Annotated in this window: 51 protein-coding genes and 1 tRNA gene (2 of these 52 running past the window's edge); 18 read left to right on the forward strand and 34 right to left on the reverse strand. The window is 68.1% G+C overall.

Annotation, left to right across the window (positions count from 1 at the left end):
- The 3 genes from DV707_RS13335 to DV707_RS18480 all read right to left on the reverse strand — a co-directional run.
- Positions 1 to 964 carry the beginning of a type II secretion system F family protein gene (locus DV707_RS13335; RefSeq protein WP_103992793.1) on the reverse strand. It extends 1,085 nt beyond the left edge of the window, so 964 of the gene's 2,049 nt are visible here — the first part of the coding sequence; the start codon lies at positions 962 to 964; its stop codon lies beyond the left edge, outside the window.
- On the reverse strand, positions 961 to 4,839 hold the full coding sequence (locus tag DV707_RS13340; RefSeq protein WP_235010840.1) for a type II/IV secretion system ATPase subunit: 3,879 nt from the start codon (positions 4,837 to 4,839) through the stop codon (positions 961 to 963). Before DV707_RS13340 ends, DV707_RS13335 begins: the two co-directional genes overlap by 4 nt.
- A 305-nt stretch (positions 4,840 to 5,144) precedes the next feature.
- Positions 5,145 to 5,303, reverse strand: coding sequence for a hypothetical protein (locus DV707_RS18480; RefSeq protein ID WP_160113965.1), 159 nt, complete (start codon positions 5,301 to 5,303; stop codon positions 5,145 to 5,147).
- Between the two features lie 131 nt (positions 5,304 to 5,434).
- On the opposite strand from DV707_RS18480, the gene DV707_RS13345 reads away from it, so the two are divergent.
- Positions 5,435 to 7,348 carry a hypothetical protein gene (locus DV707_RS13345; protein WP_103992794.1) on the forward strand — a complete coding sequence of 638 codons (1,914 nt, stop codon included), beginning with the start codon at positions 5,435 to 5,437 and terminating at the stop codon, positions 7,346 to 7,348.
- A gap of 129 nt (positions 7,349 to 7,477) precedes the next feature.
- Positions 7,478 to 8,440 carry a hypothetical protein gene (locus tag DV707_RS13350; protein WP_103992795.1) on the forward strand — a complete coding sequence of 321 codons (963 nt, stop codon included), beginning with the start codon at positions 7,478 to 7,480 and terminating at the stop codon, positions 8,438 to 8,440.
- Between the two features lie 27 nt (positions 8,441 to 8,467).
- On the opposite strand, the gene DV707_RS13355 is transcribed toward DV707_RS13350, so the two are convergent.
- The 5 genes from DV707_RS13355 to gatB all read right to left on the reverse strand — a co-directional run bounded on the left by DV707_RS13355 (position 8,468) and on the right by gatB (position 14,963).
- Entirely contained in the window at positions 8,468 to 11,008 is a 2,541-nt protein-coding gene (locus DV707_RS13355; protein ID WP_103992796.1) for a DNA topoisomerase I, read from the reverse strand.
- A 224-nt stretch (positions 11,009 to 11,232) separates the two neighbouring features.
- Positions 11,233 to 11,904 (reverse strand): DUF1641 domain-containing protein, encoded by a 672-nt coding sequence (locus DV707_RS13360; protein ID WP_103992797.1) that lies wholly within the window; start codon positions 11,902 to 11,904, stop codon positions 11,233 to 11,235.
- A gap of 2 nt (positions 11,905 to 11,906) precedes the next feature.
- Positions 11,907 to 13,052: an NAD(P)/FAD-dependent oxidoreductase gene (locus DV707_RS13365; protein ID WP_103992798.1), complete on the reverse strand. Its 1,146-nt coding sequence runs from the start codon at positions 13,050 to 13,052 to the stop codon at positions 11,907 to 11,909.
- On the reverse strand, positions 13,049 to 13,291 hold the full coding sequence (locus DV707_RS13370) for a sulfurtransferase TusA family protein (RefSeq protein WP_103992799.1): 243 nt from the start codon (positions 13,289 to 13,291) through the stop codon (positions 13,049 to 13,051). The genes DV707_RS13365 and DV707_RS13370 overlap by 4 nt, the downstream gene beginning before the upstream one ends.
- Before the next feature lie 181 nt (positions 13,292 to 13,472).
- The gene (gene gatB / locus DV707_RS13375; RefSeq protein ID WP_103992800.1) at positions 13,473 to 14,963 is read right to left on the reverse strand and encodes an Asp-tRNA(Asn)/Glu-tRNA(Gln) amidotransferase subunit GatB; all 1,491 of its coding nucleotides are present in this window, start codon (positions 14,961 to 14,963) and stop codon (positions 13,473 to 13,475) included.
- Between the two features lie 124 nt (positions 14,964 to 15,087).
- On the opposite strand from gatB, the gene DV707_RS13380 reads away from it, so the two are divergent.
- From DV707_RS13380 to DV707_RS13395, 4 genes are all read left to right on the forward strand, one after another.
- Entirely contained in the window at positions 15,088 to 15,963 is an 876-nt protein-coding gene (locus tag DV707_RS13380) for an alpha/beta hydrolase (protein ID WP_103992801.1), read from the forward strand.
- 145 nt (positions 15,964 to 16,108) lie between these two features.
- Complete coding sequence (locus DV707_RS13385; protein ID WP_103992802.1) at positions 16,109 to 16,585, forward strand: DUF7518 family protein; 477 nt, start codon at positions 16,109 to 16,111, stop codon at positions 16,583 to 16,585.
- Between the two features lie 29 nt (positions 16,586 to 16,614).
- Positions 16,615 to 20,217, forward strand: coding sequence for a chromosome segregation protein SMC (gene smc, locus DV707_RS13390; RefSeq protein ID WP_103992803.1), 3,603 nt, complete (start codon positions 16,615 to 16,617; stop codon positions 20,215 to 20,217).
- Positions 20,210 to 21,205: a segregation and condensation protein A gene (locus DV707_RS13395; RefSeq protein WP_103992804.1), complete on the forward strand. Its 996-nt coding sequence runs from the start codon at positions 20,210 to 20,212 to the stop codon at positions 21,203 to 21,205. The genes smc and DV707_RS13395 overlap by 8 nt, the downstream gene beginning before the upstream one ends.
- A 99-nt stretch (positions 21,206 to 21,304) precedes the next feature.
- Here DV707_RS13395 and mtnP read toward each other — a convergent pair whose 3' ends face one another.
- From mtnP to DV707_RS13410, 3 genes are all read right to left on the reverse strand, one after another.
- Positions 21,305 to 22,165: an S-methyl-5'-thioadenosine phosphorylase gene (gene mtnP / locus DV707_RS13400; protein ID WP_103992805.1), complete on the reverse strand. Its 861-nt coding sequence runs from the start codon at positions 22,163 to 22,165 to the stop codon at positions 21,305 to 21,307.
- A 378-nt stretch (positions 22,166 to 22,543) separates the two neighbouring features.
- Positions 22,544 to 23,500 (reverse strand): AEC family transporter, encoded by a 957-nt coding sequence (locus DV707_RS13405; protein WP_103992806.1) that lies wholly within the window; start codon positions 23,498 to 23,500, stop codon positions 22,544 to 22,546.
- A gap of 120 nt (positions 23,501 to 23,620) precedes the next feature.
- On the reverse strand, positions 23,621 to 24,334 hold the full coding sequence (locus DV707_RS13410; protein ID WP_103992807.1) for a phosphoribosyltransferase: 714 nt from the start codon (positions 24,332 to 24,334) through the stop codon (positions 23,621 to 23,623).
- A gap of 134 nt (positions 24,335 to 24,468) precedes the next feature.
- Between DV707_RS13410 and DV707_RS13415 the strand changes: the two genes are divergently transcribed.
- Positions 24,469 to 25,368, forward strand: coding sequence for a PhzF family phenazine biosynthesis protein (locus DV707_RS13415; protein WP_103992808.1), 900 nt, complete (start codon positions 24,469 to 24,471; stop codon positions 25,366 to 25,368).
- Between the two features lie 26 nt (positions 25,369 to 25,394).
- Here DV707_RS13415 and DV707_RS13420 read toward each other — a convergent pair whose 3' ends face one another.
- From DV707_RS13420 to DV707_RS13440, 5 genes are read right to left on the reverse strand one after another with little or no spacing between them, the layout of a single operon-like run.
- The gene (locus tag DV707_RS13420; RefSeq protein ID WP_103992809.1) at positions 25,395 to 26,153 is read right to left on the reverse strand and encodes a proteasome assembly chaperone family protein; all 759 of its coding nucleotides are present in this window, start codon (positions 26,151 to 26,153) and stop codon (positions 25,395 to 25,397) included.
- Between the two features lie 4 nt (positions 26,154 to 26,157).
- Positions 26,158 to 26,340, reverse strand: a complete 183-nt coding sequence (locus tag DV707_RS13425) for an RNA-protein complex protein Nop10 (protein WP_103992810.1) — start codon at positions 26,338 to 26,340, stop codon at positions 26,158 to 26,160.
- Between the two features lie 35 nt (positions 26,341 to 26,375).
- Complete coding sequence (locus tag DV707_RS13430; RefSeq protein ID WP_103992811.1) at positions 26,376 to 27,179, reverse strand: translation initiation factor IF-2 subunit alpha; 804 nt, start codon at positions 27,177 to 27,179, stop codon at positions 26,376 to 26,378.
- A 24-nt stretch (positions 27,180 to 27,203) separates the two neighbouring features.
- On the reverse strand, positions 27,204 to 27,389 hold the full coding sequence (locus DV707_RS13435) for a 30S ribosomal protein S27e (protein WP_103992812.1): 186 nt from the start codon (positions 27,387 to 27,389) through the stop codon (positions 27,204 to 27,206).
- A gap of 2 nt (positions 27,390 to 27,391) precedes the next feature.
- Positions 27,392 to 27,673, reverse strand: a complete 282-nt coding sequence (locus tag DV707_RS13440) for a 50S ribosomal protein L44e (protein ID WP_103992813.1) — start codon at positions 27,671 to 27,673, stop codon at positions 27,392 to 27,394.
- A gap of 192 nt (positions 27,674 to 27,865) precedes the next feature.
- Here DV707_RS13440 and DV707_RS13445 point away from each other — a divergent pair, with 192 nt between their 5' ends.
- On the forward strand, positions 27,866 to 28,123 hold the full coding sequence (locus DV707_RS13445) for an HAH_0734 family protein (RefSeq protein ID WP_103992814.1): 258 nt from the start codon (positions 27,866 to 27,868) through the stop codon (positions 28,121 to 28,123).
- Between the two features lie 65 nt (positions 28,124 to 28,188).
- On the opposite strand, the gene DV707_RS13450 is transcribed toward DV707_RS13445, so the two are convergent.
- Positions 28,189 to 30,711: a DUF2298 domain-containing protein gene (locus DV707_RS13450; protein ID WP_103992815.1), complete on the reverse strand. Its 2,523-nt coding sequence runs from the start codon at positions 30,709 to 30,711 to the stop codon at positions 28,189 to 28,191.
- Positions 30,712 to 30,843: 132 nt separating this feature from the next.
- Between DV707_RS13450 and DV707_RS13455 the strand changes: the two genes are divergently transcribed.
- The 3 genes from DV707_RS13455 (at position 30,844) to DV707_RS13465 (ending at position 32,273) form a co-directional block, all read left to right on the forward strand.
- Positions 30,844 to 31,656, forward strand: coding sequence for a glycosyltransferase (locus tag DV707_RS13455; protein WP_103992816.1), 813 nt, complete (start codon positions 30,844 to 30,846; stop codon positions 31,654 to 31,656).
- On the forward strand, positions 31,657 to 32,106 hold the full coding sequence (locus DV707_RS13460; RefSeq protein ID WP_103992817.1) for a GtrA family protein: 450 nt from the start codon (positions 31,657 to 31,659) through the stop codon (positions 32,104 to 32,106).
- Positions 32,107 to 32,198: 92 nt separating this feature from the next.
- A tRNA-Met gene (locus DV707_RS13465) sits at positions 32,199 to 32,273 on the forward strand.
- Between the two features lie 182 nt (positions 32,274 to 32,455).
- On the opposite strand, the gene DV707_RS13470 is transcribed toward DV707_RS13465, so the two are convergent.
- The 5 genes from DV707_RS13470 to DV707_RS13495 all read right to left on the reverse strand — a co-directional run bounded on the left by DV707_RS13470 (position 32,456) and on the right by DV707_RS13495 (position 35,932).
- A complete protein-coding gene (locus tag DV707_RS13470) occupies positions 32,456 to 32,866 on the reverse strand; it encodes a Rieske (2Fe-2S) protein (RefSeq protein ID WP_103992818.1) in 411 nt (136 codons plus the stop codon).
- 50 nt (positions 32,867 to 32,916) lie between these two features.
- On the reverse strand, positions 32,917 to 33,804 hold the full coding sequence (locus DV707_RS13475; RefSeq protein ID WP_394337416.1) for an aminotransferase class IV: 888 nt from the start codon (positions 33,802 to 33,804) through the stop codon (positions 32,917 to 32,919).
- A gap of 33 nt (positions 33,805 to 33,837) precedes the next feature.
- On the reverse strand, positions 33,838 to 34,818 hold the full coding sequence (locus DV707_RS13480) for a helix-hairpin-helix domain-containing protein (RefSeq protein ID WP_103992819.1): 981 nt from the start codon (positions 34,816 to 34,818) through the stop codon (positions 33,838 to 33,840).
- Between the two features lie 205 nt (positions 34,819 to 35,023).
- Positions 35,024 to 35,503, reverse strand: a complete 480-nt coding sequence (locus DV707_RS13490; RefSeq protein WP_103992820.1) for a DUF5790 family protein — start codon at positions 35,501 to 35,503, stop codon at positions 35,024 to 35,026.
- A gap of 84 nt (positions 35,504 to 35,587) precedes the next feature.
- Positions 35,588 to 35,932: a dihydroneopterin aldolase family protein gene (locus tag DV707_RS13495; RefSeq protein ID WP_103992821.1), complete on the reverse strand. Its 345-nt coding sequence runs from the start codon at positions 35,930 to 35,932 to the stop codon at positions 35,588 to 35,590.
- Between the two features lie 170 nt (positions 35,933 to 36,102).
- Here DV707_RS13495 and azf point away from each other — a divergent pair, with 170 nt between their 5' ends.
- Positions 36,103 to 36,894, forward strand: a complete 792-nt coding sequence (azf, locus tag DV707_RS13500) for an NAD-dependent glucose-6-phosphate dehydrogenase (RefSeq protein ID WP_103992822.1) — start codon at positions 36,103 to 36,105, stop codon at positions 36,892 to 36,894.
- Positions 36,895 to 36,951: 57 nt separating this feature from the next.
- Here azf and DV707_RS13505 read toward each other — a convergent pair whose 3' ends face one another.
- From DV707_RS13505 to DV707_RS13540, 8 genes are all read right to left on the reverse strand, one after another.
- Complete coding sequence (locus DV707_RS13505) at positions 36,952 to 37,239, reverse strand: hypothetical protein (protein ID WP_103992823.1); 288 nt, start codon at positions 37,237 to 37,239, stop codon at positions 36,952 to 36,954.
- A 167-nt stretch (positions 37,240 to 37,406) separates the two neighbouring features.
- Positions 37,407 to 37,610: a hypothetical protein gene (locus DV707_RS13510; protein WP_103992824.1), complete on the reverse strand. Its 204-nt coding sequence runs from the start codon at positions 37,608 to 37,610 to the stop codon at positions 37,407 to 37,409.
- Complete coding sequence (locus DV707_RS13515) at positions 37,610 to 38,797, reverse strand: ABC transporter ATP-binding protein (RefSeq protein ID WP_103992825.1); 1,188 nt, start codon at positions 38,795 to 38,797, stop codon at positions 37,610 to 37,612. Before DV707_RS13515 ends, DV707_RS13510 begins: the two co-directional genes overlap by 1 nt.
- A 2-nt stretch (positions 38,798 to 38,799) precedes the next feature.
- Complete coding sequence (locus DV707_RS13520; RefSeq protein ID WP_103992826.1) at positions 38,800 to 39,753, reverse strand: carbohydrate ABC transporter permease; 954 nt, start codon at positions 39,751 to 39,753, stop codon at positions 38,800 to 38,802.
- Positions 39,750 to 40,757, reverse strand: a complete 1,008-nt coding sequence (locus tag DV707_RS13525) for a carbohydrate ABC transporter permease (protein ID WP_103992827.1) — start codon at positions 40,755 to 40,757, stop codon at positions 39,750 to 39,752. The genes DV707_RS13520 and DV707_RS13525 overlap by 4 nt, the downstream gene beginning before the upstream one ends.
- Positions 40,758 to 40,814: 57 nt before the next feature.
- Positions 40,815 to 42,323 carry an extracellular solute-binding protein gene (locus DV707_RS13530; RefSeq protein WP_103992828.1) on the reverse strand — a complete coding sequence of 503 codons (1,509 nt, stop codon included), beginning with the start codon at positions 42,321 to 42,323 and terminating at the stop codon, positions 40,815 to 40,817.
- A gap of 140 nt (positions 42,324 to 42,463) precedes the next feature.
- Complete coding sequence (locus DV707_RS13535) at positions 42,464 to 43,516, reverse strand: TrmB family transcriptional regulator (protein ID WP_103992829.1); 1,053 nt, start codon at positions 43,514 to 43,516, stop codon at positions 42,464 to 42,466.
- A gap of 153 nt (positions 43,517 to 43,669) precedes the next feature.
- The gene (locus DV707_RS13540; protein ID WP_200820951.1) at positions 43,670 to 44,644 is read right to left on the reverse strand and encodes an aldo/keto reductase; all 975 of its coding nucleotides are present in this window, start codon (positions 44,642 to 44,644) and stop codon (positions 43,670 to 43,672) included.
- 154 nt (positions 44,645 to 44,798) lie between these two features.
- Between DV707_RS13540 and DV707_RS13545 the strand changes: the two genes are divergently transcribed.
- A complete protein-coding gene (locus tag DV707_RS13545) occupies positions 44,799 to 45,743 on the forward strand; it encodes a hypothetical protein (protein ID WP_103992831.1) in 945 nt (314 codons plus the stop codon).
- Positions 45,744 to 45,773: 30 nt separating this feature from the next.
- On the opposite strand, the gene DV707_RS13550 is transcribed toward DV707_RS13545, so the two are convergent.
- On the reverse strand, positions 45,774 to 47,450 hold the full coding sequence (locus tag DV707_RS13550; RefSeq protein ID WP_103992832.1) for a glycoside hydrolase family 13 protein: 1,677 nt from the start codon (positions 47,448 to 47,450) through the stop codon (positions 45,774 to 45,776).
- A gap of 289 nt (positions 47,451 to 47,739) precedes the next feature.
- Here DV707_RS13550 and DV707_RS13555 point away from each other — a divergent pair, with 289 nt between their 5' ends.
- Positions 47,740 to 49,887, forward strand: coding sequence for a glycoside hydrolase family 32 protein (locus tag DV707_RS13555; protein WP_103992833.1), 2,148 nt, complete (start codon positions 47,740 to 47,742; stop codon positions 49,885 to 49,887).
- Positions 49,888 to 50,008: 121 nt separating this feature from the next.
- Here DV707_RS13555 and DV707_RS13560 read toward each other — a convergent pair whose 3' ends face one another.
- Positions 50,009 to 51,451, reverse strand: coding sequence for a glycoside hydrolase family 68 protein (locus DV707_RS13560; protein ID WP_103992834.1), 1,443 nt, complete (start codon positions 51,449 to 51,451; stop codon positions 50,009 to 50,011).
- A gap of 179 nt (positions 51,452 to 51,630) precedes the next feature.
- Here DV707_RS13560 and DV707_RS13565 point away from each other — a divergent pair, with 179 nt between their 5' ends.
- Positions 51,631 to 52,110, forward strand: coding sequence for a universal stress protein (locus DV707_RS13565; protein ID WP_103992835.1), 480 nt, complete (start codon positions 51,631 to 51,633; stop codon positions 52,108 to 52,110).
- A 52-nt stretch (positions 52,111 to 52,162) separates the two neighbouring features.
- On the opposite strand, the gene DV707_RS13570 is transcribed toward DV707_RS13565, so the two are convergent.
- A complete protein-coding gene (locus tag DV707_RS13570; RefSeq protein WP_103992836.1) occupies positions 52,163 to 52,801 on the reverse strand; it encodes a DUF309 domain-containing protein in 639 nt (212 codons plus the stop codon).
- 143 nt (positions 52,802 to 52,944) lie between these two features.
- Here DV707_RS13570 and DV707_RS13575 point away from each other — a divergent pair, with 143 nt between their 5' ends.
- Positions 52,945 to 53,175, forward strand: coding sequence for a DUF7564 family protein (locus DV707_RS13575; RefSeq protein WP_103992837.1), 231 nt, complete (start codon positions 52,945 to 52,947; stop codon positions 53,173 to 53,175).
- A 59-nt stretch (positions 53,176 to 53,234) separates the two neighbouring features.
- Here the strand turns inward: DV707_RS13575 and DV707_RS13580 are convergent, their stop codons facing one another.
- Positions 53,235 to 54,239 (reverse strand): YeiH family protein, encoded by a 1,005-nt coding sequence (locus DV707_RS13580; protein WP_103992838.1) that lies wholly within the window; start codon positions 54,237 to 54,239, stop codon positions 53,235 to 53,237.
- A gap of 356 nt (positions 54,240 to 54,595) precedes the next feature.
- On the opposite strand from DV707_RS13580, the gene DV707_RS19325 reads away from it, so the two are divergent.
- Complete coding sequence (locus DV707_RS19325; RefSeq protein ID WP_103992839.1) at positions 54,596 to 56,146, forward strand: right-handed parallel beta-helix repeat-containing protein; 1,551 nt, start codon at positions 54,596 to 54,598, stop codon at positions 56,144 to 56,146.
- A 260-nt stretch (positions 56,147 to 56,406) separates the two neighbouring features.
- A protein-coding gene (locus DV707_RS13590) for a right-handed parallel beta-helix repeat-containing protein (RefSeq protein ID WP_103992840.1) crosses the window boundary here: on the forward strand, positions 56,407 to 56,579 show its 5' end (the start). Its footprint extends 1,375 nt past the window's final position; the window shows 173 of its 1,548 coding nt (coding positions 1-173); the start codon lies at positions 56,407 to 56,409; its stop codon lies beyond the right edge, outside the window.

A 56,579-nucleotide genomic window follows, 5' to 3' on the forward strand; every position in this document is an offset into this window, starting at 1 on the left:
CGAGCACGAGGAAGGCCACGCCCGTCAGCGGCACCAGCCCGTAGACGGTCGCGTACAGGAGTTGCTGTTGGGCCTGCCCGAGCATACTCATGATGACGAGGATGATGATGAGAAGCAGCGGGAACAAAGACAGCGTCATGTACATCTCGCCGAACAGTTCGAGGGTTTCGAGGACCGTCTCCTGCTCCTGTTTCGCGGTCCGGAGGTGTTTCTCCTTCTTGTCGTCGAGGAACTGCTCCATATCGCCGCCGGAGTTGACGATCGAGAGCATGTCCGTCAGGAACTGCGAGAGTTCCTCGGAGGGCGTCGTCATCGCCTGATCGCGGATCGCGTTTCGGTAGTCCGTCCCGAAGTACTCCGTCTCTCGGACGATGCTCTGGAACTCCTTGGCCACCTCGCCGTAGGTGTCGTCGGCCCGTCCCATCGCCTCCAGGATCTCGAGCTGGTTCAGCCCGCCCACCGAGAGCGCGTACATGAACGAGATGGCGTCCGGAAGCAGCATGTTGATCTCGCGCTTCCGACCCGAGGCCTTCGAGTACGGGACGGCGACGAGGCTCCCGAACCCGACGCCGAACCCGATCGCGCCGAAGACGACGCCCGAGACGAGCGTGACCGCCGGGACGGTGAGCGACTTCAGCGCCCTGGCCGTCTCGGCGTCCGGGGCGGGCAGGCCGATGCTGACGGCCGCCGGCGAGACGAGGCCGAGTTCGAAGATCCCCCACGCGAGGAGCGACCCGACGAGCCAGAGGAGGCCCCCGGCGATGACGCCGATCGCGATCGCCCGCGAGAGGTACAGTTCCACCGTCGCCGGCATCCGCGCCTGTTCGAGTTTCGTCCCGACGTCGGCGACGAAGTCGCCGTCCTCGTCGAAGAGGAACTGAAAGACCGGATAGAACGCGTCGCCGAGCGCGTCCGTGCTCCGGTCGAGGCCCTCGCCGTCGGCCTCGCCGACGTCCAGGCTCATCGCTCCGTCCCCGTCGGTCGATCGGAACCGTCGCTCTCGTCCTCCTCGACGTCCTCATCGTCGTCGATCCCCTCGACGTCGCCGAAGTCCCAGGCCTCGTCGGCGTCTGTATCGTCTGCGGCCTCGGCGTCCGAGGGGTCAGACTCGTCGGTGAAGTCGACGCCCTCGGACGGTTCGACCCCCTCATCGGGTCCGTCCTCGTCGACGCCGTCCACCGGCGAACCGACGCCCTCGCTACCGAAGCCTCGGCCTTCCTCTCCGCTCTCGAACGGGGGATCGGCGTCGCTCGCGGCCGCGTCGTCGCTCTCGGAGTCGCCTACGTCGCTCTCGAACGCGTCCGCTCCGCCCCCCTCGTGTTCCGCGTCGGCGGCGGTCTCCGGGTCGCCCCCGTTCGCGACGGCGTCGCCGGCGGGATCACCGCTCTCTCCCGCCGTCGGGTCGCCGCCTCCCGACGGTTCAGCCTCGCCTGCTAGGCCGTCGTCGTCGGACGACTCGTCGTCCGCCGGTTCATCGTCCGCCGGTTCATCGTCCGCCGGTTCATCGTCCGCCGATTCGTCGTCCATCGATTCGTCATCCGCCGGTTCGTCGTCCATCGGCTCCGCGAGCAGGTCCTCGATTCCGAGTTCCTCCTCGGAGCCCTCGGCGACGTCGTCGAGGCCATCGTCGGTTCCGGTGTCAGTCCCGGACGACGCGTCTCGCCGTTCCGACTCGCCACCGAGCGCTGGCGTGTCGGTGTCCTCGTCGAGCGCCGGTGTCTCTGTGCCGTCACCGAGCGATGGCGTCTCCGACCCGTCTCCGAGTTCCGGGGCCTCCGTCCGTTCTTCGAGGGCGTCGAGTTCGGGGTGCTCGCCGCCGGCGGCGGTGACGTCCGGCGCGGATTCGACGTCGAGGAGGGCGTCCGCGACGTCGACGTCCTCGAGGTCGCGGTACTCCGGCCACAACTCCTCCTCGGCGCGGTCGAGGATCTCCGCGCAGAGGTCGCGGACCTCCTCGCCGGCGCTGGGACGCGGGACCATCTCCTCCTTCTCGGGGTCGACGTTGATCTGGACGGACTCCATCTCCCGGAGGTCCTCGAGGCTGCGTTCGAGGTCGTCGCGGGCCATCAGCGCGAGGATCGTCTCCTGGTCGTTGATGAACGCCTGCAGCGTCGCCGCGACCTGCGAGTAGGTGTTGAGCCCGCGGTCGATCAGGTACGCGAGCACGACGCGCCGTTTGAACAGTTCCTCGTCGAGTTGCTCTCTGGACCACCCGCGGTCGAACCGGACGTCCTCGAGGGTGTTCGACGAGCCCATCTTCAGGAACTCGTCGCCCTCGGCCTGCCACTGGTAGACGTCCTGAACGTTGATCTCGTCGTTCTCGGCGTCGTAGTGGTTGATCTCGGTCAGGGACTTGTTCCGCCGGACCTTGTTGCCCTGCACCCGCGTGGAGGTCTGCACCGAGACGAGATCCAAGGCGGTGAACATCGTCTTCGAGACGTTGATGGGGTCAGTCGTGAAGCGCTTGAGCACCTCGCCGACGCTGTCGGCGTGGAACGTCGTGTACGTGGTGTGCCCCGTCGACATCACCTGAAAGAGGGTGCGGCCCTCCTCGCCGCGGATCTCGCCCATCACGATGTAGTCGGGGCGCTGTCTGAGCGCCGCTTCGAGCAGGTCGAACTCGTCGACGTCGCCGCGGTCGTCGTCGCTGAACGACGGTCGGGTGACGGAGGCGACCCAGTTGCGCTGGGGCAGCTCCACCTCGCGGGTGTCCTCGATCGAGACGATCTTCGAATTCGAGGGGATGAAGAGCGACACCGCGTTCAGCGAGGTCGTCTTTCCCGACGCCGTGCCGCCGGCGAAGATGAGGCTCTTGTCGTTCTCGATGCAGAGCCACAGGAAGGCCATCTCCTCTAGGGAGAACGTCTTCCAGTTCACGAGGTCGATCGGGGTGAAGGGGACGTCCTTGAACTGCCGGATCGTGTAGTTCGTCCCGTGGTCTGAGACCTCCCGGCCGAGGGTCAACTGCGCCCGCGACCCGTCCGGGAGGGTCGCGTCGACCTGCGGGCGGCGCTTCGAGATGCCCTTGCCCGACCGCTGGGCGAGTTTGACGACGAAGTCGTCGAGTTCCTCCTCGCCGTGGTAGACGTTGGAGATGATCTGCTCGTAGTCGGAGTGGTAGACGAACACCGGCGAGTTGTAGCCGTCGCAGGAGATGTCCTCGACGTTCACGTCGTGTTTGATTCCGTCGATCCGCTCGTAGCCGATGAAGTCCCGGCGGAGGACGTACAGCAGTTTCTCGACCTGGTAGTCGTTCAGTTCCGTCGGGTCCTCCGCCAGCACCGCCGACTCCGGTCGCGCGGCGATGCCGTCGAGAGAGGGGTCCGGCTCCGTCGGTTCCGACGAGGCGAACAGGCCGTCGAGGCGGCCGCCGAGGGAGCCCTCCTTCAGTCCCAGCGATCGGGCCGCAGTCGCCAGCGAGCGCTTCGACGACGCCCCGGCCGTCGGTGATCCCCCGTCGCCGTCGCTCCCGCCGCCGAAGTCCAAGTCCAGATCGAACTGCGAGAGGAACCCGTCTTCGCTCGCGGCGTCGCCGTTCCGCGTCGCGAGGACCGAGAGTCCGGCCTCTCGCGGGTGCTCGGGGACCCGATAGAGGTTGTATCGTTCGAGCAACTCCAGCGACTGCTGTTCGATGACCCGGCGGCGCGTGTCGGGGGCGTCGCCGACGATAGTCTCGTCGTCGTACTTGATCGCCGTCCGGAGCTTTCCGGTCAGGAACTCCGCGAGGTCCGCCTCGATCCGGTTCTGATGCGGTTCGATCACGTAGTACTTCTTCTCGTTCTCCTTCGTCGAGTGGAAGATGATCACGAACGAGTGCGGTTCGTTGACCCAGTAGCGCTCGACCTCCCGGAAGTGGGTCTTCTTCTCCATCGGGACCGCCTTCTCGAGGTCGTAGCGGTTGACGACCGTGGTCGCCCCGCGCTCGTCGCTGAAGAAGGCGTCCTCGTCGAACTCGGGGTCGACGTCGACCGTCCGCTCGTCGACGATCTCGTCGAGTTCCTCGGCGCGCTGCCCGCCGCGGGCGAGCGCGTTTTCGATCGCGTCGGGATCGAAACCCAGCGCCTCGGCGGGGTCGAAGCGCTCGATCTCGCCCTCGGCGTCGCGCGGCCGCGACCCGTCCTCTTCGTAGTAGTACTCGCGCTTGTAGTGCTCCCACAGCCAGACGTCCTTGACGACGGGCGTCGTCTCGGGGTCGCAGAACGCCTCGAACTCCGCGGAGATCCGAACGGCCTCGGCGGCCGCGTCCGTCACCTCCTCGCCGACGTCGACCGGGTGGAACCCGAGGTACTCCTCGGGGTCGGCGCTCACCGCGTCCCAGTCCTCGCGGGTGGGCGTCGGAATCTCGACGCCGTCGTCCCAGCGCTCGCTCTCCGCGTCCGCGTCGTCGTCGTACTCGCGGGGGTCCAGGCCCCCGTAGAGCGTCTCGACGTCGCCGTCGGCGCCGTACTGGTCGAGGAAGTCCGCCCAGGTGTACTCGCCGACGGCGACGCGCGGCTCGTCGGCCGCTTCGCGCCCGGCATCGCCGGGGGACACCGAAGCGGCCTCCTCGGGACCGTCCGTAGCCGCTCCGTCGGGAGCGTCGGGTCTGTCGGGGCTCTCCGGAGCGTCGGCTCCGTCCTCGACTGCGGACAGTTCGGTCGATCCCGCCTCCGGTCGATCCGCGTCGTCGGTCGGTCGGAGCCCCCCAGCCCCGTCGCCCGACGCCCCGTCCGAATCTCCGGCGGCCCGATCGACGGTGTCCCCCTCGGGAGCCGACGAGGATCCCTCCCCCTCGCCCTCCAACGCGTCGTCGCCGTCCCGGTCGGGATCGGCGCCCGACGCGTCGTCGTCGGTTGCCATCGTTCTCGGGTCGGTGTCCCCACGGAAAAAGACTTCTCCCCGATTATCAGAGAAATTATTCCGAGAGCGGCCTGAAAAGATGTGCGCTGATTGTGACTTTCGGCCCCGGCGAGAACGGGTGTCGCGTCGGTAGACGGCCCGTATCGGACTATCTGACGCGCACCCGCGGAGCGGTCCGTCACGCCGAGACGGCGCGAGTCACACGTAGCCTCGTCGACGGATTCAGACTGATCGCTCTCACTTTGTACCGCCGAGCGCCACCGCCGTTGCCGGCGCTCGACGGTGAGAGACGAGAGTAATCAGTATCAGAGGAGCATCGCGATGAAACCGTACGCCGCCCCGAGGAGGAGCATCGCGGCGAGGAGGATGGCGAACCACGTTCGACCGTTCGCCGGGACGTCGGGGATCTCCGACGGGTAGTACGGCGAGAGCGGATTGTTGGGTTCCTCGTCGCTCCGGGCCATCGTCGAGGAGTTTCGTCTGTCAGTCAATTCAACGTTTCCCCGCCGCGGATTCGGGTCGGCGCATCGGTATCGCTATCACGAACGGTATTTTGCCCGGGTGATTTATGTGAACAGTTTCGGTAAGGTGGCCTATGAGCCACGAATCCGACGCCGACCGGACGGCATCCGTATCAGACGACGAGGTGAGCGTCGAGAAGTCGTTCGCCGAGGACGAGTTTCCCGTTCCCGCGATCAAGTTCCGGCTCGCCTCCGAGAGCGACGACCCGGTTCACATCCGCCTCGTGGATCAGATCCCCGAGGACTTCCCGATGGAGGGCGTCGGATTCCACCCCGACTACGAGAGCGACAACTGGACCGCTTACAAGGACCACCGCGTCGAGTACGAGCGGACGCTCGATCCCGGCGAGGAGACGACGACGGTGTACGGGATCCGGCTCGAACAGGCCTCCGACGTCGAGGGGTTCCTCGGCGACCCGATCCTCGAACGGCCGCCCGCGCCCGAGGAGGGGCAGGGCGAGGACTCCCCCCGCGACGTCGAGGACATCCTGGGGACGGACCGGAGCCAACTCGTCCGCGACGCGCTCCAGGGGAACGGTCGCCTCGCGGTCGATTCCGAGGCCGAGTCCGAGTCGGAGCCCTCGCTGCCGGACGAGGAGCCGGCACCCGGCGTCGGAGAATCGGACTCCGGCATCGAAGAACCGGGCCCCACGGGCGAGGAACCGACCGTCGCCGACGACGACCCGGAGAGCGCGCCGGAAGCCGAAGCGACGGCGTCGACCGGGACGGAGACCGCGGACGACCCCGTCGCCGAGGACGCTCCCTCGCCGCGAGAACTCGGTGCGGACCTGGCACCCGCATCGCGGAGGCGCGAGGACGACAGGATCACGTCGGTGACTCCCGGTGAGAGCGGAGGCCGTACGGAGGAAGACGCCGACGACGAAACGCAGCAGGAAGCGACCGGAGAGGAAGAAATCGAACGGGAAGCGACCGACGAGGAAGAAATCGAACGGGAAGCGGCCGACGAGGAGGAAGTCGAACCGGAAGCGGCCGACGCAGAAGAGATCGAACGAGAGGTGGACGACGACGGAACGGTCGAAGAGCACGTCGATGCGCCGGGAGCGGCCGCCGAGCAGGCGACCGAGGAGGAAGCCGAACCGGAAGCGACCGACGCGGAACCGACGGCAGAGCGCACACCCGTCGACGCCGAGGGCGGACTCGCGGCGACGCTCGCGTCGGAGATCCGCGCCGGCGAGGTCTCCGAGTCCGACCTCGAGACCCTCCGCGGGGAACTCGACGCCGGCCTCCCCCGGAGCGCGGACGTCCGGATCCGACGAGTGCAGGCGCAGATGGAGGATCTGAACGCCTACGCCGACGCCATCGCGGAGTTCATCGACGAGGAGGGGACGGGAGCGGAACTCGTCGAACGGCTCGACGCCGAACTGACCGAGATCAACGAGGAACTCGACGACCTGCGGGCGGCGGTCGACGCCGCCGACGACGAGCGCGCGGCGATCCGCGAATCGGTCGGCGAGGTCGAGAGCGACGTCGACGCCGTGGACGAGCGCCTCGGAGAGGTCGCGGGGGAGCTGGACGACGTCGCCGAGGAAGCAAAAGACGCCGCCGTGGGCGTCGACGAACTCCACGACCGGGCGGACGGGATCGAGGAACGGCTCGACCGGACGACCGATCGCGTCGACGAGGTCGACTCCGCGGTCCGAGACGTCTCCGCCGACGTGGACGACGTCGCGGCCGACGTCGACGACGTGGCCGGGGAGGTCGAGAACGTCGCCTCCGACATCGACGAGACGGGCGCGCACGTCTCCCGCCTCGACGAGGAGATGGGCGACGTCCGCGAGGACATCGCGGCGATCGACGGCGACGTCGTCGAGACCCGCGAGTCGCTCGAAGCCGAACTCGACGACCTTCGCGCGGAGGTGTCTGCGCTGTCGAACGAACTCGACCGGATCGGCGACATCGAGCGGGAGATCGAGGAGCTCCAGCAGTTCCGCGACCGGCTCAACAGCGCGTTCGGTCCCGGCGAGTAGCGACCGCGTCGCCGCGGGGTCGGGGCGCGGGCCGGTCGCCCGGAAGCCGCAGACCGCGTGCGGTCCGCGTCGGACGCGAACGATATCGGAAGCGGAACCGGTTTAGCCCGCCGCCGCGTGGAATCGACAATGACTGAGACGGAGGCGATTCGCGTCGCCGTCCCGCGCAAGGGCCGACCCCTCGAAGCCGTTCTCGAACGCGTCGCCGACGTCGCCGGTTCGCATCCGGCAGGCTCACGGGCGCACGCCGGCGACGCGGACGACGCCGACGACATCGCGGGCGTGGCCGACGAGGTCATCTCGACGCTCCGCCACGAGAAGGCGATCACGAAGGGGCAGGTCGAGCCCGCCGCGGACGTCTACCAGCGGCTCGCCACGTATTCCGATCTCGAAGACGACTACGCGCCGGAGTACACCCTGCTGCGGGACGACAGACGGGGGATGCCCCGCCGGATCGTCTTCGACAGCCTCACCGTCGACGTCGACGGCGTTCCGGTGCAGTTCGTCGGCCGCGAGGAGCCCTTCCGCGCGCTCCGAACCCACGAGTTCGCCCTGGGGTTCGACAGCGCCGACCTCGTCTTAGAGGAGGTCGTCGAACTCGAACCCGAGGGCGTCGGCTCCCTCGCGGACGTCAACGCGCGGATCGATCCGATGAACACCGACGTCCGCGTGGTGTCCGGCCTCGGCGACACGGTGTATCACACGCTGATGGCACGGCCCGAGATCCTGCCGCCGGGCGCGGACCTCGACCGGGAGTTCGTCGCCGACTACGAGGGCGACCTGTGCATCTCGCCGCGGTACGAACGCCTCGTCGAGGCCGTCCTCGGCACGCGGCCGCTCGAAGGCGTCTCCTTCGCCTACCCCGACGACGACCGCGAGGAAGAGGCCGCCATCGCCGACGTCGGCCTCGGCGTCTACCTGACGATGACCGGCTCGACCGCCAGAGAGCACGGCCTGATCCTCGGCGACCACCTCTTCCCCTCGGAGACGGTGCTGATGGAGAACATCGCGGAGTCGGCGGAGCTGTCGGGGGCGGAGCGGGTCCGTGAGGCGCTGGCGGCAGAGGGTCACGAGACCGAGATCGCGGTGTAGCCGCACCGAGAACCGATACCGGAGCGATCAGTCCGCCTTCGCCTGCCACTCGCGGACGGTGTCCGGACCGACGCCGTCGACCCGATCGGCGATGGCGTCGGGTTCGGCCTCCTTCAGCGACTCGACGTTCTCGACGCCGGCGTCCTTCAGCTTCTCCGCGGTCTTCTCGCCGATGCCGCTGACGCTCTCTAGGTCGGAGCCGCTCTCGCTCTGCTCGGCCTGGTACTCCCGGTAGTTGCAGATCGGACAGCCGAGGTCCCACGGTTCGCGGTCCTCGTCGTCGTAGACGATCCGCAGTTTCGGGAGGTCGTGCTCCTCGCAGGTCTCCTCGGTCACTTCGACGTCGCCCCGGCGCGGCAGCGGCAGCGAGTAGTCGCAGTCGGGGTAGCGCGTGCAGCCGACGAGCCGCGACCCCGAGCGGAGGCGCTTGATCGCGAGTTCCCCACCGTGTTCGGACCCGCAGTCCGGACACGGCCCGATCACGAGGTCCTCCTGTTCGTCGGCCTCCTCGGCCTTGCAGAGCGGACAGCCGTGGACGAACGTCTTCCGGCCCGCGAGCATCTTGACGTGCGCGAGACCGTGCTCCTCGCAGGTCTCCTCCAACAGGAGCGGCTTGCCGGTCGACGGCAGCGGGAGCGTGTACGTGCAGTCTGGGTAGGAGTCACAGCCGATGAAGTACGACCCCCGGCGGCTCTTCCTGATCACGAGGTCGCCGCCGCACTCGGGGCACTCGCCCACGGTCTTGTCGGCCTTCAGCGACTTCTGGAGGTGTTCGCCAACGTCCTCGCCCGACTCCATCAGCCCCTCGAAGACCTCCTCGAGGATCTCTCTGGACTCGTCTGTCACCTCCTCCAGGGTGGCGTCCCCGCGGGTGATCGCCTGCATGTCCTGCTCTAACTGCGCCGTCATCTCCTCGCTCACGATCCGGTCGGCGAACTCCTCGGAGGCCTCGACGACCGCGCGGGCCAGGCGGGTCGGCCGCGGCGGATCGCTCTCGATGTAGCCGCGGTCGTACAGTTTCTGGATGACGTCGTGGCGGGTCGCCTTCGTCCCGATTCCCATCTGCTCCATCGTCTCGATGAGCCGCGACTGGCCGTAGCGCCGCGGAGGCTGGGTCTGCTTTGCGTCCAGACTGGTGTCGGTGACAGTCAACTCCTCGCCCTCGGCGACGTCGGGGACGAACGACTCGCTGGCGTTGGAGTAGGGATACACCGCGTGGTACCCCGGCTCGACGAGCCGTTTGCCGTTCGCCTTCAGCGAGAGGTCCTCGCCGTCGCCGGCGACGGTCGCGACCACGCGGAGGTGCTCCCAGGTGGCCGACTCGGCGACGGTCGCGAAGAACCGCCGAACGACGAGTTCGTACACCTCCCACTCGTCCTCGGAGAGGTCGGAGTGACTCGGGAGTTCGCCCGTCGGGTGGATCGGCGGGTGGTCGGTCGTCTCCTCGTCGCCCGCGGTCGGTTCGATCTCCTCCTGTTCGAGCAGCGAATCGGCGTCGTCGCCGAAGGTCCGCGTGCCCGAGAAGGCGTCGAGGAGGTCCCGGGGCTCCAGGTCGTCGGGGTAGACCGTGTTGTCCGTCCGCGGGTACGTGACGTACCCGGCGGTGTAGAGGTCCTCGGCGATGCTCATCGCGCGCTGGGCGGAATAGCCGAGCGACCCCGCCGCGCGGATGAACTGCGTCGTGTTGAACGGCGCGGGCGGGTCGTCCGTCCGGGTCCGCCGGCGGACGGAGTCGACGGCCGCCGCCGACGCCGATTCGAGCGTCTCGTAGGCGCGCTCGGCCGTCTCCTCGTCCCAGACGCGCTCGGCCTCGTTGCCGTCCTCGTCGAGGTAGAAGTACTGCGACTCGAACGAGGCGGCGTCCTCGCCGCCGGAGGCGGCCTTTTCGAGGTCCGCGAACAGCTCCCAGTAGTCCTCGGGGTCGAACGCCTCGATCTCGCGCTCGCGGTCGACGATCAGCTTCAGCGTCGGCCCCTGGACCCGCCCCACGGAAATGAAGTCGTCGCCGAGCTGCCGGGCCGAAAGCGAGAGGTATCGAGTGAGCGCCGCGCCCCACACGAGGTCGATGATCTGGCGGGCCTCACCGGCCGCGGCGAGGTCGAAGTCGAGTTCGTCGGGGTTCGCGAACGCCTCGGTCACCTCGTTCTCGGTGATCGAGGAGAACCGCACGCGGTCGACCGGGACGTCCTCGTTGACCTCGCGGACGAGTTCGTACGCCTCCTTGCCGATGAGTTCGCCCTCGCGGTCGTAGTCGGTCGCGATCACGACGCGGCCGGCGCGGCGGGCGAGGAGACGGAGCGCAGAGACGATGTTCTCCTGCGTCGGGTGCTTGTCGATCGGCGCGTCGATGAGTTCGACCGGTTCGACGTCGCGCCAGTCGTTGTACTCCGGGGGGAAGTCGACGCCGACGACGTGGCCCGAGAGGCCGATACAGCGCTTGCCGCCCCACTTGTAGACGTTCACGCCGTTGCGCCGGTCGGCCTCGGCGGACCCGCCGCTCAGGATGTCGGCGATCCGCCGAGCGGCGTTGTCCTTCTCGGTGATGATGAGTTCGGGGCCCTGGCTCATTGGGCGGCGATACGCCGGGGGCGGGCCTAAACCTTTCGCGCTGGATCCGGACAAATCGAAGGGCAGCGCGCCCGTGCGCGCGGAACTCGTATGAGACGGGGGAGCGCGACGAGACGGGGAAGTGCGGACGAACGTCGCGAGGAGGGAAGCGACACCCGCTCACGGGGCGCGGATCGACGCGCGGGGTCGCGAGCGGCCGAAGAGCAGGCGGTCACCGACGACGATCAAGAGCCGTCGTCCGCGCTGGCCCGCCCGATCGAGCCGGCCAGCGCGAGCAGGAACCCGAGCCCGTACTGGACGTCGGGGTCTCGCGACCGCTTGAGCAGTCCGACCGCGCCGACGCGCTCGGGCTCCTCGCCGGCGGCCTCGCCGACGCCCGAGAGCAGCGTTTCGAGGCCGTCGCGGACGTCGTCGTCGCCGGCGGTCTGGGCCACCTCGCCGAGCGCCGATCCCGTGCCCGCCAGCGAGCGGACCATCTCGTCGTCCAGCGCGCTCGTGAGCAGCGAGAGGACGTCCGCGACCTCGACCAGTTCGTCGAGCGTGCCCGTCCGCTGGAGGACGAGCAGGGATTCGAGCGCCCCCTGGAGCTCCTCGCCGTTGTCTCCGACGGTCGCGGCCAGTTCGACGGTCTCCTCGGTCGCGAGTCCGTCTGCGGACTCCACGAGCGTCGATCCCGTGCCCGCCAACGAGCGGACCATCTCGTCGTCCAGCGCGCTCTCGCCGAGCGCGAGGACGTCCAGCAGTTCGTTGACCGCGTCGAGGCGGCGGACGAACGCGGCGACGGCCTCGGGGTTCTCGGCGATCGCGGTTTCGAGGTCGGCGCCTTCGAGCGCCGCGGCTTCCGCGTCGCCGTCGGCCGGCGCGTCACCGTCGGCGGCGTGCCCGTCCTCGGACATCGTCAGAGCAACCCCCGTGCGGTGAGCCAGTAGGACTCGTTGTACGCGAGTTTCGACCAGTGCAGTTTCTGGGAGGGCGGCGCCGGCGACGGCGGGTTCTCGTAGTCGAACTCGACGAACGAGGCCGCGTCCATCCCGGTCTCGATGAAGCAGAGCGTCTTGCCGTCGTACGTCGCCGTCGCGGGGCGACCGCGGACCTCGCTCGCGAGGCGCTGTCCGACGACGCCGGCCTGGTAGTGGGCGACGCTGCCGGCGTTCGGGACGCCGGTGTCCGCCGTGTCGCCGAGCGCGTAGACGTTCTCGGCGGCCTCTGCCTCTAAGGTGTGCTTGTCGACGTCGACCCAGCCCTTGTCGCCGAGGCCGGCCTCCGCGATCAGGTCGATGCCGCGGTGCGGCGGGATCGTCACGAGGAGGTCGTAGTCGAGGTCGGTCCCCTCCATCGACGTGATCGTTTGCGACGCGGGGTCGACCGATTCGGCGTTGAAGAACGTCTCGATCTCGATCCCGCGCTCCTCCATAATCGGCTGGGCCCACTCGGCGATGTGGGGGTTGCCGTGGACGCGCTGGATCGGGTAGGTGTAGGTGATGTCGACGTCCTCCCGCAGGCCGCGCTCGCGGAACCAATCGTCGGCCATGAACACGAATTCGAGCGGGGCCGCCGGGCACATGTGCGGCGTGCCGACGACGCTCAACACGAGTTCGCCCTCGGTGAACGAGAGGAGTTCCTCGCGGAGGGCCTCCGACCCCTCCTCGCTGTAGTAGTCGTGTCCGGCCTCTGCAAGCCCCGGGACCTCCTCGGGCGCGAGCGTCGACCCCGTCGCGAGCACGAGGTGGTCGTAGTCGACCGGTTCGTCGCCCTCGTGATACCGGAGTTGCTGGGCGTCGGTGTCGATGTCGGTGACGCGGTCGATCCGCACGTCGACGGCGTCGTCGACGAGGCTTCGGAGCCGGCGCCGGCCGTCCTCGGGCTCGCGCTGCCCGAACGGGACGTACAGCCACACGGGCTTGTAGACGTGGTCCGGGTCGTCGTTGACGAGGGTGACCCGGACGTCCCCGGCTTCGAGTTCCGGTTCGAGCCGGTCGGCGAGGTCGTTCGCGAGTACCGTTCCCCCCGTGCCGCCGCCGACGATGACGATCTCCTCGGTCATGATTTCTCCACGTAGAACCCGTAGTGGTCGTCGCGCTCTTCGACCGCCAGCAGCTCGTTTCCGGCCTCCTCGGCCCACTCCGGGACGTCCGTCCGCGACTGCTCGTTGTCGCTCAAGAGGAGGACCACGGTGCCGGCGTCGACGTCGCGGATCTTGCCGATGAGGTCCATCAGCGGTCCGGGACAGGCCGCGCCGCGGGCGTCGACGGTCTCGTCCGCTTCGATCTGTGATTCGCTCATAGCTGTACTCGTCGCTTCGAACGCCGCCCTATTAGTATTGTGCAGCAATTCCAAACTTGTAGTAACCGTCGGAAGCAGATCGGACGCACCGACGTCGAGAGCGGGTTCGGTCACAACGCGGTCGACGAATCGACAGAGGCTTCGCCGGCGTCGCCCGTCCGTCGAGTCGCGCGCGAAGCGGCTACTCGTCGAGTCGCTCCCGAAGCATCCCGTTCACGTCGCCGGGGTCGGCGCTGCCGCCGGTCTTCTGCATCACCTGGCCGACCAGGAAGTTGATCGCGCCGCCCTCGCCGGCGTGGTAATCGTCGACCGCGTCGGGGTTCTCCTCGATGGCCTCCTCGACGGCGACGGCGACCTCGTCGTCGTCGGCCGTTCCCAGTCCTTCGGCCTCGATGATCGCGTCGGGGTCGTCGCCCTCGTCGAGCATCTTCCGGAGGACGACCTCCTCGGCGTTCTTCGTGGTGATCTCCTCGGCCGCGACGAGTTCGACGAGGCGCGTGAACTCGTCGAGGCGGTCGTCGACGTCCGTGATCGCCATATCGCGGTAGTTGAGCTCTCCCAGGAGGTTGTCGGCGACCCACGTCGCCGCCAGGTCCGCGTCGAACTCCTCGGCGACGTCCTCGAAGAAGTCCGCGACCTCCTTCGTCGAGGTGAGCTTCGACGCCGACTCCGCGTCGAGGCCGTACTCCTCGCGGAAGCGCTCGCGGCGGGCGTCGGGGAGTTCGGGGATGGCGATGCGCTCCTTCCAGTCGGCGACTTCGAGCGGCGGCAGGTCCGCCTCGCGGAAGTACCGGTAGTCCTTCTCCTCCTCCTTCGAGCGCATCGAGACGGTGATCCCCCGCGACTCGTCCCAGTGGCGCGTCTCCTGCTCGACCGCGCGGCCGCGCTGGACGGCGTTCTTCTGCCGCGTCACCTCGTAGGCTAACGCCTGCTCTGCGCCCTTGTGACTGGAGATGTTCTTCACCTCCGTTCTGTTGGCCGCTTCGAGCGCGTCGAGGCCGATCGAGCCGTCCTCGCCGACCTCGTCGGCCGGGACGAGCGAGATGTTGGCGTCGACGCGGAGGGAGCCGTCGCGCGTGGAGTCGAAGACGCCGAGGTACTCCAAGACCTCCTCGAGTTTCGCGAGGAACGCGCGGGTCTCCTGGGGGCTTCGGAAGTCCGGTTCCGTGACGATCTCCAAAAGCGGCGTGCCGGCGCGGTTATAGTCGACGAGCGTGTACTCTGCCGTATCTATGCCGCCGCCGGCGTGCTGGAGGCTCCCGGGGTCCTCCTCGAGGTGCGCGCGCTCGATCGCGATCTCGCGGCGCTCGCCCTCGACGGAGAGTCCCAGCGAGCCGTTCGCACAGATCGGCGCGTCGTACTGGGTGATCTGGAAGTTCTTGGGCAGGTCGGGGTAGTAGTAGTTCTTCCGGTGGAAGCGGGTGTGCTCGGCGACGTCTGCGTCGAGCGCCTTGCCCACCTTGACGGCGGCCTCGACGGCCCCCTCGTTCAGGACGGGAAGCGCGCCGGGCAGGCCGAGACAGACCGGACAGGTCCGGCTGTTGGGTTCCTCGTCGTCGGCCGGTTCGGTCGAACACCCACAGAAGATCTTCGTGTCCGTCTCGAGTTGGACGTGGACCTCCAGCCCGATGACGGTGGCGAGATCGCGCTGGGAGAGCGCTTGCGCGGTCATTACCGCGTGGTTCGACGTAGCGCGGCTAAAGGCTAACGGGACGGGTGAGCCAGCGGCAGTTCCAGAGAGTCCGAGACAGCGGGAAGCGAAACCTATTCCGCCGCCCCCGCAGACCACGCAGTCGATGACCGCTGGGCTCGCCGATGCCGCCGGGATCGACGTCCGCCGCGGGGTGGCGTTCGCGACGCCCGCGGGCGGCCCTCTCCGCCTCGACCTGTATCGCCCCGCGTCGAGCGCCGAGAGGGACGCCGGATCGGACCCGCGACGGGCCGCCCTGGTGCTCGTGCCCGGGAACGGGTGGCGGGAGGTCGACCGGGCCGCGATGGCCCGCTACGCGCTCGACCTCACGGAGCGGGGGTACGTCTGCGTCGTTCCGGAGTACCGCGGCAGCGACGCGGCCGCGTTTCCCGCCGCTACTCTCGATCTGAAGGCCGCGGTCCGGTGGGTCCGCGCGGCGGGCGAGGAGATCGGCGTCGACCCCGCGCGGATCGGGGCGTTCGGCCACGACGCCGGCGCACATTTGGCTGTCCTGGCGGCGTTGACCGCCGACGCGGAGGCGTTCGCGCCCGATCCCGAGGCGGTCGCTCCGGACGTCGCCGCCGCGAGCGACGCGCTCTCGGCCGTCGTCGGCGTCGCGGGGACGTACGTCCTCGAACACCAGCCCGCGACCGAGGACCTCGTCGCGTTCCTCGGCGGCGACCGGGAATCGAACCCCGACGCCTGGACGCGGGCGTCGCCGTCGACGTACCTCGGTGGGGGCGACGACGGGGACCCGCTCGGCCGACGGGGCGACGTCGCACCGCCGATCTTACTCCTCCACGGCGAGGAGGACGCCCTCGTCCCGGCGATGGCCTCCGAGTTGTTCTACGACATCCTGGAGGAACACGACGTCCTCGCCGAGTGCGTCGTCGCCGCCGAGGCCGGCCACGACGTCCACGAGACCCAGCGGGCCTTCACGCTGAGTTGGACCGAGGGGTTCCTCGACCGTCATCTGCGGTGAGTGACGGCGTCCGCAGGGCAACCCGGTGAGTGGCGTCGCCGGCGGGGGCGACAGAACGCCGCCGCGAGGACGTTTCTCTCAACTATCACTTTACGGGTAGGTGTCTGACGTACGTTTATGTGACCGGAGACGCGCTATCTACCCTATGAGCAACCGCGTGGAGGAACTCGAGTCGAAGGTCGCGGAGCTACAGGCCGCCGTCAACGGCCTGACAGAAGAGCTGGTCGAGACGAAGGAACGAGTCCGCCTCCTCGAGGAGGAGGTCGAGGTCGACCTCGCGGCGGGCAGCCGCCCCGTCGGCTACGACACGCCGGAACAGACGTCTGAACCGGAATCGACGTCCGAATCGGAATCGGCGTCCGAGTCCGACGCCGGGGCCGTCGAGGAGTCGGAGGCGGCGTCCGAAGTCGATCCGAGTGACCCCCTCAGCGAGTCCCCCGCACAGGCCGAATCGCGGCGCGAGACGTCCGCACAGGGAGCCGACGACGCGGACTTCATCGACGCCGACGCGGACGAACAGATCCCCAGCGAGGTCGATTCGCAGGGCGACGAGACTAAGGCGAACGAGAGTGAGGGAGACGACGAGGCGGCGACCGAAGACGACGACATCATCGTCGCGTAATCGGGCGCTCCGCCCGCCACGAGCAACCCATGCACATCAAAGAGCTCGTCCTCGACGGTTTCAAAAGCTTCGGGCGGACCACGCGAATCCCGTTCTACGAGGACTTCACGGTCGTCACGGGGCCGAACGGCTCCGGGAAGTCGAACATCATCGACGGCGTGCTGTTCGCGCTCGGACTGGCCCGAACGCGCGGCATCCGCGCCGAGAAACTCACGGATCTGATCTACAACCCGGGCCACGCCGACGGGAGCGACGACGGCGAGAGCGAAGCGAGCGGCCCCAAGGAGGCGACGGTCACCGTCGTCCTCGACAACGGCGACGGGACGCTCGACCGCGCGCAGGTCGTCAACGCCGCCGGCAGCGACAACGTCGGCGACGTCGACGAGATCCGGGTCAAGCGCCGGGTCAAGGAGACCGAGGACAACTACTACTCCTACTACTACCTCAACGGCCGCGCTTGCAACCTCTCCGACATCCAGGACCTCCTCGCGCAGGCGGGCATCACCCCCGAGGGCTACAACGTCGTGATGCAGGGCGACGTCACCGAGATCATCAACATGACCGCCTACCAGCGGCGGGGCATCATCGACGAGATCGCCGGCGTCGCCGAGTTCGACGCGAAGAAGGAGGACGCCTTCGAGGAACTCGACGCCGTCGAGGCTCGCATCGAGGAGGCCGACCTCCGGATCGAGGAGAAGGAGGATCGGCTGGCGCAACTCGAAGACGAGCGCGAGACCGCTCTGGAGTACCAGTCGCTCCGCGAGGAGCGCGAGGAGTACGAGGGCTACCAGAAGGCCGCCGAGCTCGAAGACAAGCGCGAGGACCTCGAATCGACCGAGAAACGGGTCGAGAAGAAGGAGTCGACGCTCGCCGAGCACCGGGAGGAACTCGACCGCCGCGAGGGTCGGGTCACACGCCTGGAGGACGAACTCGACGAGCTGACGAAGGAGATCGAGCGGAAGGGCGAGGACGAACAGCTCCGGATCAAATCCGAGATCGAGGAGGTCAAAGGCGAGATCGACAGGTTGGAGAACGCGATCGAGGCGGCCGAAGAGCGGATCGAGGACGCCGAGAGCGAGCGGCGGAACGCGTTCGTCCAGCTCGACCGGAAGCAGGAGGAGATCGACGACCTCGACGAGGAGATCCGCTCGGTCAAAGTCGAGAAGGCCTCCGTGAAGTCCGACGTCGGCTCGCTCGAGACCGACCTCGCGGAGGTGCAGGCCGAGATCGACGACGTCGACACCGAGTACGACGAGCTGAAGGCCGAACTGAGCGAGAAGAAGGAGCGCCTCGAGGAGCTGAAGACCGAGAAGAACGAGCACCAGCGCGAGAAGGACCGGCTGCTCGACGAGACGCGCCGGCGCGCCACCGAGATCTCCGAGGCCGAAGACGAGATCGAGGAGCTGCGAGAGACGATTCCCGACCTGAAGGCCGAGGTCTCGGACCTCCACTCGGAACTCGACAAGGCCGAGAAGAACGAGTCGAAGATCGAGGGGATCGTCGAGGAACTGCGGGAGGAGAAGGCCGAACTCAAAGAGGAACTCGACGAGGTCGTCGAGGAGATCCAATCGAAGCAATCGGAGTACGCCACCTTAGAGGCCAGGGCGGGCGACGACGGCGACAACTCCTGGCCGCGGGCGGTCACGACGATCCAGAACGCCGGGCTCTCCGGGGTCCACGGAACCGTGGGCGAACTGGGAGCGGTCGACGGCGAGTACGCCAGCGCCTGCGAGACCGCCGCCGGCGGCCGGCTCGCGCACGTCGTCGTCGACGACGACGGCGTCGGCTCCGACTGCATCGACTACCTGAAGTCCCGGAACGCCGGGCGGGCGACGTTCCTCCCGATCACGAAGATGGAGGACCGCGGCCTCCCGCGACTGCCCGACCACCCCGGCGTCGTCGACTTCGCGCGCAACCTCGTCGACTACGACGCCGAGTACGAATCGGTCTTCTCGTACGTGCTGGGCTCGACGCTGGTCGTCGAGGACATGGAGACCGCCCGCGACCTGATGGGCGACTACCGGATGGTGACGCTCGACGGCGACTTAGTCGAGCGCTCCGGCGCGATGACCGGCGGCTCCGGCGGCGGCTCGCGGTACTCCTTCTCGAAGTCCGGCGGCGGTCGGCTCGAACGGCTCGCCGAGGAGATCGAGGAGTTGGAGGACCGACGCCGGAGCCTCCAGGCGGAGGTCAGAGAGAAAGAAGAGGACATCGAGGACGCCCGGAGCCGCGCCTCCGACGCCCGCGATCGGGTCCGCTCGCTCGAATCTGACGTCGAGGACGCCGAATCGGACGTCGAAGACGCCGAGGGCGAGATCGAGGAACTCGAAGCCGAGATCGAGCGGCTCCGCGAGGAGCGAGCGGAGGTCGACGAGGAGATGCGGGAGATCGACGCCGAGATCGACGAGATCGACGAGGAGATTTCCGACGTGCAGGCGGAGATCGACGACCTCGAATCGGAACTGGCCGACTCGAAGATCCCCGAACTGACCGCCGAGGCCGAGGAGATCGAGGCCGAGATCGACGAGAAGGAAGAGCGGATGGACGACCTCGACGGACGGCTCAACGAGCTCCAGCTCCAGCGGCAGTACGCCGAGGAGACGATCGAGGACCTCGAGGAGACCGTCGAGAGCGCCCAGGAGAAGAAGGCCGACGCCCGCGACGTCATCAGGCAGAAGGAGGCCGAGATCGAAGAGCGCGAGGCGGAACTCGAAGCCAAGCGCGAGGCCGTCGAGGAACTCGAAGAGGAGCTGAAAGAACTGAAGTCCGAGCGGTCGGACCTGCAGGCGACGCTGCGGGAGGCCAAGAGCGAGCGCGACGAGAAGCGCGACGAGGTCGATCGGATCGAATCGAAACTGGAGTCGCTGCGCGACAGCGTCGAGCGGCTCTCCTGGGAGATCGACGAGCTCGAATCGGAGGTCGGCGAGTACGACCCCGAGGCGATCCCCGACCACGACGAGGTCGAAGCCGAGATCGACCGGCTCACAGAAGAGATGGAGGCGCTCGAACCGGTGAACATGCTCGCGATCGACGAGTACGACGAGGTGAACGCGGAACTGGAGGACCTGAAGGAGCGCCGCGACGTCCTCGTCGAGGAGCGCGAGGCCATCGAGGAACGGATCGACCGCTTCGAGGCCCAAAAGAAGGAGACGTTCATGGACGCCTTCGACGCGATCAACGAGAACTTCACCGAGATCTTCGAGCGGCTCTCCGACGGCACGGGCGAACTCCACCTCGAGAACCCCGAGGACCCCTTCGAGGAGGGACTGACGATGAAGGCCCAGCCCGGCGACAAGCCGATCCAGCGGCTGAACGCGATGTCCGGCGGCGAGAAGTCGCTCACGGCGCTGGCGTTCATCTTCGCGATCCAGCGGCACAACCCCGCGCCGTTCTACGCGCTCGACGAGATCGACGCGTTCCTCGACGCCGCCAACGCCGAGCGCGTCGGCGAGATGGTCGACGACCTCTCGGGGGACGCCCAGTTCGTCGTCGTCTCGCACCGCTCGGCGCTCTTAGAGCGCTCCGAGCGCGCCATCGGCGTGACGATGCAGGGCGACAACGTCAGCGCCGTCACCGGCATCCAGTTGGGCGACGACGAGAGCGAGGAGGCGGAGGTGCCCGCGGATGACTGACTCCGCCGGGTCGCCGCCGCGGAGCGAGGTGTTCCCCGACGGCGTCGACGTCGGCGACGACGACCGCTCGGGGGGACGCAGCGGGACGGGCGGCTCCGGCGGCGGTCCGCCCGGTGCCGACCGAACGGACGTCGACGATGACGAAGTCGAACCCGTCGAGCTCCTCGTCCAGTTGGCCGAGGAGGGCGAGATCGACCCCTGGGACGTCGACCTCGTCGAGGCCACTGACGCCTTCCTCGACGCGCTCGACGAGACGGACCTCCGCACCTCCGGGCGGGCGCTGTTCTACGCGGCCGTCCTCCTGCGGATGAAGAGCGACGCGCTGTTAGAACCCGACGAGGAGGAGGAAGCGGAGCCGGAGCCGTGGGAGGCCGCCCTCGAAGGCGGCGGTCCGATCGCCGAGGGCGGGGCCGACGACGGGAGTGCCGGGCCGGGTTTCGATCCGATCGACACGCTCGAAGCCGAGATGGACCGGCGACTCGAACGCAAGGACGCCCGGGGGTCGCCGGAGACGCTCGACGAACTCGTCCGGGAGCTCCGGGAGGCCGAGCGACAGTCGTGGTGGAAGCGCCGCCGCGAGTACGACACCTCCGACTCGCCGCACGGGCACAGTCGCGGGACGCAGACGCTGGATTACCGCTCGGCCGACGAGTTCCGCGAGGCGGACGAACCGACCGCGGCGGACGTGACCGGCACGGCCCACACCGAGGACATCGAGACGTCGATCGCGGCCGTCCGCGACGCGGTCGACGTCCACTACGACAACGGCCGCGACGAGGTGCTGTTCGCCGAGGTCGCGGACGCCGCCGAGACGCCGGTGACGACGTACCTCGCGCTCCTGTTCCTCTCACACCGGAGCGAGGTGCGACTACAGCAGGACGACCTCTTCGGCGACCTCTGGATCCGGAACCCCGACGCGACGTTCGACGAGAGAGAATCCGACGTCGAGTCCGAGGAGGCGATGATCCCCGCCGCCGACGACGACTGATACTGATTACTCTCACTTTGTGCCACCGGGCGCCACCCCCGTCGCCGGCGCTCGACGAAAAGAGACGAGAGTACTCAGTACGTGACCGCGGCGAGATCGCTACTCGACGTACTCGCCGATCAGCGGCTCCAGGTCCGCCTTCGTCGCGTCCGGGATCGCCTCGTCGGGCGTGTTGATCGTCCCCGCGAGCGACGTGTGGCAGTCACACTCGTGCTCGGCCGGGAGCTCCCGAATCGCCGCCTCGACGGTCTCTTTGATCGCCGTCTCGTTCTCCGCGGCGTTTTCGAGCACCTCTTCGAGCGTGACCTCGCTGTCTTCCTTCCAGACGTCGTAGTCGGTGACGCCGGTGACCGTCGCGTAGGCCATCTCCGCCTCGCGGGCGAGTTTGGCCTCCGGGATCGTCGTCATCCCGATGACGTCCCAGCCCTGCTCGCGGTAGAACTCGCTCTCCGCGCGGGTGGAGTACTGCGGCCCCTCGATGCAGACGTAGGTGCCGCCGCGGACGACGTCGGCGTCGGTGGCGGACGCCGCCGCGTCGGCGAGGATCTCGTTGAGCTCCGCACAGTAGGGGTCGGCGAACGGCTGGTGGACGACGACGTCCTCGTCGAAGAACGTCAGATCGCGGTGTTTCGTCCGGTCGTAGATCTGATCCGGGATCACGAGCGTCTGCGGCGGGAGGTCCTCGCGGAGGCTCCCGACGGCGTTCGAGGCGAGGACGTGCGTGACGCCCATCTGCTTCAGCGCGAAGACGTTCGCGCGGTACGGCAGCGTCGTCGGCGAGCGCGCGTGATCGGGGCCGTGCCGCGGCACGAAGACGATCTCCCGACCGGTGTCGCCGAACTCGCCGACCGTCAGCGGCGCGGAGGGCTTCCCGAACGGCGTCTCGACGTCGACTTCCCGCGTGTCTTCCAGCGGCAGGGCGTCGTAGATTCCGCTCCCGCCGATGAATCCGATGGTCATGGGCGACGGTTCGGGCGCGGGCGCTAAAATCCAGTGGGTCTCGGGCGTGGCCGGGGTCCAGAGAAGTTTATATACGAAGCCGGATCCAGACGGGCCGTGCGCTGAGAGCAGCCCCGCGTCGGGTAGCGGTTGTCCGGCACGTCGACGCGGGGGTTCGATCGGCCGCCGGTCGGGCGAGGGGCTGGGGGCCGATCCGAGCGGGTGCCGGCTGTTCGCCATTATAGTAGCGTTTGCAACTAATTGCTCATCCGATCGCACGCTGTCGTGCGATCGAGTGAGTGAAGACTTGAAAACGCTACTATATCGCAAGCGCCGCGAGACCAGTGAGCGGAGCGGCAGGGGATCCGTCGGTCCGGGACGGGAGATATGCCGGCGGAGTCACACGACGACGCCGCTCTGCAGGATCGCGATCAGGGCCGTCAGCGTGACGACCGAGACCATCGTCGTCGCGAAGATCGCCGTCGAGACGAACTCGGTGACGGGGACGCCGGCGACCTCGCCGTCGGCGAACTCGCCGACGAGGATGAGCGGCGTCACCGCCGACGGCATCGCGCCTTCGAGGACGAACGTCCGCGCGACCGCGGGGTCCGAAAACCCGACTGCGAGAGCGACGCCGACGCCGATGAACGGCACGACGACCATCTTCAGTCCGACGACGCCCGCGACCGCAGACAGCGTCGATCCGACGTTCGTTCTGGCCAGCTGGATCCCGAGGAGCAAGAGCATCACCGGGATCGCCGAGTCGCCGACGAGCCGGAGCGTCGACATCGCCGTCGAACCGACGGGCGGGACGAGACCGAGCGCCCGGACGACGAGTGCGACGGCGACGGCGTAGACAAGCGGCACGCTGAACACCCGTCGGACGCCCTCCAGGCGGTTCTCGGCGTTTCCGCGGGAGGCGATGTACACGCCGACGGTCCAGATGAGCACTGCCTGGACCGAGAGGTACACGACGGCGGTCGCGCGGCCGGTGTCGCCGAACGCGAAGTTCGAGACGGGGACGCCGTAGTTGCCCGTGTTGGGGAACGCCGCGACGAGGACGACGGCCGCGAGCGCCGTCTTCGAGACGCCGAACAGCCGTCCGGCCGCCTCCGCGACCAGGACCGTGAGGACGTGAAAGAGCAGGATCGCGACCGTGATTCGGGCGAGCGTCGACTGCGCCAGCGTCGTCGTCGCGAGGCTGTGAAACACCAGGGCGGGCGCGAGGACGTAGACGACGACCGTGTTGAGCGCGTCGGTCTCGACGTCTCGGAACCGCCCGAGGAGGTAGCCGACGCCGCCGACGGCGACGATCGGGAGGATCGCGGTCGCGAAGACGGAGACCAGAGAGACCACGTGGAGGGGGAGTCGGAGTCGCTACTCAAGCGCTTCGGTCGACGGACGGGAGGGAATGTCGGGTGTACGCACCGAGCGCGGGCCGATCCGGCCGTATGCGTCACGGTCGATCCGACCGTACTACGCGCCGATGCCCTCGTTGTCGATCAGCCGCCACGCCTCGCCGTCGGCCGATTCGACGTACCCGCGCCGCTCCATCTCGCTCATCACCTCTGTCATCCGATCCGGTTGGGCGATCTCCATCTCGATCCGATCGACCGAGTGAAACTCCGCGAGGTAGTGGCGGACGTCCTCGACCTCGAAGGTCTCCTCGTCGGCCTTCTCCATCACGCCGGAGACCAGGTCGATCATGTCCTCGATGAAGTTCCACGGGTAGACGATCCAGGTCCACTCCTCCAGTCGCTCGCCGACGAAGTCCGGGTCGAACTCGCTGGTCTGCAGCAGTTGCAGCGTCGCGGTTCGGACCTCGCCGGCGTCTCGGTCGGTCACGTACTCGTAGGCGCGCTCGATCGAGCCGCCGGTGTCGGCGATGTCGTCGATGATGAGGACGTCCTTCCCCTCGACGCTCCCCTCGGGCATCGGGTAGCGGACCTCCGGCTCGCCGGCCTTCTGTGCGGTCCCGACGTAGTGTTCCATCTTCAGGCTCGTGAGGTCGTCGAGCCCGAGGAAGTCACAGATGCACCGACCCGCGAACCAGCCGCCCCGGGCGAGCGCCACGACGACGTCCGGTTCGAACTCGGCGGCCTTCACCTGGTCGCTGACGTCCCGACAGAGCCCGTAGATGTACTCCCAGTTAGTGATCGTGCAGTTGAACTGATCGGGCAGGTCGCCCATAGATTTCGGTCACCGTTCGATAAACGGTGGGGCCGGTTCCTTAATCTATCCGTCTCGGGCGTCGGCGTCGGCGGTCGCCAGTCGGCGCGATCGTCGAGGGGAGACTTTTCAGGGGCGGTCCCGTCCGCCTGCGTATGGACACCCGACGCGCGCTGCTCGTCGACGCCTTCGCGGCCGAACCCCTCGCCGGCAACGTCGCGGGCGTCGTCCCCGATGCGAGCGGCCTCGCCGACGAACAGATGCGGGCGATCGCACGCGAACTCGGCGCCAGCGAGACGGCGTTCGTGCGCCCCTCCGACTCCGCGGACCGACGACTCAGGTTCTTCTCGCCGACCCAGGAGGTCGACCTCTGCGGCCACGCGACCGTCGCCGCGCACGCGCACCTCCACGAGGACGGCGTGGTCGACCCCGGAGAGCACACCGTCGAGACGAACGTCGGCGACCTCGCGATCGAGATCGAGGCCGACGGAACCGTCTGGATGACGCAGAACCACCCGCGGGTAGAGCGCGTCGACGTCGACTACGACCGCCTGGGGAGCGCGCTGGGAATCGACCCCGCCGCCCTCCGGGACGTCGGGGCCGACGCGCCCACGGCGGTCGCCTCGACGGGGCTCCCCTTCCTGATCGTCCCCGTGAACTTCCTGCAGAACCTCGGCGCGGCCGACCCGGACCTCGGCGCGGTCGAGGCGATCGCCGACGAGCACGACGCCGCGGGCGTCTACGCGTTCACGTTCGACGCGCTCGACGCCGACTCGACGCTGCACGCCCGGGCGTTCGCGCCGTCGCTCGGGATCGCGGAGGACCCGGCGACCGGGACCGCGAGCGGGGCCTGCGGCGCGTACCTCCGCGAGATCGGTGCGTTCGACGAGTTCCCCGACGAGATGCGCTTCGAGCAGGGGCACTTCCTGGATCGACCGGGAGCGGTCCGCGTCCGCGTCGCCGGCGACGTTCGCGTCGGCGGCAGCGCGGTGACGTCGCTCGACGGACGGCTCGCTGTCCCCGCGGAGGAGGAAGACGGGATCGTCGAGGCGTGACGGCGTGAGAGACCGATAGACCGGTCTCAGCCGATGTAGCGCAGGTCGTCGTCGGTCGGCATCCCCTGCTGTTGGCTCTGCATCTCCTGGATCTTCTCTGCGACCTCCTTCATCTCCTCGGCGCGCTCCTCGAGGGAGTCGTAGCCGACCTCGAAGCCGACGACTTCCTCTAGGACCTCGAGGACGGCCTGCGCGCTGGAGGGATCGACGAGGTACCCGCTCGTCTCGCCCATCAGACACGCCGCGGGGAGGCCGCGGCGGCCGCCCAGTCCCAAGAGGAGGCCGCTGACGCCGACGATGCCGCCGGCGGGTTCGCCCTCGCGGAACTCCACGCCGGCGTCTTCGAGCGTCTCGATCTCCTCGGCGTCGGCGACCGCGCCGAGGACGTCGGGTTCCTCGACGAGTTCGCCCGTCGGGACGCCGCCGAGGGCGTACACCTCGCCGACGTCGTACGACTCGGCGACGTCGAGGAAGGTGTCGGTGATGTGGTAGTGCCCCGAGTGCGACTGCGCCTGGTGGTCGCCGGTCAACACGAGGAGGTCGCGCTCGCCGGCGTCGACGGCGTGGAACTCCGCGCACGCCAGCGAGGCGACGCCGTCGTCGTCGATGCCGACCTGCGGCGGGAACTCGTCGGCGTACACGCGGGCGACGAGTTCGGAGTCGAACTCCTCGAGGAGGTGTTCGGCGGCCAACTTGCCGACGTGACCGACGCCGGGGAGTCCCTCGACCAGCGCCGGTTCGCGGAGCGTCGGCTCTGCGACCGTCTCGATCTCGATGTCGTCCATACCCTCACTCGCGGACCCGGCGTTTAAGAGCGCGTCGGTACTCGCCGTAGGCGTCCTTGGGGTCGAACGGGGCGGGCGCGGAGTTCTCGGTCTCGCCGCCGCACTCCGGGCAGGTCGACGACAGCGAGTACACCGGCCGCTCGTGGGCGTCGCGCCAGGCCGCACAGACTCGGATGTCGGATTTCACGGTCGATTGAGTGGGTTCCGGAGCAGCGCCCGCCGTTACTCGTCGTCTTCGTGTCGTTCGCGGTGGTACTCGCCGGTGCCGCCGTCGGTCGCGATGGAGTCGCTGGCGCGGCCGGCGGCCGCCTCCAGCGCGTCCTCGGCGGTCTTGTAGTCGGGCGCGCGGACCTGGATCCGGTACTCGGGCGCACCGACGTAGGTGACCTCGAGTTCGATCTCCTCGGGCACGGAGTCGCCGTCGCCCTCGGCGGCCTGGAGGGCCTCCTTGATCCGGTCGACGCCGTCGCCGGTCGGACACCGGAGGTCGACGTAGCCCGTGACGTTCACGTACGGGACGGAGACGTTCTCTCGGGCCGTCTGGACGACCGCCTCGATCGCGTCGTCGTCGAGGTCGACGTCTTCGAGCGCGTCCGTGCCGTGGATGGCGGCCGCCTCGAAGCCGTCGTAGAGCGACTCGAACTCCGCGAGCAGCGCGTTCGCGACCTCACGGTAGCGCTCGTCCGTGAGGTCCTCGCCGAAGGCGACCTCCATCCAGTTGTCGGCCTTCTGCTCGTTCTTCCACTCCTGGATCTTGTCCTTGCGCTGGTGCTCGTTGACGTCCTTGATCGAGAGGTCGATCTGCTGGGAGCCCTCGTCGACGTCGAGCACCTTCGCCACGACGGTCTGTCCGACGTTGACGTGGTCGCGGACGTTCTTGATCCAGCCGCTCGCGACCTCGCTGATGTGACAGAGGCCGCGCTTGTTCTCGTACTCGTCGAGGTCGACGAAGACCCCGAAGTCCGTGATTTCGTCGACCTCGCCGACGACGAGCTCACCCGTCTCGGGCCAACCGCTGTACTTCATATATTGGAACCTCCGAAGGGAGACTTACGCCTCGACCGAGCGTCGTTCGACCGTTTCGACGACCTCGCCGTGGATCTCGGCGTCGCCGCCGGTCGGCGTCGCGAGCGTCGTTCCGCAAACGGCGCAGTTGACGGTCGTCGAGGCCTTGCCGAAGACGACCTGTTCGTTGTCGCAGTCCGGACACTGAACGCGGTAGAAGTTTCCTGCCATCGTTACTCCTGGAACGTGAGACGCCCGGCGCGCCATCCCTCTCGCATGTGAGCCTTGCCGCAGTCCGAGCAGATGTACTTCAGGTGCGTCTTCTTCGTGGGCTTGTCGCCACCGGGCACCTTCGAGAACTTGCCGGCGTTCCCGATGACCGCCTTGCCGCGGCGGGTCTGTCGCGCGTTCCACTTCATTCCCGTGGAGCGTCCCGTTCGGACCTTCTCGACCTCGTGCTCGTGGTGCCCGTCGCAGTTCGGGCAGTACGTGTTGAATCGGCGTGGCATTTCCATAGATATCGACCTTGGGCCCAATTCGACATCGTCAGTTAAAACCCGTTTGGTTCGGACCGACGCCGGTAGGAGCGCACAGCGAGCGGAAGCGGCAGCGGTCCGTGCGAGGAGAGACGCGGGGACGCCGACCCCGGCCGTCTCCGACGACCCGTCTCCGAAGCGATTAAGCCCCGACTGAGCCAACGACGACGCATGAAGAAGGTCATCATCCGCGGAGACCCCGACATCGGTCGCGGCGCGACCATCGAAGTCGACGGCGAGGAGGTCGTCTGCTTCTCGATCGACCGCCAGAGCGACTACCACGGCGCGGACCGCCCGCAGCTGTGGTGCACCGTCGGCACCGAGGACGAGCGCGAAACGTTCGAGAAGCGGCAGTTCGTCCCGCACTTCCTGGACGTCGTCGCCGTCGACGCCGAGGCCGTGACGGTCGTCGAAGAGCGCGGCGCGTAACTCTCGCCGACGTCCCGGCCCTTCTCACGCGACGAGCGGTCGATCACCGGGCGGTCCTCCCCGGGTCAGCCGTCGTCGAGCGCCGCGAGGTCGACCGCGTAGACCGTCACGTCGCCCGATCGGTGCGCGACGTCGATCGCGTCGCTCCCGAACGAGACCGAGCCGTAGCGGGCGCGCTCGCCCGGCCCGACCCAGATGTACTCGACCTCGTACTGCCGGAGCAGCCGTACGCGCTCGGATTCGTTGCCGGTGTACATCGCGTCGACGTCGCGGACGCGCTCCCGGTACGCCGCCCGGCCTCGGTAGCCGACCTCGTGTCGCCACCCGGCGACCGTCGGGACGCCGGTGAGACTCGACGCGGGGTTGGCGTGCCAGCTGTACATCACGCTCGGCCGTCCGTCCGTCCCGCCCGCATAACGCGCGGTTCCGGGCGCTTCGAGCATCGTCGGCTGCCCGTCCCGCGCGTCGACCCAGTCGATCGCCGCCGCGTACTCCGGGTGGTCGGTCTCGACGAACCGCGTCGCGTCGAGCGTCGGCTCGCCCGCCGACGCGCGGTCGAAGTGGGCCCCGAGCGCGAGGACGCCGTAGACGCTCGTCGACGCCACCAGCGCGATCACGAGCGCGACGGCCGCGACGCGGTGCCACGGGACGCCGCGAATCAGTCGGGCGATTCGAGCGCCGGCCCCGTTCGATCCGCCGGCGTCGGGGGGCGCTTCCGAGGGGGAGGCCGACGCCGCCTCGGACTGGGAAGCCGTCGTCGACCGCGAGAGGAGCGACGAGAGCGCGACGCCCATCGCCGTCCCCCAGAACACCCACACCTGCGAGTAGGTCTTGAACACGGTGTTCATACGACCGGGACCGGCCTGCTCGTTCACGTACACCAGTTCGACGATGGTGGCCAGTCCGGCCCCGGCGACGACGAGGACGGCGCCGTAGCCGACCGACTCCGAGGCGCGGAGGCCCACCCACGCGAGGACGAGAAGCGGCACCGACACCGCGAGCGCGGCGAAGCCGATCTGCGTTCCGACGACGACGGCCGCGGCGAGCGCGCCGAGGAGGAACCACGGCCGCTCGATCCGGGTCTCGGCGCAGAGCCACGCGCCGAGGCCGACGACGAACGCGCCGTGGACGAGAAGCAGCGCGCCGAGACCGCTGCGCATCCCCGGGCCGAGGAGTTCGATCGACCGCTCGCCGCCGCCCGTCGCCGCGCCGAGGAGGAACGGCGACGCGAGACCGGCCGCGAGGACGGCGGCGAGAGCGGCGGCGAGCAGGGCCGCCGCGATCCGCCCGAGCTCGCGCGTCGCGGCCGACGTCGGCGACGAACCGGCCGGGACACCGCCGTCGCCGGAACCGTTCGTCGGCGCTCGGAATCCCCCGAGTCGCCGGAGTCGCCCGAATCGCCGAAGCCGACTCTGCCCGGGCAGCAGCGTCCAGGGGTCGGCGGGCGCGAACAGCGCCGCCAGCCACCCGAGCGCGAGCACGCTCGGGAAGCTCCACGTGCTCTGGACGGCCTGCCAGGCCCCCAGAATCGGGAAGACGACGAACAGGAGGACGCGTCGCCGTCGCAGTTCCGATTCGGGAGTCCGGTAGTACGCGTACCCGACCGCCGCGGCCAGCAGCAGCGCCGGCGTGCCCATCATGTGCGCGTGGAGGTCGCCGTTGAGCCACGCGAACAGCGGGAACTCGTTGATCGTCCCTGGGATGACCCGCGAGGCGCTCCAGTAGCTGAACGAGTCCGCGCCCGCGAGGATCCGCTCGACGGTGTAATCGGTCCGCCCGGCGACGAGTTCGGCGGCCCTGCGCCCGAGCGACCCGGGGAGCGACAGGAGCGCGAACCGGCCCGCAGTGACGAGGTTGCTCGCGAGACCGACGAAGAAGACGGCGAGCGCGCCGGCGATACGCCGGCGGGACTTCGGGTCCGAGAGGCGACCGCCGGCGGTGGCGACCGACCGAGCGCGGTCGGCGCTCACTGCACCCGCCAGCTCGAAGGCCGCAGTGACCAGAGCGGCGTAGAACCCGGCGAGTGCGAGGTTGTAGGCGAACGCGGGGGGCGTGGCCGTCAGCCACGCCAGCAGCGTCGCGGTCAGGTGGCCGCCGTAGTAGTACTTCACCGGCTCGTTCGCGAACCAGAAGTCCTCCGGCGGGAGGACCGTCGACCGTTCGAGCGTCTTCAGGAGCCCGAAGTCGAGGAACTTCTCGCCGCCGACGGGGTAGACGGCCGGGTCGAACGCGCGCACGGCGACGACGAACGCGAACCCGAGGAGGAAGACCGCCGCGGCGTCGGTGGCGGCGTCGCGGTCGACGTCGACCGCGAGGCGGACTTGCCCGCGGCGAAGCGCGGCGAGGTCGAGGCCGGCGAGGGCGCTGGCGAGCAGGAGCGTCGCGACGCCCGCGGCGAGCGCGATCGGTCCCCAGGTCACCTGGCCGACCCAGTAGGCGGGGACGCTGAGGACGACGAGCGACGCGGGCACGGCGAGTCCCGCTCCCCGTCCCGTGCTCCGCGGGAGAAGCCGGGCGACGAGCGGGAGACCGAGCGCGAAGAGCGCGAGATAGAGGACCAGCCAGCGGGCGACGAGGGCGTACTCCATTCTCCGTATCGCAGGGACCGAGACGGCGGGACATACGCTTTGTGATGCGGCGGCCGGCGAGCGTGCCACAGAGCACACCCCCTCGGACCCGTAGCGGTTCGTTTTTTACCCAGAAGCGGATATCCTCCCCTGATGAACCGCTCCGTCGGGATCGTCGTCCCCGCCTACCGGCCCGACCCCGAACGTCTCGGCGGCTACCTCCACGCCCTCGACGAGCACCTCGACCCCGCCGTCCTCCGCGTCGAGGTCGACGCCCCCAGGTCGGACCTGCGCGAGCGGCTGGGAGCCCTTCCCGACTGCGTCGAGTTCTCGACCGCCGACGCCCGGCGCGGGAAGGGCGCGGCGATCACCGCCGGGTTCGAGGCGCTCTCCGACGCCGTCGACGTGCTGGCCTTTGCCGACGCCGACGGCAGCACCCCGGCCGACTCCTTCGCGGCCGTCGTCGACGCCGTCGCCTCGGGCGAGTTCGACCTCGCGACCGGATCGCGCCGTCACCCCGACGCCGACGTCGCCTCGCATCAGACCTTCGCGCGGCGCCGCCTCGGCGACGGGTTCGCCTGGCTCGCGCGGCGGTTTCTGGACGTCCAGCTCTACGATTACCAGTGCGGCGCGAAGGCGCTCACCGCCGAGACGTGGCGATCGGTCCGCGCACACCTCTACGAGCCGGGGTTCGCCTGGGACATCGAACTGCTCTCGGTCGCCGGCGCGCTGGACTGTCGGATCGGGGAGGTCCCCGTCCGCTGGGAGGACCGCCCCGAGTCGACCGTCTCGACCGTCGGGACGACGCTGCGCCTCGCCCGCGCGCTGGTGACGTCGCGGCACCGCGCCCGGTTGCTGCGCGAGGACCGCGTCCACGAACTGCTCGACGCCCGGAGAGCGAACGAACCGTCGCTCGTCGACCGCCTCGCCGCGGCGGAGGCGGCAGAGCCCGCCGAGGCGGACTGAATGGTCCGCGAGACGGTCGACGCGCTCGTCTCGGGCGTCCGCTTCGGGAAGTTCGTCTCCGTCGGCGCGATCGGCGCCGTCTTCGACGTCACCACGACCACGGCGCTCATCGTCGGCTTCGGCGTGCTCGGCGAGTACGCGAAGCTCGTCGGCGCGGAGGTCGCCATCGTCGTGATGTTCGCGATCAACGAGCGCTGGACGTTCTCCGAACTCGGCGCGCCCGGGGCGCTCCCGACGCTGAAGCGCTTCCTGCGCTCGAACCTCGTGCGCAGCGGCGGCCTCGCCGTCCAGTTCCTGATCGTCCGCGCGCTCAGGCAACTCGATGTTTCGGTTCCGGTGTTCGGCTTCGACCTCTGGCAGTTGATCCCGATCCCGATCGCGATCGGCGCGTCGATGTTCCTGAACTACGTCGCCGAGAGCCTCATCACCTGGCGCGTGACGCGGTCGTAGGGGCGGGAGCGAGCCCCGTGCTACTTCGGGTGAAATTGCCACACTGCGGGCGAAACACAACCCTTAACCGTAACCCACGGCTTCGTTTCAGTAGCGGGATGGGATAGCCAGGAGATTCCGCCGGGCTCATAACCCGGAGACCGGTAGTTCAAATCTACCTCCCGCTACTTCTCCTGAACTTCGACCTCCAAACGCTGGGTCTCCCCTCAGCACCCCATCGAGTTCAGAATCACAGCGACGAGTGAATTTGAACCGAGGAGCGAAGCGACCGTGGTTCAAATCTATCTCCCGCTATTTCTCCTGACCCTCGACATCGAGAGCGGTCTCTCCGCCGGCACGGCTGACCCGCTCAAAAGTCGATTCGCCCGCCAGAAGAGAGGTCCCGCTCCTCGGAGAGCCCCGGTTCGGCTGCGTCCCACTCGTCGCCAGTGAGATAGACGGCACCGTCGTCGACGGTCACCTCGAAGGTGTCGAGGACGGCCCCCTCGCAGGGGCCGAAGTCGCAGTGGCCGCTGGACTTCTCGAACGTCGCGCCGTGTTTCTGACAGACGATCTCGCCGTTCCTGACGAGCGCGCTCGACCCCTTGTCGAGGCGGACATCCCGCCAGTGCGGGCAGTAGTTCGTGAACGCGACGACGGTGCCGTCGTCGAGGCGGGTGAGGAGCCCCTCGGTCTTCTCGAAGCCGTCCTTCGCGGTGAAGACGACCGTCTCCCCGGCGGTGACCTCCTCGGCCGCGACGATGCGGCGGTCCTCGTCCATAGCGCGGGTTTGCGGTAGAGTAATTCAAGCGTGACGGTTTCGCGTGGCGGTCAGTTCGATCCGTCCCCGCCGTAGTGTGCCGCCTCGACGCGTTCGTCGTAGAGCCGCCGGAAGAGGGTCGTCACCGGGCCGCCCCCGACGTCGATGCCGTCGACAGTCCCGACCGGTCTGATCTCCCAGGTAGAGTTCGTCACGAACGCCTCCGTCGCCTCGCGGAGGTCGTCGGTGGTGAAGGCGCCCTCCCGGACCGGAATCCCCTCTTCGGCGGCGATGTCGAGCACCTCCGCGCGGGTGATCCCCGGGAGGACGGGGCCGTCGAGACTCGGCGTGCGGAGCGCCTCGTCGTCGACGAAGAAGAGGTTGCTCGTCGCGCCCTCGGCGAGGTGACCCTCGCCGTCGAGCATCACCGCCTCGTCGGCGTCGGAGACGCGGAGTTCCAGCCGCGCGAGGATGCCGTTCAGGTAGTTGTGCGTCTTCGCCCGCGAGGGGAGCGCCGCGTCGGGAATCCGCCGCGTCTTCACCGTCTGGAGCGCGGCGGGCCCGTCCCAGATCGGGTCGCTGCCGACGCCGCCGCGCGGGAGCGGTTTCACCTGCACGACGACCGTCGGGTCGACGTCCGGACTCGGCGTCAGTTTCCCCGGCTGGACGCCGCGGGTCACGGAGAGTTTCACGTACGCGTCGTCGAGGTCGTTCGCTTCGAGCGTCTCGTCGACGCGCCGTTTCAGCCCGTCGGCCGAAAGGCCGTGATCGAGCGAGATCGCCGCCGCCGAGCCGGCGAGGCGGTCGGCGTGGGCGTCCCAGCGGAACACGTCGCCGCCGTAGGCTCGCAGCGTCTCGAACACGGCGTCGCCGTACATAAACCCCCGATCGCGGACGCTCACGGTCGCCGAATCGGCGGAGACGAGGTCGCCGTCGACGTGGTAGGTGAGGTCGCTCACCGGCACCGAGCCCCCCGGATCGGAACCGTCCGGTTACGACTCGTCCCGTGCACGGTCGACCCAGTCGGAGACGCGTTTTTCGGAGACGTCGATCTCCTCGGCGACCTCCTCGGGGTCGGCCGCAGCGAGGTCTGCGACGCTCTCGATGTCGACCGAGCCGAGACGTTCGGCGTACGCGGGACCGATCCCCTTGAGCGTCTCGACGGGGTCGCTCGATCCCCCAGATTCGTCGGTTCCCTCCTCGGTGTCGTCCTCATCCTCGGATTCAGCGGTCTCCCCCTCAGTTTCGTCTTCATCCTCGGAGTCGTCAGTCTCCCCCTCGGGTTCGTTCTCATCCTCGGAGTCGTCAGTCTCCTCCTCGGGTTCGTTCTCATCCTCGGAGTCGTCCGCCTCGTCGGAACCCTCCGACTCGTCCGGCTCATCCACGGAGTCGTCGGCGACGTCCGGTTCCTCGCCTCCGTCCCCGTCCCCGTCGCCTTCGGGAGCCTCGGTCGGGGCGACGGCTTCGCCCGGTTCCTGTCCCGTCGCCTCGTCGACGAGCGTCTCCGTCGACGCCGACGCGTCGGTCCCGGCCGCAGCGGCCTCCCCGGTGGTTTCGACGTCGTCCTCTTCGGAGTCGGGGACGACCTCCTCGTCGCCCTCGCCGGCCGTTTCGACCGCCTCGGCCGGCTCTCTCCCCTCGGCTTCGTCGACGAGGGTCTCCGTCGACGCCGACGCGTCCGTCTCGGCGGCGACTCCCTCCGGGGGAGCGTCCCCCTCGCCTTCGTCCGTCGCCTCGTCTCCAGCCGTCTCCTCGTCGGAGGCGGCCACGTCCGCGTCGGCCCCCTTGATCACCGATTCGGTCGTGGCGTCGGCCGCATCGCGACCGGCGTCGGTCTCGCGCTCGACGGAGACCGTCCCCTCGGTGCGGGACGACTCCGACGTGGACGCCCCGTCCGACGACGATTCGGAGTGATCGGATTCGCCGCCGAAGAGCGATCGCAGCGACGACAGGATCGTATCGAAGATACTCATCGTATCGTGGGTATGTCCGTCGAGTATTTAAAAATCGGTCCGTAACGACCGCGGATCAGCGGGATGGGCTCCGAGGCACTCATCGACCCGTCGGCGCAGCGCCGGCGCCGGTGTCCCCGTTTTCGTTCGCGTCGCCGCCAGCGTCGCGTCGGCCCACTGATTGATTCCGCCTACGCCGTCGGTCCGCGAATGCGTCAACCCCCGTCTACGCGTCGGCCTCCTCCGCGTCGGCGTCCGTCTCCGCGTCGGCCGTCTCGGCGTCGGCCGTTTCCCCGTCGGCGGTCGAATCCGCGTCCGCCGCCTCCTGCAGTTGGCTCCGGAGCTGTGGCATCGTTCCGGTGAGTTCGCCGACGAGTTCCTCGGCGTCCGCGATCGAGGTGAGCAACTCCTCGACGGACTCGACCTCCGCCTCCAGGGAGTCGGGGTCGTCGAAGGCGTCCGCGCGCTGGCCGACGATGAACGTCTTCTTCGCCTGTCGGAGGTGCTCCTGGGCGTCGTCGACGTCGAGCGCCGATCGGAGCGCGTTCAGCACGCCGAGGACGTTGTCGGCCTCGGCCTCCCAGACGGCGTCGGGGTCGGGCAACTCGGCCCGCGCGTCCGCGAGGTGGCTCTCGACCTCCTCGCGCATCTCCGCGGCGGCCTCTCCGAACAGGTCGTCGTCCGCGAGCGTGCTCTGACTACTCATACCGTCCCGTTCGTCGGCCGAGGGGTTAAAAACGAGCCCGAAAGTGAAAGTGAAATCCGGCGGTTCGACCGACTTCCTCCGGGGTTACTCCTCGACGGCGACGAGTTTCATAAGCGGGTAGTCGTCTTCCATCTCCATCCGGGTGCGAACGCCGACGTCCGCGTACTCGATTCGCATCTCGACGTCGAGGAACCTGCCCGTCAGTTCCGTGTAGTCGGCCGACCGTGCGGCCAGTTCCTCGGCGATCCGGTCGGTCCGGACGTCGACGTCGACGTCGACGCAGTGCGGTTGGTTCTCGATGGCCTCCTCGATCGCGCGGCCGAGACTCCCGGCGCTCTCGGGGCTAACGGGCGTCCCCGCGAACTGGTGGTAGAGCGAGCCGAACTTGATCCCGGCCTCGAAACAGGCCTGTTCCGCGTCGGTGGGCATAGTCGATCCACGGCGCCGGGGGAAAAAGGGGTGTCGTCGCCGCGATGGCGTCGGGGACGCGACGGCCTTCGACCCGCGGCCGCCACGGAACCGAGGAGGGAACGTGTCACTGGCGTATCACCGGCGCGAATCGGACGTTTCTTGGCTCCCCTGCACGGATAGGTGGGTGAATGGACGAGCCGGTTCTCTTGACAGGGGCGGGCGGACGCGTCGGACAGGCCATTCTGCGCCACCTCGGTGAGGCGTTCGAGTGGCGGCTGCTGGACAGGGAACCGCTCTCGAGCGCGAAGCTTCCCGCGGGCGTCGACCGCGACGACGTGTACGTCTCTGACATCACCGACGAGGCCACGGTCCGGCACGCCGTCGACGGCTGTCGCGCCGTGATCCACCTCGCGGGCGACCCGCGTCCGGAAGCGCCGTGGGACAGCGTCCTCCAGAACAACATCGACGGCACGCAGACGATGTTCGAGGCCGCCGTCGAGACCGGCGTCGAGAAGTTCGTCTTCGCCTCCTCGAACCACGCCGTCGGCGCGTACGAGACCGACACGCGCACGCCGGATATGTACCGGCCGGACGACGACTTCCGCCTCGACGGGACCGAACTGCCCCGTCCGAGCAACCTCTACGGGGTGAGCAAGGCGACCGGCGAGGTCCTGGGCCGGTACTACCACGACCACCACGACATCTCCGTCGTCAACGTCCGCATCGGCAACCTCACCGAGGGGCACCCGCCGATCGACTACGAGCGCGGGCAGGCGATGTGGCTCTCCTACCCCGACTGCGCGCACCTCTTCGAGCGCTGCGTGCTGGCGGAGTACGACTACGAGATCGTCTACGGCATTTCGGACAACGACCGGAAGTACTACTCGATCGACCGCGCCCGCGAGATCTTAGGGTACGACCCGCAGGACAACTCCGCGGAGTGGAACGGCGACGAGCACGTCGACGGCGACCGCCGATAGCGACGGACGACCCGCGGACGCGGGACAGTCCGAGGAGGTTCACTCGCCGTCTCAGGTTCAGTCGCCGTCCCAGGCGTCGTGTTCGCGGATCTCCTCGCGGGCCGCCTCACAGTCGTCTTCCGATCGGAGTTCGAGGGCGTCGACCGCCCGCGAGCGCGTCTGTCTGTCGGCGACGCTCGTGCCGTCGGCCGTCTCGAACCGGAAGTTCGGGGTCGAGGAGCCGAGGAGGTCCGACCCGCCCGATTCCTCCACGACGGTCGGGAGAACGCCGTGTTCGGCGAGCACGCCGACGAGTTCGTCTCGCCCGTCGTCGAGGGCGTCTCTGATGTCGTCTTGGATCACCATATCCGAGAGGACGTACGCGCCGCATCTCGTTCAGTTTTTTGTCCGGCCGGAGTCCGTACCGTGGCGGTCCGAACGACGGCCGAAGAAGACGGAACGTCGACGGCCGAGCACCGGTCGACGAGCCAGCAGCCCGGCCGGGAGTCGACCGGACGAACGGAGCCCGGCCGTCAGTACAGCTCTCTCTCGCGCTCTTCGCGCTCGCGACGCTCGCGTTCCGCCGCTTTCTGCTCGCGGCGGCCACGGAGGTACTGTCGGACGCCCGGGATGAGCTTGTTCTTCAGATCCAGCGCGAACGAGACGAGCCCGTACGCCCAGAAGAAGAACAGGAACGTCACCGCCCCGACGTACGCGAGGAGGCTCGCCTCGACCATCAGTCGTCCCCTTCGACCTCCGCTTCTCCGGCGGCGCCCGAACCGGGAGTCTCGACGAGTCCGTGCGTGAGGGCGTCGCCGTTCGAATCGAAGAGGTGGAGTTTCGAGCGGTCCAGCACCACCTCGACGTCCTGTCCCTCGCCGATGTCGCTGTCGGGATCGACGCTCATCAGGATCTCACCCGGATCCGACCCCTCCTCCATGCTGCCGCCGACGTCGACGTCCTCGGTCACCAGGTAGACGAAGATCTCGTCGCCCATCGGTTCGAGGACGTCCGACCGCGTCGAGACGGCCTGGGTCGGATGCGCGATCTCGTCGCGGTCGGCGGTGACGTACACGTCCTCCGGTCTGACGCCCAGCGTCACCTCCTGCCCGGGCGTCACGCCGACGGCGGTCGGATCGAACTCGACGTGGACGTCGCCGTAATCGGAACTGAACCCGGTGTCGGTGACCGAACCGGAGATGGTGTTCATCGAGGGCGACCCGATGAACGTCGCCACGAACAGGTTCGCCGGCTCGTTGTAGCACACGAGCGGGGGTGCGATCTGCTGGAGTTCGCCCGCGTCGAGCACGGCGATCCGGTCCGACATCGTCATCGCCTCCGCCTGGTTGTGCGTGACGTAGATGATCGTCGTGTCGAGTTCGCGGTGGAGCCGCTGGAGCTGGGTCCGCATGTGGACGCGGAGCTTCGCGTCGAGGTTCGCCAGCGGCTCGTCCATCAGGAACACGTCCGGGTCGCGGACGATCGCCCGCGCGATCGCCACCCGCTGTCGCTGCCCGCCGGACATCTCGTCGGGCATCCGGTCGAGCATCCCTCCGAGTTCGACGACTTCGGCGGCCTCGTCGACGCGGCGGTCGATCTCCTCTTTGTCGTAGTCGCGGAGCCGGAGCCCGAAGGAGATGTTCTCGTAGACGTCCATGTGCGGGAACAGCGCGATGTTCTGGAACACCATCGAGATCCCGCGGTCCTTCGGCGGGAGGTTCGTCACGTCCCGGTCGCCGATGCTGACGGTCCCTTCGGAGGGCTTCGTCAGCCCCGCGACCATCTCCATCGTGGTCGATTTCCCGCATCCGGACGGTCCGACGAGACAGACGAACTCGCCGTGCCGGATGTCGAGGTTCATATCGTTGACCGCCGTTACGTCGTCGTAGTGCTTGGTTACGTCTTCGAGTTGTACTCGTGCCATAGTTACTCCTTGAGCGCTCCGGAGGTGAGTCCGCTAACGATTTTCTCCTGTGCGACCACGACGAGGATGGCGACGGGAATCACCGCGATGATGCTCCCGGCGGCCATCACGCCGTAGGTGACCTCGAACTGTCCGGCCCGCTGGAGGCTGAGAAGCCCGCCGACGATCGGCGCCCAGTTCTCCGGCTGACCGTTGTTCATCAGCTGGCTGAAGAAGAACTCGTTGTAGACCGCGATGAACGTGAGGACGCCCGCGGTCGCGACCCCCGGTGCCGACAGCGGCACGATCACTCTGAACAGCGCGCCCAGGCGGGTCGTGCCCTCGACCCGGGCGGCGTCCTCTAAGCCGTCGGGGATCTGGCCGTAGAACGTCGTGAGGATGAAGATCGACAGCGGCATAAACAGCGAACTGAACGGGAGGATCATCGCCCCCGGCGTGTTGTAGAGGCTCAGTCCGCTCACCACGTTGCCGGTGAACAGTTGGTACAGCGGAACGAAGAACGCCGCCGGCGGGAAGTAGCTGATCGCCAGGATGAGAAGCATCAGCGGCTGGCGGCCGGGGAACTCCAGTCGGCCGAACACGTACCCGGCCAGGCTGGCTAGGAACAGGACGATGGCCGTCGTCGACAGCGCCAGCACGATGCTGTTGAGCATGTACCGGAGGAAGTTGATCCGGTCGAACACGTCGAGGAACACGCCGAACTCGAGCGTGCTGAGTTGCGGGAGAACCGCCAGACTGCCGGTGTCGGGCGTCACCGCGAGCACCAAGAGGAAGTAGAAGGGAAAGAGCGTCGTCAGGAGGAAGAAGATCGTCGCCACGTAGAACATCGCGCGGTAGGCGCGCTTCGGGTCCTTGATCGCCTTCCCGACCCACCGCTGGAACGGTCCCCGGCTGAGTTCGGGTTCGCGGCGTTCGGACTGGACGCCGCCGTCGGAGCGCGTCGATCCGTCGCTCATTGTCCACCCCGCACGTAGCCCACGATGTACACGGAGACGGCCACCGCGATGATCGCCGCCGTGATGAACGCGATCGTCGCGGAGGAGCCGAGCATCCGGTTGTTGAACGTCGTGACCACCAGACAGGACAGCGACGGGACGGTCGTGCACCCGGCGACGGTCTCGATGAGACCGTACACCCGCATCGCCTGGATCGTGCGGAACAGCATCGCCACCATCACCGTCGGCAGGATGATGGGGAAGGTGACGTACTTGAACCGCTGCCAGGCCGACGCGCCCGCGACCTTCGCGACGTCGTAGAGGCCGCGGTCGATCGACTGCATCCCCGCGAGGATCAGGAGCGCCATGAACGCCGTCGTCTTCCAGACGTCGGCCACGATGGCGATCATCGTCGCGTCCTGCGCGTTCGCGAGCGGCGTCGTCGACAGCAGACCCAGTTGGTTCAAGAACGCGGGGTTGTCGGACGTCCCGACGAGGAACCCGACGTTCGGCTGGAACATCAGGTAGAAGATCATCCCCTGGACGACGATCGGGATCGCCCACGGCAGGATGATCGCCACGCGGACCCACCGCCGGCCGCGGAAGTCCTGATCGAGGACGAGCGCCTGCACGAACCCGATGAGCGTCTCGAAGAACACGCTGATGACGGTGAAGATGACCGTCACCGCGAGCGCGCTGTTGAAGAACGCTCGCGTCGTCAGGGCCTCCGGGAGGAACGGCGACGGCAGCAGCGCCGTGCGTTCCCCGGTGATGATCGCCACGTAGTTCCCGATTCCGATGAAGTTCCCGACGCTCGCCTGGCCGAAGCTGTCGGCGAACATCGAGATCCGGAACGTCGACAGCAGCGGCCAGAAGGCGATGACGCCCAGAAGCAGGAACGCGGGCGTCAAGAGGAGGTACGCGTACTGCGTCTCCGAGAGGTTCTCCATCCAGCCCACCGCAGACGCGTACACCCCGCGGTCGCCGCTCTCGGGCGTCTCTCCCGTTCGGTGTTCAGTACTCATAGTATCGACATCGTACGAAGGTCGATCATTAATAATAAATTGTGGGTGTCGGTGCCCTTACGCCTGGCTCTCGATCGATTCGAGCGACGCCTGAAGCGACTCCATCGCCTCCGAGGAACTCTTCTCCTGTCGGAGCGCGGCGTTGACCTCGGTGGCGATCTGGTCGGACTGCTGCGGCCACACCGGCGTGACCGGCCGCGGCAGCGCGGCCTCGCCGGCGACCTGCAGCGTGTCGACGTACCGCCCGATGAGTTCGAGCTGTCGCGTCCGCTCGGTGTTGATGAGGTCGGCGATCGGCGGCGTCCACCCGCCGATCTCGAACATCCGGAGCCGGACCTCGTCGGTCTGGAGCGCGCGGAACAGCTGGACGGCCGCCTGCTTGCGCGCGTCGTTGGCGTTCGGGTTGAGCGTGAGGTGCCAGCCGCCGAGCGCCGAGGTGCTGCCGCCGATCGACTCGTACGGGGAGTCCTCCTGCGAGACCGCGTACGGGATCGGCATCACGCCGAGGTCCTCGCCGAAGGCGTCCTCGGCCCCGTTGATGTTGATCGAGTACGGCCAGTTGCGGTGGGCGACCGCGTCGCCGTTGGTGAAGGGTTCCCGCGAGGGCTCCTCGGTGTACTGGACGACCGCGTCGGGGGAGATGTCCGCGTACCCCTCGAGCGCCTCGTCGTCGTCCTGGCCGTAGATGAACGTCCGCATCATCCGGACGGCGTTGATGACGTTCTCCTGGTCGACCGTGACCGGGCGGTCGCCGATCGGGCCGAAGTAGTTCTCGAACTCGCCGAAGTACGACCCGCCGTGGGAGCCCATGAACTCGATGAAGTCACAGCAGGAGAGGCCCTCGTAGGCGGAGCCCTGCCAGGTGAACCCCATCTGGGTGTCGGTCGCGTCCATCGTCTCTCTGACGACCTGCGAGAACTCCTGCCACGTCATCGGTTCGGTGGCCCAGGTGTCGAAGTCGGAGTCGGAGTAGCCCGCCTCCCGCATCAGGTCCTTCCGGTACTGGATCGTCGGGAAGTCCGCGAACAGCGGGATGCCGAAGAGGTCGCCGTTCGGCCCCTGCGCCGTCGCGACCATGTTCTGCAGGTAGTCGTTCGTCACCGTGTCGGTGATCGAACTCGGCAGCACCTGGCTGAGGTTGGCGATCTGCCCCCGCGCGATGAACGGGATCGTCCACCCGTTGTCCATCATCATCACGGTCGGGCGCCCCTGGCCGGCCGAGAGGATCTGCTGGTACTGCGAGCGGCGGTCCCCCGTCGTGAACGAGCCGGCGAGGAACTCGATGGAGATGTTGTCCGGCAGTCCGCCGTCCTCGTGGAGCGTCTGGGAGATCTCGTCGGCGGCGTTCGCGAAGTTCGAGTCCGCCGCGATCTGGATGGTGACCTCCTCGTCGGAGGTCGACGTGCCGATCGGGGTGTCGGTCGACCCGCCGTCGCCCCCGCCGTCACCGCTGCCATCGCCGTTGCCGCCACCCGAACAGCCCGCGAGCCCGACCGCGCCGAGCGCGCCCGTAGCCGCGAGGTACTGTCGTCGGGAGACGCCGTTCGAAGTGCTGTCTTGAGGCATCACCTAGGTGTAAGTAACAATGATTAATATACTCATGGGATTTTACAACGACAGTTGTTAATCAGCTGATCCGCCGAGCGACGGGGGAGACGGGGCCCTATCCTCTTGAAGAAACGACTGCGGTCGGGGAAGCGAGCCCCTCACTTGACCACGGTGAGTCGGGTCCCCTCGACGTCCTCGATGATCGCGCCCCAGCCGCCGACGCTCACGTGTTCGCCGTCGACGTCGAGGTCGACGGTGACCTGTCCGGCGAGTTCGAACCCGGTGGCGGCCTCGGCGTCGAACGGCACGCGGACGTCGGTGATCGTCCCCTCGAGGTGGCACTCCTCGCCCGTGTTGGTGTCGTAGCCCTCGACGCGGAGGCGAACCGGGTCGTCCTCCCAGTCGACGTCGCGGAGGTCGCGGACGAGGTGGCGCACGTCGAAATACTCGATCGGGTAGCCGTCATCTCTCGCCTGATAGACCCGTTCCCAGGGCTCCCACAGACAGGTGAGGAAGTACCAGTAGAACACGTACGTGTGGGTCCGGTCGTTGACGAGCACGCCGTAGCGGTCGTAGGAGTCCGGGTGGTGCGCGAAGCACGCGCGGCGGCGGTCGGCGAGCGCGACGAACGGCGCGGGGAGCGGTCGGTGGTGGACCTCCGTGCAGAGACCGGCGAAGCGGTCCGCGTCCAGCGAGACCGCCTCGTCGCTCGTGTGGACGGAGACGCGGACCGAGACCCCCCGGTCCATCGCGTCCTGCAGCGCCGGCCGCAACTGCTCGAAGTTCTCGATCGTCGTCGAGAGCAGGACCTGGTGACTGGCGCTCGCGATGAAGGACTTCGCGCGGGAGATGACGGTCTGAAAGCGCGTCACGATGCTCGCGTCGCCCGCCTCCAGTTCCGGCTGTTCCCACCGCTTCTCGACCTCCTGAGCGGCGCGCTCCAGTCGGTCCGCCCGCTCGGTGAGATCTTCGAGCACCGTCGACGGACTGTGCGCTCGCGCACGCAGCGAGGCCTGTTCGAAGGTCTCGATGTACCCGCGGTCCTCCAGGGACCGGAGGACGTCGTAGATACGCGGTGCCGGCACGTCGCTGGCGTCGGCGACGTCGGTCGCCGGGGCGGTCCCGAGATCCAGGAGCGCCACGTACGCGTCCGCCTGGTACGGCGACAGCCCCGCCGTTTTCAGCGTCTCGACGAGCGACTCGGTGTCCATACGAATGTGGGAGCGCGGCGGCGACTAAACGGTGTCGCGTCCGACGGTGTCGCTAGGGCGTCGCGTCCGACGGTGTCGCCGGGGCGTCGCGTCCGACGGTGTCGCCGGGGCATCGCGTCCGACGGTGTCGCTGGGACGTCGCGTTCGACAGTATCAGTCCTTCCCCGGCGCGGGCCAGCGCGGCGTCTTCGGCGCCTCGATCCGCTCGATCTCTTCGTCGGTGAGCGAAACCGCCAGCGCCTCGACGTTCTCTTCGAGGTGGTCCAGTCGCCGGGGGCCGATTATCGGCGCGGTGACGACGTCCTTGTGCAGCAGCCACGCGATGCTGACCTGCGCGGGCGTCGCGCCCTTCGCCTCGGCGATGTCGCGGATCTCGTCCAACACGGCCCAGTTCTCCTCGGTGAACCGCCGGGCGGTGTACTCGTCGGTCGCCGCGCGGCCGGAGTCGGGCTCTTCGTCCCGCTCGTACTTGCCGGTCAGGAAGCCGCCCGCCAGCGGCGACCACGGCAGGACGCCGATACCCTCGGCCGCGCAGGCCGGTAGGACGTTCGCCTCCTCGTGGCGGTCGACCGCGTTGTACTCCGGCTGCATCGAGACGAAGCGCTCGTAGTTCTCGACGTCGGCGGCGTACAGCGCGCGGGTGAACTTCCAGGCGGGCATCGTGCTCGCGCCGACGTAGCGGACCACGCCCTCCTCGACGAGGTGATCCAGCGCCGACAGCGTCTCGTGAACCGGCGTGTCGTCGTCCCAGCGGTGGATCTGATAGAGGTCGATGTAGTCGGTTCCGAGCCGATCCAGCGAGGCCTCGGCCTGGTCGAGCACGTGCTTGCGGGAGAGCCCCGCGCCGTTCGGCCCCTCTCGCATCCGGTGGTACACCTTCGTCGCGACGACCAGCTCCGAGCGGTCGTACTCCTCGATCGCCCGCCCGACGATCTCCTCGCTCTCGCCCCGCGAGTAGACGTTCGCGGTGTCGAGGAAGTTGATCCCCAGATCCAGCGCGCGGTCGATGATCTCTCGTGACTGTTCCTCGTCGTCGATCATCCACGGTTCCCCCGATCCGAAGTTCATACACCCGAGCGCGAGCCGGGAGACCTCCAGTCCCGTCTCGCCGAGCGTCGTGTATTCCATGTCGACCATCGTCTTCGATACCGGGGCGGGCGGCAAAAAACCACGCTGAGGCGCGTTCACACGGATCCGAGTACCCGTTCGGGAACCCTCCCGTACCGTTCCCCCGACGCCGACGGCGGAACGTTGATTTCGCGGCGGCGGCTACCCGGAAGGGATGAGAGACTCGCATCTCGCCGGTCTCCGGCGACCGGAACACACCGGGGAGAACCGCTGCTGGCCGTGCACCGCGGTCAACGTCGCGATCCTGGCCGCGCTCTCGGCGGCGGTGTTCCCGATCTCGGCGGTCCTGTCGGCCCTCGTTGGGGCCGTCGGGCTGCTCCTCGTCGGACTCCGGGGCTACCTGATCCCGGGCACGCCCCGGTTCGCGCCGCGGATCGTCTCGCGGCTCCCCGGCGGCGACGCGCTGTTCCACGGCTCGGAGGCGCCGGCGGCGTCGGGGACGCTCAGCGCCGACGGCGGCGCGTCCGGCGACTCGGGGGCGTCCAGTGATTCGGGGGCGTCTGGCGGCGACGAGGCGGTCGCCGAGGAGACGGACGCGCGAACGGATACTGCCGGCGGCCCCGCCGGTTCCGGAGGGGTCGAGAGCGCCGACGGCGACGACCTGCTGGACCGGCTCGTCGCCGCCGGAGTACTGGCGGCCGACGGCGACACGATCGCCCCCACCGGGGCGTTCGAGGAGCGCTGGCACGCGGAGATGGAGGAGTTGCGCGGACTCGAAACCGAGGCCCTGGCCGACGCGGCGCTGGAGGTCTCGCCGGCGACGATCGCCCACGCGGTCACCCAGGACGGCGAGGAGTGGGTCGCGCTCGCGCCCCACGCCGACGCGAACGCCGTCGAGGAGACGTGGCTCTCGCGGCCGGTCGCCGTCGCGGAGATCGGCGGGGCGCGGGCTGCGGCCGCGTTCGTCGACGACGACGCGACCGCCCTCGCGGCCGCCCAGACCTGCCGGATGTTCCTCGACGCCTGTCCCGAGTGCGGGACGGAGCTCGAACGGGGGAACGAGATGGACTGCTGCGGCGGTCACACCGGCCCGACCGACGTCCCCAGAGAGACCCTCGTCTGTCCGTCCTGCGAGGTCAGGCTCTACACGTTCGAGTGAGTGGGGAGATCGCCGAGAGCGACGCCCACGTCAGGGCTGCTCGTACACTCGCGTCTCGTAGGGCCGCAGTTCCAGGGTCTCGGCGGGTGTCGCGGTGACGTCTTCGTAGTTACTGACGAGCAGCGAGGCCTCGGGGTCGAGCACGTCGAGGTCGGCGGTCGCCTCGCGGTCCGAGAAGTTGATCGCGACGACGACACGCTCGTCGTCCAGCGTTCGCGTGTAGACGAACAGCTGCTCGTCGTCGGGGCGGTGCAGTTCGTACCCGCCGTAGACGAGCGCGTCGGTCCGCTCTCGGAGGTCGATCAGCGACTCGTAGTACGAGAGCACCGACGGCGTCCGCTCGCGCTCGCGGGCGACGTTGATCTCGGGGTAGTTGTCGTTGACCGGGATCCACGGCTCGCCGTCGGTGAACCCCGCGTGGGCCGTGTCGTCCCATTGCATCGGCGTCCGCGCGTTGTCGCGCGTCCGGTGCTCGACGACGTGCCGGATCGACGCGTAGTCTTCGACCTCCCCGTCGGCGATCAGTTCCCGGACGTTCCGGACGGTGTCGACGTCGCTGACGTCGTCGAGGCTCTCGAAGGTGCCGTTCGTCATCCCGAGCTCCTGGCCCTGGTAGACGAACGGCGTCCCGCGGAGCGTCAGGAGGATCGTCGCGAGCGCCGTCGCCGACTCGTAGCGGTAGCGCTCGTCGTCGCCGAAGCGGGAGACCGACCGGGGCTGGTCGTGGTTCTCGAAGAACAGGCTGTTCCAGGCGAGGCCGTCCTGCCAGCGGTGGAGGGTCTCCTTGAGGTCGAGGAGGTCCCACTCGCCGACGTCCCACCGGCCCCGTTCGCCGAAGTCGAGGCCGACGTGCTCGAAGTGGAAGACCAGATCCAGCGGGCCGTCGGGCCCCGTGTACCGCCGCGCGTGCTCGAGGTCGAGGTTCGGCATCTCTCCGATGGCGACGGCGTCGGTGCCGGCGAACACCCGCTCGTGGATCTCGTCGAGGTACTCGAAGATGCGCGGTCCGTCGACGAAGTGTTCGCTCCCGACCCACTCGTTGTTCGGGTCGCCGTCGGGGAGCCCCTCGGCCTTCGAGAGCAGGCTCACGACGTCCAGGCGGAACCCGTCGATGCCCTTCTCCAGCCACCAGTTCATCGCGTCGACCATCGCGTCGCGGACAGCGGGGTTCCGCCAGTTGAGGTCCGGCTGGCTGACGTCGTAGAGGTGGAGGTACCACGCCTCGCGCTCGTCGTCGTACTCCCAGGCCGATCCCCCGAAGAAGGACTCCCAGTTGTTCGGGGGCACCGGATCGCCGTTCGCGTCGGTGTCGCCGTCGCGCCAGATGTAGTAGTCGCCGTACTCGCCGTCGGGATCCGAGCGCGACCGCTGGAACCACTCGTGGTCCGTCGACGTGTGGTTGGGGACCATATCCATCACGAGCCGGATGTCGCGCTCGTGGAGCTCCTCGAGGAGGCGGTCCCAGTCGTCCATCGTGCCGAACTCGGGGTAGATCGCGCGGTAGTCACTGACGTCGTAGCCGTTGTCGCGCTGCGGGGACTCATAGACCGGGTTGAGCCAGACGCAGTCGACGCCGAGTCGTTCGAGGTGGTCGAGTCGCTCGATGACGCCCGGGAGGTCCCCGAACCCGTCGCCGTCGGAGTCGCTGAAGCTCTTCGGATAGATCTGATATACGACTGCTTCCTTCCACCAGGTGCGTTCTCTCATAGTTGGGAGGTGTAGACGGGAGTCCGTCGGCGTTTCGTGGTGTCCGTCGCGCCGGCGGCGCGGGGGGAGCGGCCGCACGCCGCGGTCGGCACGGCGAACCACCCCGTCGGACCACGCGAACCGCCCTGTCAGGCCGCGGGCGAAGGCGAGGTGACCGCCGTCGGATTCCCGATCGTCGTCTGCGGTTTCGCCCGTTTCGTATTAACCGTTGTGAGAACTACCCGCTATCGAGTTAATGATTCGGCGCCGGATGGGTTGCGTTTTTATTCGGGGACGAATTAATCTCGGTATGGTTTCGACGCCGGTTCGCGTCGGGTTTCTCGTCGACGGGCGCCCGAGCGACCAACAGGCGGCCGCGCGGGAGTGGGCGAGCGACCGGTACGACCTGGACGTGATCGAGGTCGACGACGTCGCCGCGTCGACGTCGTACGACGTGATCTGGTGGCACCGCGAGGAGGAGTTGCGGGACATCGACGAGGACGTCGCGTCGGCGCTCGAAGGCTACGTCCGGGACGGCGGCGGCCTCCTCCTCGGGCTCCGGGCGGTGAGTGCGGTCGAACCGCTCGGAATCGACCCGGTCGCACCGGACGCCGTCGGCACCGCGAGCGTGTCCGCCCCGGCGGGGCTGCTGTGGCGCTCGGTGTACGACGACCACCCCGCCGTCGAGGGGTTCGACGGTCTGCGGATTCCGATCGCAGACCACGGGACCGTGCCGTTCGCGCGGTACGAGGCGGTCCTCCCGGCCGAGGGCGAAGTCCTCGCCGCGACCGTCGAGGGCGAACACGACCGCCCCGTGCAGACGTCGGTGGTCTCCTGGCACCACGGCGACGGCGCGGTGCTGGGCGCCAGCGCGTTGGCGTTCGGGGGCGATCCGGCCGAGGAGATCGCCGCCAACCGCGACCGCGTCGCCGCGGGGTTTCTCGAGTCGCTGGCGGCCGGTCCGGATTCCCGGTTCGACCGACCGACGGATCGAGAGGGGTTCGAGCGCCTCCGCGCGCGCCTCCGCGACGACCCGCACCGGCCCCGGTTCCACGTCACGTCGCCCGCGAACTGGATCAACGACCCGAACGGCCTCATCGAACACGAGGGGCGGTACCACGTGTTCTACCAGTACAACCCGGCCGGCCCCTACCACCACGCGATCCACTGGGGCCACGCCGTCAGCGACGACCTCGTCCACTGGCGGGACGAGCCGCTCGCGCTCGCGCCCACTCCGGACGGCCCCGACCGCGACGGCTGCTGGTCGGGGTGTGCGATCGACGACGAGGGGACGCCGACGCTCCTGTACACGGGCGGGCGCGGACGCAAACAGCTCCCGTGTCTGGCGACCGCCACCGACGGGTCGCTCCGGTCGTGGCGCAAGGATACGGCGAACCCGATCATCGAGGAGGCGCCGACCGACCTGGACATCCTGGAGACCGAACACTGGGAGGCGGAGTTCCGAGACCACTGCGTCTGGCGGGAGGACGGCCTGTGGCACCAGATCATCGGATCGGGCGTCACCGACGTCGGCGGGACGGCGTTGCACTACACGGCCGAGGACCTCCGCGACTGGACGTACGAGGGGCCGCTGCTGGTCGGCGAGGGGCCGGACTCCGGGGCCGTCTGGGAGTGTCCGGAGCTGTTGCGACTGGGCGAGAAGGAGCTGCTGCACGTCTCCAACTACGAGGACGTGGTGTACTTCATCGGCGAGCGCGGCGACGGCGGTTTCGAGGTGGACTCCCGGGGCCTCCTGGATCACGGTGACTTCTACGCCCCGCAGTCGATGGCGGTCGGGGACGGCTACCTGACCTGGGGCTGGCTCCCGGAGGCCCGCGACAACGAGGCCCAGTGGGACGCCGGGTGGTCGGGAGCGCTGTCGGTGCCGCGCCGCATCGACGTCGACGAGTCCGGCGACCTCAGACAGCGTCCGGCGGCCGAGCTGAAAGCCCTCAGGGAAACCCAATACGTCGACTCGGCCGCGATCGACCTCGACGACGAGCGGAGAGAACTGCCGGCGAGCGGCCGGACCCTGGAACTGACGGCGACGATGACCCTCCGCGACGCCGACGCGGTGACGCTGTCGGTCTTCGAGTCGCCCGACCGGCGCGAGCGAACCGAGATCAGTTACACCGCCGGAAACGAACTGGTCGTCGACCGGTCGAACGCCAGCGAGGACCACCGGGCGCGGAGCGACGAGCAGCGGATGGAAGTCACGCCGTACGACGAGCCGCTGTCGCTGCGGCTGTTCCTCGACGGCTCCGTCATCGAGGCGTTCGTCAACGACCGCCACTGCCTGACGAGCCGCGTCTACCCCACCCGGGACGACAGCACCGGGCTCGCCGTCGCCGCCGTGGGCGGCCGCGCCGAAATCGGCGACTTCTCGGTGTGGGAACTCGGCGACGCGTGGCCGACGGCCGAAGAGCGCACGCCGCGGTCGACGGCCGCGACGCGGTAGGACGGGGAGCCGCGTCGCGGCCGGCGACGTCGGACAACCGCACCACGCGAGAGCCTACGACCCCGAACGCACCGCGTCAGGTGGCGACACTACGTCGAGCGTACCGCGTCAGGTACCCGTACTACGTCGAGTAGCCGTAGTACGAACCGACGGAGTCGATCCGGACCTCGTCGTCGGTCCCGCCGTCGGTCGCCGCGCCGTCGCGGTCGACGTACTCCGACTCCCGGAAGTCGCGTCGGGCCGACGGACCGAGCGGGCCCTCGCCGTCCTCGGGAACGGCTCCGGCGGGGTCGTCGACGTCGAAGTCGGGCAGCGACTCGTTCGACGTCGGGATGTGCCAGTGGTCGAGCGTGCCGAGCACCCGCGTGCGGTCGCCGTCGACCGCGAGCCGGATCGTCGGCCCCAGGGTCCCGCCGAACCGGCGGCGCTGTTCGCGCTCGGAGAGGTGCGCGATCTCGTCGAGCGAGTCGCCGGCGAAGTCGAAGTAGTTGAAGAAGCTCTCGACGAGGATCTCCTCGCGGTGCGGGAACGCCATCCACGAGTACGCCTGGAAGGGGGCGTTGTGGGGATTCGTGACGACCAGCCCCGAGTCGTTCAGGGGTCGGTAGGGGCCGCCCAGCGAGTCGGCGACGAATCCGTAGAGCGCGTCGTAGCCCTCGAGTCCGGGCGCGAAGGTGTGCATGTGGCTCGACACGAAGAGGTAGTACCGCCCGTCGCGGTAGACCACGTGCGGCCGTTCGAGTTCCTGGTTGGTGCAGACGCTCTCGAGGATCGGCGGGCGGAGTTCCCACTCCATCGGGTCGCCCGACGGCGACACCGCGACGCCGACGGCGCCGTTGAACTCCTGCAGACCGTCGTCGCCGCCGCAGCGGTCGCTCCCCTCGGGGACCGGCGCGTTGGCCTCGAACAGCAGGCAGACCTCGCCCGTCTCCGGATCCTCGTAGAACCACGGGTCGCGGAAGGTGTAGATCATCCCCCGGGACTGCGATTCGGTCTCGTACCACTCGCCGTCGGGGCGGAGCAGTTCGTGGTGGGTCCATAGGCCGTCGATCGAGAGCGAGGAGCCGGTGGTCGTGACGGTCCCGCCCGACGCGCCCACGAGACGCTGCGTGTACGTCAGTTCCGCGGCCCCCTCGGTCCCGGCCGCGGTGTAGTAGAGGTAGACGTCGCCGTCGTCGTACAGCGCCGATCCGGCCCACTGACGCTGGCCGAGGGCGTCGTCGGCGAACACGGGGCCGCCGTCGTGCCACCGCCGGCCGTCGCGCGAGTAGAAGTACCGGATCGCGGCGACGTCGTGGCGCTTGCCGGGGAGGAGGTCTCTCGGGGCCGTGAGCGAGAACACGACGCGCCAGCCGTCGAGGTCCGCCACCCGGCCGTGGCGGTCCCGCAACAGCCACGTGTCCCAGACGTGGACGTCCTCGGCGGGCGTCGACTCGGGCGGGTAGATGATCGGTGCGACCGTCTCGGGCGTGCGCTCGATCCCGGCGGCCTGCTCGCGACTCCACCGCGAACGCGGCGGGTCACCGCCGACGTTCGGTTCCCTGTTGGACGGTCGGTCGGGCATCGTCAAAAAGTGAACTCACCTCGAAATAACTCTTTTTACTCGGTAGCGGTCCCCGCCTGCCGAGAAGACGGCCGGGCCGACCGACTCGACGGGATGGCCGGTTTGTACTAAATATTAACTCAAATCTAAGTTAAAATCTCAAAAGACTCAAGTAGTTGTGGCTCGTTGATACAACCAAGATGAGTATGAACACGGTACTGCTTGCGTTCGGCTCGAAAGACGAACAGCGAATCGACGAACTCCTCGACACGGCGACCTCGATCGTCGACCCCGACGGCACGATCGTCCTGCTCCACGCCTTCGACCGGGAGCGGTACGACACGATCGCGAAGCGGCTGAACGTCGACAACGCCGCGGAGATCTCGCCGGACGACATCGCCCGTCGATCGCGGATCGGCCGCGAGATCGCAGAGCGTCTCGACCGCGCCGGCGTCGACTACGTCGTCCGCGGGGCGATCGGCGAGACGAGCGACGCCATCCTCCGACAGAGCGAACTGGAGGACGCCGACCTCGTCGTCGTCGGCGGTCGCAGCCGGTCCGCCACGGGGAAGGCCCTGTTCGGATCGACGGCGCAGAAGGTGCTGGTCGAGGCCGACTGCCCGGTCACGTTCGTCAAGGAGCAGTCCGAGACGAAAGAGAAGGCCGCCGCGCCCGCGTAATCGCCGGAACGTCGCCCGCCGATCGGTTCGCGAACACCGACCTTTTTGCGGATCAGTCGAACAGCCCCGAGACGTCGGACTCCTGGCTTCGCCGCCGTTCGACGTGTCCGCGGAGCCGTTCGTAGACGAGCGAGCGCTGCGCTCGGTCGGCGGCGAAAGAGAACAGCATACCGACGAAACCGCGCGAGCGCCGCTGTGGCGTCCCCTCGGGAGAGCTGTCTCCCGCGAGCTCTTCGCGGGCGTACCGGATCGCGTCGTCGACGACCGCCGCGTCGAACGACTCGTACTCGGCCGCGAGAAGGGTCACCGCGGTCGCGACGTCCTCGAACGACAGGTCGGTCGGCTCCAGCGTCTCCCCGTCGTATCGGAGCGCGGGCGGGCGACGGCGCTCTGCGAGTTCCGGGTCCGCGGCGAGCCGTCGGAGGTACGCACGGACCTCGTCGACGTTCACTCGCGGGTCGTCGACGGCCGCGAGGTAGCCCGCCGCGCTCTCGGCCAGCCCGCGCTGCCCGCTCCAGTTGCGTCGGCGGCCGTGATGGACCGCCGCGGCGTACTGGATGAGCCCGTGGAGCAACCGCTCCTCGGGCGTTCCGTCCGCCAGCGCGAGCCACGGCTCCTCCCAGGCCTCGTGGGCGACGTGGTAGTCGCCCGCGTTGAACACCGCGACGCCGACTCGAAGCGCCTCCTGCACGCCTCGGAGTCGTCGTCGCGTGAGTAAATAGCCGGCGCTCGCGGATGAGAGAACCGCCCCGGCGGTGACGAACTTATCCGGCTGTAGACCCTTCGAACACCCGAACGCACGATGACCGAGACCCCCGCCTTGCCTCCCCGATAATGACGCGGACGCGCGTGACCTGCCTCGATTGCGGGACCGAGTTCGTCCGGCCGAACGGCTACGACGGCAACTACTGTCCCGAGTGCCACGAGTCGTGGACGACCGACGACGACGACCGCGGGTCGACGGACGGACCGGAGCCGCGTCGGCTCCGGCGCGGCACGAAACCCTCCGTGCGACGGCTCGACGACCGGGACGCCGACGCCCCGTCGCGGTACGACGAGGAGTGAGTAGCGGGGCGGTGCCGACGATCAGGGCGGAGGAGCGGCCGGCCTCGGAGTCCGAACGCTCACCCGAACGCCAGGACCGCCGCGAGGAGGGAGAGAGCGCTGACGGTGAGAAGCGAGGCCAGGACGACGAGCAGCGGTCGGGCGCCGGTGTTTCGCAGGTTCCTGATCTCGATACTCGTTCCGAGCCCGACGAACGCGACGAGAAACAGCCACTGGTAGCCGCGTTCGAACAGCGAGAGGACTCCCGCCGGGAGAACCCCGGTGCTGGCGACGGCCGCGACCGCGGCGAATCCGAGGACGAACGTGGGGAACTGCTCCCAGAGGGACCGCCAGCTCGCGGCCGAGGAGCCCTCGCTGTCGCGGCGGGCGTAGTAGACGGCGTACAGGACGGCCACGACCCCGATGAACACGTTCCGGCCGAGTTTGGTGATCGTCGCCCACTGGCCCGCCTGCTCGGAGTAGGCGAACCCGGCCGCGACGACCGGGCCCGTACTGACCATACTGATCCCGGACCAGACGCCGAACACGACGTCCGAGAGGTCGAGCAGGCGTCCGATCGCCGGGTACACCGCAAGCGTCACCGCGTCGAACAGGAGGATCGTCGCCACCGCGTACGCGATCTGGTCTGCCTTCGCGCGAACGCCGCTCGAAACGGCGACGATGGCCGAGACGCCGCAGATCGAGTACCCGGCCGCCAGCAGCGAGCCAAGCCGCTCTGGGACCTCGAACACCTCGCGGGCGACGAGTTCGACGAACACGAGACTGAAGCCGAGAAACCCGACGACGAGCAGCAGTAGGAGCGGCCCGGTCGACAGCAACTGATCGACCGCGACGCGAGCGCCCATCAGGACGATTCCGAGTTCCAGCCAGCGGTTGTGGGTCCCGACCCCGGGCGCGGCCCACTCGGGGACGCCGACCGCGTTGGCGAGCAGCACGCCCAACCCGACCGCCAATAGGAGCCTGTTGACGCCGAGAACGGTCGTCGAGAGCAGGTGCGCGAGCACGCCGCCGACGACGAGAAGGAGGAGTCCGGGGAGGGGTCGCGAGACGTCTCGTGGTGTCATAAATAGTATATCTTGTGTACGGTCGGATCGGTGAGGTGTGGGTCACAGACGCGGCGAAGTTGGACCGCTGCGAACGCCGGAGAGGAACCGGGGTGAGACATCTTAACGGTTCTGTGTCGACATAGTGTGGGTTCCGAGATCGGTCTGGGTTCGCGACGCCGGTGAAGTATTGGTACGTTTCGTCGCTATCGCTCTGGTCTGTTGTGTCCGAGATACCGGAAATATTAGAGGCATTCGACTTCGGTCGGACCGGAACGGGACCGTGCCGCGGGCTGGCGATCCGATCAGTCGCGTAAAGAGTGTCTTAGTCTTATTATCGAATTACTAACAAAAAGTAGTCGTCCGGTAGAGGCGGTATGACAGATCGACGGTGGGCGACCCGACGCAGCGCGCTCAAGTTCGGGGCTGTCGGATCCTTCGGAGCCGTAACGGGGCTAGTGCCGATAGTCTCGCAGGCCGCGCCCGAGGGCATCGAGGACTGTACGACGATCGACGAACCCGGCGAGTACGAACTCAAAAACGACATCACGGGAGGCGGAACCCTCGGTCCCGACGACGACGCGTGTATCGAGATTCGATCGGACGGTGTCATACTCGACGGGAACGGATATGTGATCGAAGGCGACGGGGACGGAACGGGAATCTTAACCGAAACGGGAGGACTGAACTCGACAATTCAAAACCTCACGGTACGGGGGTTCGAGTACGGAATCGAGGACGATTTTGCTTCCCGATTGACGATCAAGTCAGTGACGAGCGAACAGAACCGCGTCGGAATATACGGAGACCTGTCCACGATCACCTGTACGAACTCGACTATTCGTGAAAACGACAACGACGGGATCAGTTTGTTTAACGGTGAGAGCCTGATCGTACGCGACTGCGAGATCCGTGACAACGGGGGGAATCCCGTCCTTATGTGCTGCCGCAATCGGGTCGTGTTCGAAGACTGTGTGATCGTTGGGAACGGCGAACCGGCAAGGTTTCCGATGGTTCCGGGCACGAGAATCGAGGGAACGGAGATCGCAGAGTCCAGCGGAGCGGGTATCAGCACGATATACGGCGACAGGCAAAACACTCCCGACGAGCCGGTAGAAATCACCGACAGTTACATTCACGACAACGACGGCCCCGGAATCGCACACGGCAACGGCTATCTCGAAGTCATAGGATGCACGCTCTCCGGAAATCAAGATGGGTACTACGCGGACGGCATCGAAGCGGGAAGCGCCGTACTCAGGTACAACAACATCGAGGACAACGAAGAGTACGGAGCGTTCTTCCGGGAAGTTTTAGAAGGAGAGGTCGACGCCGAATGCAACTACTGGGGGGACGAGAGCGGTCCGAAGCACCCGAACAACCCCCGGAGCGATCCGAAAGGCCAACGCGTAACCGCCTCCATCGATGTCGTCCCGTGGTCGGTCGAGCGGATCAAAGACAACGAGGGCGTCTGCATCGGCGGGCAGGAACGGGTCGGCTACATCAGCCTGTCGTCGTTCACGAAGGTGACTGGTGACGACGAGGTTGCCTGTGTGCCTGACGAGGACGGTTGGGGAGACAGTTTCTACATACGGCGGGAGGCCCGAAACGGCTGGAGCGACGAGGGCGTCGTCGTCGACGTCCCGAACTCGTCGCAGTCCTTCCGCGGCTATCTCATAACTGCAGAGGGGGACACCCCCAGTAGCGGCGGGCCGAGCGGCGAGGGGCCCTGGGGAGAGGACTGCAGTAGCTGGTTGTTCGTCAACGAGGAACAGGAGGTCCAGTTCGACATCGAACAGACGGTCCACGACCCAGAGCCGATAGTCGCCCACGAAGCGGTGCAACCCACGAACGGCGACGGCGACGACGTCGGACTTCCGCTCGATCTGGTCCGGACCACGTTCGCGCCGTTCGCCGAAGCGGAGTAGAGAACCGCGCGAGACTCGGAACGGACTACGGGACGCAGACGTTCCGCTACGCTCACTCCTTGGGATCGGAAGCTTCACCGTGAATTGTGCCGAGAGATGGTCCGGCCTCGGTCCGTAATCCGACGTCTCGGCGGGAGCGTTCGTTCGACATCGCTCTCGGCCCGAGAATCGACTGTCGATGATCGGGACTGATCGAGGTAAGCATCGTATTAATCAAATATTAGAATGCTAACAAAACCGGTTCGCGTGGTCCGTACGGTATGACTGATCGGCGGCGAACGACTCGGCGTGGCGCGCTCAAGTTCGGGGCTATCGGGTCCTTCGGAGCAGTGACCGGACTGGTCCCGATGGTCTCACAGGCCGCGCCCGAAGGCATCGAGGACTGTACGACCATCGACGAACCCGGCGAATACGAGCTCAATAACGACATCAC

Source organism: Halobellus limi (genome assembly GCF_004799685.1).
GTDB lineage: Archaea > Halobacteriota > Halobacteria > Halobacteriales > Haloferacaceae > Haloquadratum > Haloquadratum limi.

Coding starts and splice junctions, on each gene's coding strand:
- DV707_RS13575 (WP_103992837.1), top strand. CDS start 52,945: ATGACGCGGACGCGCGTGACCTGCCTCGATTGCGGGACCGAGTTCGTC.
- DV707_RS19325 (WP_103992839.1), top strand. CDS start 54,596: ATGACAGATCGACGGTGGGCGACCCGACGCAGCGCGCTCAAGTTCGGG.
- DV707_RS13360 (WP_103992797.1), bottom strand. CDS start 11,904: ATGTCCGAGGACGGGCACGCCGCCGACGGTGACGCGCCGGCCGACGGC.
- DV707_RS13530 (WP_103992828.1), bottom strand. CDS start 42,323: ATGCCTCAAGACAGCACTTCGAACGGCGTCTCCCGACGACAGTACCTC.
- DV707_RS13355 (WP_103992796.1), bottom strand. CDS start 11,008: ATGAGCCAGGGCCCCGAACTCATCATCACCGAGAAGGACAACGCCGCT.
- DV707_RS13515 (WP_103992825.1), bottom strand. CDS start 38,797: ATGGCACGAGTACAACTCGAAGACGTAACCAAGCACTACGACGACGTA.
- DV707_RS13395 (WP_103992804.1), top strand. CDS start 20,210: ATGACTGACTCCGCCGGGTCGCCGCCGCGGAGCGAGGTGTTCCCCGAC.
- DV707_RS13555 (WP_103992833.1), top strand. CDS start 47,740: ATGGTTTCGACGCCGGTTCGCGTCGGGTTTCTCGTCGACGGGCGCCCG.
- DV707_RS13510 (WP_103992824.1), bottom strand. CDS start 37,610: ATGGTCGAGGCGAGCCTCCTCGCGTACGTCGGGGCGGTGACGTTCCTG.
- DV707_RS13580 (WP_103992838.1), bottom strand. CDS start 54,239: ATGACACCACGAGACGTCTCGCGACCCCTCCCCGGACTCCTCCTTCTC.
- DV707_RS13435 (WP_103992812.1), bottom strand. CDS start 27,389: ATGGCAGGAAACTTCTACCGCGTTCAGTGTCCGGACTGCGACAACGAA.
- DV707_RS13545 (WP_103992831.1), top strand. CDS start 44,799: ATGAGAGACTCGCATCTCGCCGGTCTCCGGCGACCGGAACACACCGGG.
- smc (WP_103992803.1), top strand. CDS start 16,615: ATGCACATCAAAGAGCTCGTCCTCGACGGTTTCAAAAGCTTCGGGCGG.
- DV707_RS13420 (WP_103992809.1), bottom strand. CDS start 26,153: ATGGACGACATCGAGATCGAGACGGTCGCAGAGCCGACGCTCCGCGAA.
- DV707_RS13380 (WP_103992801.1), top strand. CDS start 15,088: ATGACCGCTGGGCTCGCCGATGCCGCCGGGATCGACGTCCGCCGCGGG.
- DV707_RS13560 (WP_103992834.1), bottom strand. CDS start 51,451: ATGCCCGACCGACCGTCCAACAGGGAACCGAACGTCGGCGGTGACCCG.
- DV707_RS13370 (WP_103992799.1), bottom strand. CDS start 13,291: ATGAGCGAATCACAGATCGAAGCGGACGAGACCGTCGACGCCCGCGGC.
- DV707_RS13415 (WP_103992808.1), top strand. CDS start 24,469: ATGGACACCCGACGCGCGCTGCTCGTCGACGCCTTCGCGGCCGAACCC.
- DV707_RS13385 (WP_103992802.1), top strand. CDS start 16,109: ATGAGCAACCGCGTGGAGGAACTCGAGTCGAAGGTCGCGGAGCTACAG.
- DV707_RS13410 (WP_103992807.1), bottom strand. CDS start 24,334: ATGGGCGACCTGCCCGATCAGTTCAACTGCACGATCACTAACTGGGAG.
- DV707_RS13350 (WP_103992795.1), top strand. CDS start 7,478: ATGACTGAGACGGAGGCGATTCGCGTCGCCGTCCCGCGCAAGGGCCGA.
- DV707_RS13490 (WP_103992820.1), bottom strand. CDS start 35,503: ATGAGTAGTCAGAGCACGCTCGCGGACGACGACCTGTTCGGAGAGGCC.
- DV707_RS13495 (WP_103992821.1), bottom strand. CDS start 35,932: ATGCCCACCGACGCGGAACAGGCCTGTTTCGAGGCCGGGATCAAGTTC.
- DV707_RS13460 (WP_103992817.1), top strand. CDS start 31,657: ATGGTCCGCGAGACGGTCGACGCGCTCGTCTCGGGCGTCCGCTTCGGG.
- DV707_RS13345 (WP_103992794.1), top strand. CDS start 5,435: ATGAGCCACGAATCCGACGCCGACCGGACGGCATCCGTATCAGACGAC.
- gatB (WP_103992800.1), bottom strand. CDS start 14,963: ATGACCGCGCAAGCGCTCTCCCAGCGCGATCTCGCCACCGTCATCGGG.
- DV707_RS13450 (WP_103992815.1), bottom strand. CDS start 30,711: ATGGAGTACGCCCTCGTCGCCCGCTGGCTGGTCCTCTATCTCGCGCTC.
- DV707_RS13520 (WP_103992826.1), bottom strand. CDS start 39,753: ATGAGCGACGGATCGACGCGCTCCGACGGCGGCGTCCAGTCCGAACGC.
- DV707_RS13480 (WP_103992819.1), bottom strand. CDS start 34,818: ATGAGTATCTTCGATACGATCCTGTCGTCGCTGCGATCGCTCTTCGGC.
- DV707_RS13430 (WP_103992811.1), bottom strand. CDS start 27,179: ATGAAGTACAGCGGTTGGCCCGAGACGGGTGAGCTCGTCGTCGGCGAG.
- DV707_RS13565 (WP_103992835.1), top strand. CDS start 51,631: ATGAGTATGAACACGGTACTGCTTGCGTTCGGCTCGAAAGACGAACAG.
- DV707_RS13440 (WP_103992813.1), bottom strand. CDS start 27,673: ATGGAAATGCCACGCCGATTCAACACGTACTGCCCGAACTGCGACGGG.
- DV707_RS13535 (WP_103992829.1), bottom strand. CDS start 43,516: ATGGACACCGAGTCGCTCGTCGAGACGCTGAAAACGGCGGGGCTGTCG.
- DV707_RS13540 (WP_200820951.1), bottom strand. CDS start 44,644: ATGGAATACACGACGCTCGGCGAGACGGGACTGGAGGTCTCCCGGCTC.
- azf (WP_103992822.1), top strand. CDS start 36,103: ATGGACGAGCCGGTTCTCTTGACAGGGGCGGGCGGACGCGTCGGACAG.
- DV707_RS13525 (WP_103992827.1), bottom strand. CDS start 40,757: ATGAGTACTGAACACCGAACGGGAGAGACGCCCGAGAGCGGCGACCGC.
- DV707_RS13455 (WP_103992816.1), top strand. CDS start 30,844: ATGAACCGCTCCGTCGGGATCGTCGTCCCCGCCTACCGGCCCGACCCC.
- DV707_RS13445 (WP_103992814.1), top strand. CDS start 27,866: ATGAAGAAGGTCATCATCCGCGGAGACCCCGACATCGGTCGCGGCGCG.
- DV707_RS18480 (WP_160113965.1), bottom strand. CDS start 5,303: ATGGCCCGGAGCGACGAGGAACCCAACAATCCGCTCTCGCCGTACTAC.
- DV707_RS13505 (WP_103992823.1), bottom strand. CDS start 37,239: ATGGTGATCCAAGACGACATCAGAGACGCCCTCGACGACGGGCGAGAC.
- DV707_RS13340 (WP_235010840.1), bottom strand. CDS start 4,839: ATGGCAACCGACGACGACGCGTCGGGCGCCGATCCCGACCGGGACGGC.
- DV707_RS13470 (WP_103992818.1), bottom strand. CDS start 32,866: ATGGACGAGGACCGCCGCATCGTCGCGGCCGAGGAGGTCACCGCCGGG.
- DV707_RS13550 (WP_103992832.1), bottom strand. CDS start 47,450: ATGAGAGAACGCACCTGGTGGAAGGAAGCAGTCGTATATCAGATCTAT.
- mtnP (WP_103992805.1), bottom strand. CDS start 22,165: ATGACCATCGGATTCATCGGCGGGAGCGGAATCTACGACGCCCTGCCG.
- DV707_RS13365 (WP_103992798.1), bottom strand. CDS start 13,052: ATGACCGAGGAGATCGTCATCGTCGGCGGCGGCACGGGGGGAACGGTA.